50 protein-coding genes, 1 tRNA gene and 1 pseudogene (2 of these 52 cut by a window edge) are annotated in these 57,671 nt (G+C 55.0%); 30 read left to right on the forward strand and 22 right to left on the reverse strand.

Features of this window, described 5'->3' with window-relative positions:
• A protein-coding gene (locus EKN38_RS08850; RefSeq protein ID WP_014830455.1) for a beta-N-acetylhexosaminidase crosses the window boundary here: on the forward strand, positions 1 to 452 show its 3' end. The gene continues 1,933 nt to the left of window position 1, outside the view; 452 of the gene's 2,385 nt are visible here — the last part of the coding sequence; the start codon falls outside the window, past its left edge; its stop codon occupies positions 450 to 452.
• 75 nt (positions 453 to 527) lie between these two features.
• Here the strand turns inward: EKN38_RS08850 and gbpA are convergent, their stop codons facing one another.
• The 10 genes from gbpA to arcA form a co-directional block, all read right to left on the reverse strand.
• Positions 528 to 1,982 carry an N-acetylglucosamine-binding protein GbpA gene (gene gbpA / locus EKN38_RS08855; RefSeq protein ID WP_014830456.1) on the reverse strand — a complete coding sequence of 485 codons (1,455 nt, stop codon included), beginning with the start codon at positions 1,980 to 1,982 and terminating at the stop codon, positions 528 to 530.
• 131 nt (positions 1,983 to 2,113) lie between these two features.
• Complete coding sequence (gene ridA / locus EKN38_RS08860; protein ID WP_006810315.1) at positions 2,114 to 2,500, reverse strand: 2-iminobutanoate/2-iminopropanoate deaminase; 387 nt, start codon at positions 2,498 to 2,500, stop codon at positions 2,114 to 2,116.
• A gap of 74 nt (positions 2,501 to 2,574) precedes the next feature.
• Positions 2,575 to 3,036, reverse strand: coding sequence for an aspartate carbamoyltransferase regulatory subunit (pyrI, locus tag EKN38_RS08865; protein ID WP_014830457.1), 462 nt, complete (start codon positions 3,034 to 3,036; stop codon positions 2,575 to 2,577).
• Positions 3,037 to 3,048: 12 nt separating this feature from the next.
• The gene (gene pyrB, locus EKN38_RS08870) at positions 3,049 to 3,981 is read right to left on the reverse strand and encodes an aspartate carbamoyltransferase (RefSeq protein WP_014830458.1); all 933 of its coding nucleotides are present in this window, start codon (positions 3,979 to 3,981) and stop codon (positions 3,049 to 3,051) included.
• Between the two features lie 34 nt (positions 3,982 to 4,015).
• The gene (locus EKN38_RS08875) at positions 4,016 to 4,120 is read right to left on the reverse strand and encodes a pyrBI operon leader peptide (protein ID WP_022646880.1); all 105 of its coding nucleotides are present in this window, start codon (positions 4,118 to 4,120) and stop codon (positions 4,016 to 4,018) included.
• Positions 4,121 to 4,220: 100 nt separating this feature from the next.
• The gene (locus EKN38_RS08880; protein ID WP_043951733.1) at positions 4,221 to 4,700 is read right to left on the reverse strand and encodes an arginine repressor; all 480 of its coding nucleotides are present in this window, start codon (positions 4,698 to 4,700) and stop codon (positions 4,221 to 4,223) included.
• An 80-nt stretch (positions 4,701 to 4,780) separates the two neighbouring features.
• Entirely contained in the window at positions 4,781 to 6,184 is a 1,404-nt protein-coding gene (locus EKN38_RS08885; RefSeq protein WP_014830460.1) for a YfcC family protein, read from the reverse strand.
• Positions 6,185 to 6,231: 47 nt separating this feature from the next.
• Positions 6,232 to 7,236, reverse strand: a complete 1,005-nt coding sequence (gene argF, locus EKN38_RS08890; RefSeq protein ID WP_013095369.1) for an ornithine carbamoyltransferase — start codon at positions 7,234 to 7,236, stop codon at positions 6,232 to 6,234.
• A 91-nt stretch (positions 7,237 to 7,327) separates the two neighbouring features.
• On the reverse strand, positions 7,328 to 8,239 hold the full coding sequence (locus EKN38_RS08895; RefSeq protein ID WP_014830462.1) for a carbamate kinase: 912 nt from the start codon (positions 8,237 to 8,239) through the stop codon (positions 7,328 to 7,330).
• Between the two features lie 10 nt (positions 8,240 to 8,249).
• Positions 8,250 to 9,470, reverse strand: a complete 1,221-nt coding sequence (gene arcA / locus EKN38_RS08900; protein ID WP_013095371.1) for an arginine deiminase — start codon at positions 9,468 to 9,470, stop codon at positions 8,250 to 8,252.
• Positions 9,471 to 10,142: 672 nt separating this feature from the next.
• On the opposite strand from arcA, the gene EKN38_RS08905 reads away from it, so the two are divergent.
• The 5 genes from EKN38_RS08905 (at position 10,143) to EKN38_RS08925 (ending at position 16,922) form a co-directional block, all read left to right on the forward strand.
• Entirely contained in the window at positions 10,143 to 10,595 is a 453-nt protein-coding gene (locus EKN38_RS08905; protein WP_014830463.1) for a YhcH/YjgK/YiaL family protein, read from the forward strand.
• A gap of 207 nt (positions 10,596 to 10,802) precedes the next feature.
• Complete coding sequence (gene yagE / locus EKN38_RS08910; RefSeq protein WP_014830464.1) at positions 10,803 to 11,711, forward strand: 2-keto-3-deoxygluconate aldolase; 909 nt, start codon at positions 10,803 to 10,805, stop codon at positions 11,709 to 11,711.
• A 14-nt stretch (positions 11,712 to 11,725) separates the two neighbouring features.
• Entirely contained in the window at positions 11,726 to 13,693 is a 1,968-nt protein-coding gene (gene yagF, locus EKN38_RS08915; RefSeq protein WP_014830465.1) for a xylonate dehydratase YagF, read from the forward strand.
• Between the two features lie 224 nt (positions 13,694 to 13,917).
• Positions 13,918 to 15,300, forward strand: coding sequence for an MFS transporter (locus EKN38_RS08920; RefSeq protein WP_126522021.1), 1,383 nt, complete (start codon positions 13,918 to 13,920; stop codon positions 15,298 to 15,300).
• 11 nt (positions 15,301 to 15,311) lie between these two features.
• Positions 15,312 to 16,922 (forward strand): glycoside hydrolase family 43 protein, encoded by a 1,611-nt coding sequence (locus EKN38_RS08925; RefSeq protein WP_014830467.1) that lies wholly within the window; start codon positions 15,312 to 15,314, stop codon positions 16,920 to 16,922.
• Positions 16,923 to 16,926: 4 nt separating this feature from the next.
• Here the strand turns inward: EKN38_RS08925 and xynR are convergent, their stop codons facing one another.
• From xynR to argL, 3 genes are all read right to left on the reverse strand, one after another.
• A complete protein-coding gene (gene xynR / locus EKN38_RS08930) occupies positions 16,927 to 17,685 on the reverse strand; it encodes a DNA-binding transcriptional repressor XynR (protein ID WP_014830468.1) in 759 nt (252 codons plus the stop codon).
• A 134-nt stretch (positions 17,686 to 17,819) separates the two neighbouring features.
• Positions 17,820 to 18,824: an ornithine carbamoyltransferase gene (argF, locus tag EKN38_RS08935; RefSeq protein ID WP_126521997.1), complete on the reverse strand. Its 1,005-nt coding sequence runs from the start codon at positions 18,822 to 18,824 to the stop codon at positions 17,820 to 17,822.
• On the reverse strand, positions 18,794 to 18,889 hold the full coding sequence (gene argL, locus EKN38_RS25900) for a putative translational regulatory protein ArgL (RefSeq protein ID WP_213014347.1): 96 nt from the start codon (positions 18,887 to 18,889) through the stop codon (positions 18,794 to 18,796). The genes argF (EKN38_RS08935) and argL overlap by 31 nt, the downstream gene beginning before the upstream one ends.
• Before the next feature lie 99 nt (positions 18,890 to 18,988).
• On the opposite strand from argL, the gene rraB reads away from it, so the two are divergent.
• From rraB to EKN38_RS08955, 4 genes are all read left to right on the forward strand, one after another.
• On the forward strand, positions 18,989 to 19,414 hold the full coding sequence (rraB, locus tag EKN38_RS08940) for a ribonuclease E inhibitor RraB (RefSeq protein WP_006810300.1): 426 nt from the start codon (positions 18,989 to 18,991) through the stop codon (positions 19,412 to 19,414).
• A gap of 46 nt (positions 19,415 to 19,460) precedes the next feature.
• A complete protein-coding gene (miaE, locus tag EKN38_RS08945; RefSeq protein ID WP_014830470.1) occupies positions 19,461 to 20,219 on the forward strand; it encodes a tRNA isopentenyl-2-thiomethyl-A-37 hydroxylase MiaE in 759 nt (252 codons plus the stop codon).
• 30 nt (positions 20,220 to 20,249) lie between these two features.
• Positions 20,250 to 20,972, forward strand: a complete 723-nt coding sequence (locus EKN38_RS08950) for a hypothetical protein (RefSeq protein ID WP_014830471.1) — start codon at positions 20,250 to 20,252, stop codon at positions 20,970 to 20,972.
• Between the two features lie 105 nt (positions 20,973 to 21,077).
• Positions 21,078 to 21,162: transfer RNA gene (locus EKN38_RS08955), tRNA-Leu, on the forward strand.
• Positions 21,163 to 21,621: 459 nt separating this feature from the next.
• Here the strand turns inward: EKN38_RS08955 and EKN38_RS08960 are convergent.
• Entirely contained in the window at positions 21,622 to 22,629 is a 1,008-nt protein-coding gene (locus EKN38_RS08960; RefSeq protein ID WP_014830472.1) for a DUF4917 family protein, read from the reverse strand.
• A 279-nt stretch (positions 22,630 to 22,908) separates the two neighbouring features.
• Between EKN38_RS08960 and EKN38_RS08965 the strand changes: the two genes are divergently transcribed.
• From EKN38_RS08965 to EKN38_RS08985, 5 genes are all read left to right on the forward strand, one after another.
• The gene (locus EKN38_RS08965) at positions 22,909 to 24,144 is read left to right on the forward strand and encodes a DNA cytosine methyltransferase (RefSeq protein WP_014830473.1); all 1,236 of its coding nucleotides are present in this window, start codon (positions 22,909 to 22,911) and stop codon (positions 24,142 to 24,144) included.
• Complete coding sequence (locus tag EKN38_RS08970) at positions 24,141 to 26,693, forward strand: hypothetical protein (protein ID WP_014830474.1); 2,553 nt, start codon at positions 24,141 to 24,143, stop codon at positions 26,691 to 26,693. The genes EKN38_RS08965 and EKN38_RS08970 overlap by 4 nt, the downstream gene beginning before the upstream one ends.
• A gap of 21 nt (positions 26,694 to 26,714) precedes the next feature.
• Positions 26,715 to 28,787 carry a hypothetical protein gene (locus EKN38_RS08975; RefSeq protein WP_014830475.1) on the forward strand — a complete coding sequence of 691 codons (2,073 nt, stop codon included), beginning with the start codon at positions 26,715 to 26,717 and terminating at the stop codon, positions 28,785 to 28,787.
• 38 nt (positions 28,788 to 28,825) lie between these two features.
• A complete protein-coding gene (locus tag EKN38_RS08980) occupies positions 28,826 to 34,663 on the forward strand; it encodes a DEAD/DEAH box helicase (protein WP_126521999.1) in 5,838 nt (1,945 codons plus the stop codon).
• Between the two features lie 208 nt (positions 34,664 to 34,871).
• Positions 34,872 to 35,096: a hypothetical protein gene (locus EKN38_RS08985; protein ID WP_227009530.1), complete on the forward strand. Its 225-nt coding sequence runs from the start codon at positions 34,872 to 34,874 to the stop codon at positions 35,094 to 35,096.
• Between the two features lie 188 nt (positions 35,097 to 35,284).
• Here EKN38_RS08985 and EKN38_RS08990 read toward each other — a convergent pair whose 3' ends face one another.
• Both EKN38_RS08990 and EKN38_RS08995 read right to left on the reverse strand, forming a co-directional pair.
• Positions 35,285 to 35,884, reverse strand: a complete 600-nt coding sequence (locus tag EKN38_RS08990; protein WP_014830478.1) for a class I SAM-dependent methyltransferase — start codon at positions 35,882 to 35,884, stop codon at positions 35,285 to 35,287.
• Positions 35,884 to 36,897, reverse strand: coding sequence for an HNH endonuclease domain-containing protein (locus EKN38_RS08995; RefSeq protein WP_014830479.1), 1,014 nt, complete (start codon positions 36,895 to 36,897; stop codon positions 35,884 to 35,886). The genes EKN38_RS08990 and EKN38_RS08995 overlap by 1 nt, the downstream gene beginning before the upstream one ends.
• A 449-nt stretch (positions 36,898 to 37,346) precedes the next feature.
• Here EKN38_RS08995 and EKN38_RS09000 point away from each other — a divergent pair, with 449 nt between their 5' ends.
• From EKN38_RS09000 to EKN38_RS09035, 7 genes and pseudogenes are all read left to right on the forward strand, one after another.
• The gene (locus tag EKN38_RS09000) at positions 37,347 to 37,817 is read left to right on the forward strand and encodes a SymE family type I addiction module toxin (protein WP_014830480.1); all 471 of its coding nucleotides are present in this window, start codon (positions 37,347 to 37,349) and stop codon (positions 37,815 to 37,817) included.
• Positions 37,818 to 38,521: 704 nt separating this feature from the next.
• Positions 38,522 to 39,022: a type VI secretion system contractile sheath small subunit gene (gene tssB / locus EKN38_RS09005; RefSeq protein WP_014830481.1), complete on the forward strand. Its 501-nt coding sequence runs from the start codon at positions 38,522 to 38,524 to the stop codon at positions 39,020 to 39,022.
• 32 nt (positions 39,023 to 39,054) lie between these two features.
• Positions 39,055 to 39,873 (forward strand): annotated as a pseudogene (gene tssC / locus EKN38_RS09010) (type VI secretion system contractile sheath large subunit); the annotation flags it as partial.
• A gap of 178 nt (positions 39,874 to 40,051) precedes the next feature.
• Positions 40,052 to 41,569 carry an OmpA family protein gene (locus tag EKN38_RS25750; RefSeq protein ID WP_185812837.1) on the forward strand — a complete coding sequence of 506 codons (1,518 nt, stop codon included), beginning with the start codon at positions 40,052 to 40,054 and terminating at the stop codon, positions 41,567 to 41,569.
• Positions 41,570 to 42,104: 535 nt separating this feature from the next.
• Complete coding sequence (locus EKN38_RS09025; RefSeq protein ID WP_014830485.1) at positions 42,105 to 42,563, forward strand: STM2901 family protein; 459 nt, start codon at positions 42,105 to 42,107, stop codon at positions 42,561 to 42,563.
• On the forward strand, positions 42,557 to 42,889 hold the full coding sequence (locus EKN38_RS09030; protein ID WP_014830486.1) for a DUF1493 family protein: 333 nt from the start codon (positions 42,557 to 42,559) through the stop codon (positions 42,887 to 42,889). Before EKN38_RS09025 ends, EKN38_RS09030 begins: the two co-directional genes overlap by 7 nt.
• An 18-nt stretch (positions 42,890 to 42,907) precedes the next feature.
• Positions 42,908 to 43,405, forward strand: coding sequence for an Hcp family type VI secretion system effector (locus EKN38_RS09035; protein WP_014830487.1), 498 nt, complete (start codon positions 42,908 to 42,910; stop codon positions 43,403 to 43,405).
• A gap of 584 nt (positions 43,406 to 43,989) precedes the next feature.
• Here the strand turns inward: EKN38_RS09035 and trpS are convergent.
• Positions 43,990 to 44,991 (reverse strand): tryptophan--tRNA ligase, encoded by a 1,002-nt coding sequence (gene trpS, locus EKN38_RS09045; protein ID WP_014830488.1) that lies wholly within the window; start codon positions 44,989 to 44,991, stop codon positions 43,990 to 43,992.
• A 199-nt stretch (positions 44,992 to 45,190) separates the two neighbouring features.
• On the opposite strand from trpS, the gene fosA reads away from it, so the two are divergent.
• Positions 45,191 to 45,616, forward strand: a complete 426-nt coding sequence (gene fosA, locus EKN38_RS09050) for a FosA/FosA2 family fosfomycin resistance glutathione transferase (RefSeq protein ID WP_014830489.1) — start codon at positions 45,191 to 45,193, stop codon at positions 45,614 to 45,616.
• Here fosA and EKN38_RS09055 read toward each other — a convergent pair.
• Positions 45,602 to 46,609 carry a LacI family DNA-binding transcriptional regulator gene (locus tag EKN38_RS09055; RefSeq protein ID WP_126522003.1) on the reverse strand — a complete coding sequence of 336 codons (1,008 nt, stop codon included), beginning with the start codon at positions 46,607 to 46,609 and terminating at the stop codon, positions 45,602 to 45,604. The genes fosA and EKN38_RS09055 overlap by 15 nt on opposite strands.
• Before the next feature lie 185 nt (positions 46,610 to 46,794).
• Here EKN38_RS09055 and EKN38_RS09060 point away from each other — a divergent pair, with 185 nt between their 5' ends.
• Positions 46,795 to 47,883 (forward strand): cellulase family glycosylhydrolase, encoded by a 1,089-nt coding sequence (locus EKN38_RS09060; protein WP_014830491.1) that lies wholly within the window; start codon positions 46,795 to 46,797, stop codon positions 47,881 to 47,883.
• Between the two features lie 50 nt (positions 47,884 to 47,933).
• Positions 47,934 to 49,355, forward strand: coding sequence for an MFS transporter (locus tag EKN38_RS09065; RefSeq protein ID WP_043951561.1), 1,422 nt, complete (start codon positions 47,934 to 47,936; stop codon positions 49,353 to 49,355).
• Here EKN38_RS09065 and EKN38_RS09070 read toward each other — a convergent pair.
• From EKN38_RS09070 to EKN38_RS09085, 4 genes are read right to left on the reverse strand one after another with little or no spacing between them, the layout of a single operon-like run.
• Entirely contained in the window at positions 49,318 to 50,139 is an 822-nt protein-coding gene (locus EKN38_RS09070; protein ID WP_014830493.1) for an alpha/beta fold hydrolase, read from the reverse strand. The genes EKN38_RS09065 and EKN38_RS09070 overlap by 38 nt on opposite strands.
• Before the next feature lie 30 nt (positions 50,140 to 50,169).
• A complete protein-coding gene (locus tag EKN38_RS09075) occupies positions 50,170 to 51,789 on the reverse strand; it encodes an MFS transporter (RefSeq protein ID WP_014830494.1) in 1,620 nt (539 codons plus the stop codon).
• On the reverse strand, positions 51,786 to 52,193 hold the full coding sequence (locus EKN38_RS09080) for a DoxX family protein (protein WP_014830495.1): 408 nt from the start codon (positions 52,191 to 52,193) through the stop codon (positions 51,786 to 51,788). Before EKN38_RS09080 ends, EKN38_RS09075 begins: the two co-directional genes overlap by 4 nt.
• A complete protein-coding gene (locus EKN38_RS09085) occupies positions 52,193 to 54,064 on the reverse strand; it encodes an amidohydrolase (RefSeq protein WP_126522005.1) in 1,872 nt (623 codons plus the stop codon). The genes EKN38_RS09080 and EKN38_RS09085 overlap by 1 nt, the downstream gene beginning before the upstream one ends.
• Positions 54,065 to 54,281: 217 nt before the next feature.
• Between EKN38_RS09085 and EKN38_RS09090 the strand changes: the two genes are divergently transcribed.
• The 5 genes in view from EKN38_RS09090 to EKN38_RS09110 are tightly spaced (at most 60 nt apart) and all read left to right on the forward strand, a layout consistent with a single transcriptional unit that may run on beyond the window.
• Positions 54,282 to 54,968, forward strand: a complete 687-nt coding sequence (locus EKN38_RS09090; protein ID WP_003863053.1) for a hydrolase — start codon at positions 54,282 to 54,284, stop codon at positions 54,966 to 54,968.
• Positions 54,969 to 55,028: 60 nt separating this feature from the next.
• The gene (locus EKN38_RS09095) at positions 55,029 to 55,241 is read left to right on the forward strand and encodes a DUF1427 family protein (RefSeq protein ID WP_014830498.1); all 213 of its coding nucleotides are present in this window, start codon (positions 55,029 to 55,031) and stop codon (positions 55,239 to 55,241) included.
• A complete protein-coding gene (locus tag EKN38_RS09100; protein WP_014830499.1) occupies positions 55,238 to 55,498 on the forward strand; it encodes a XapX domain-containing protein in 261 nt (86 codons plus the stop codon). The genes EKN38_RS09095 and EKN38_RS09100 overlap by 4 nt, the downstream gene beginning before the upstream one ends.
• A gap of 23 nt (positions 55,499 to 55,521) precedes the next feature.
• Positions 55,522 to 55,902: a response regulator transcription factor gene (locus EKN38_RS09105; RefSeq protein ID WP_014830500.1), complete on the forward strand. Its 381-nt coding sequence runs from the start codon at positions 55,522 to 55,524 to the stop codon at positions 55,900 to 55,902.
• A gap of 9 nt (positions 55,903 to 55,911) precedes the next feature.
• Positions 55,912 to 57,671 carry the start of an ATP-binding protein gene (locus EKN38_RS09110; protein WP_126522007.1) on the forward strand. 3,823 nt of this gene lie beyond the right edge of the window, so only the first 1,760 of its 5,583 coding nucleotides appear in the window; it begins with the start codon at positions 55,912 to 55,914; the stop codon falls past the right edge of the window.

Consider the following 57,671-nt stretch of genomic DNA (forward strand, 5'->3'; position numbering starts at 1 on the left):
ACACCCGTCAGCACCTAAAATTCCAGGCCGGAAACTACCATCAGTTTGAGCCGCTCAACCGCTTCGCGGATGCGCTGAACGCCGAAAGCGCCACCGTGCGCCAGATGAACAAATGGGCCGACCGTCTGGTGAGCGACGCCGAGGATACCGAAAGTGCCGACGCGCTGCGCCATGTGTTTAACCGCTGGCAGAGCAATACCAGCGACGCGCTGGCACTGAGTGAAAACAGCTATCAGCTGAAGGCGATCAAGCCGGTGATTCAGGAGGTGGATAAGCTGGCCTCGATTGGCCTGAGGCTCACCGATCTGGTGGCGCGTCAGGGCACGCTGGACGATAAAGAGATCGCCTCGATTCAGAGTGAGCTGGATAACGCGGCGAAGGTTCAGGACGAAGTGGTGATTGCGGCGGTGTACCCGCTGGAGACGCTGCTGCGCGCGACGCGGAATCAGTAACCCTCTCCCAGGGGGAGAGGGAATTTATACACCCTCTCCCTTTGGGAGAGGGCCGGGGTGAGGGAATCAGACGACTCAGTGCTTAAGCACCCACGCCTCTTTCCAGTGTGAACCTGTGCCCGGCTCAAACTGGGTCGCATACTTGCTCCACTGCACGCAGTAGCCGCTGTACGGGAAAGGCTTACACTGGTAGGTCTTACCGTCTTTTGGCTGCAGCACCACGGTGCCCGCTTTGTACGACGCGATGTTATCCGGGAAGATGTAGTCATGCTGACCGGTGCTGTTGTCCGCCGCGGCTTCCTCTTCCAGCATCAGGTTCAGCACATCCTGCGCAAACAGCGTGCCGTCTTTATTGGTGGCGTAGTACTTCAGCATGTGGTGACCCGCCTCAACGCCGGTCAGCGTCAGGGTGACGTCCTGATTAGCGTTGTTCATCTCCTGCTTCAGATACCCTTTTTCCGCCCCGTGATGGTTCATGACGTGGGCTTCGAAATCGACGTTACCGTGGGTATTCACATGGAAGGTGACGGTCGCATTGCCGTTCTCGATTTTGCTGTAGTGCAAATTGCTGACGGCGATGGTTTCGTTGACCTCCTCCTTCTGCTCTTCGTACGAAATCGCAACGGACTGCAGGGCGCTGCCCTCTTTGACGAATACGCTGTTCGCGCCATGGACCGGGCTAATCTCGCCACCCTCATCCTTCACCCCGACGCGAATGTCCTGGTGCGCGGTGTTAATTTTCTGCGCCAGATCGTACGACCACTGGTTGGCATCCGCCTGCGCGGCCGTGGCGATCGTCATTTCCGTGCGCAGGGACGTCACTTCACCGTGCGCATCGAAGAAGCGAGCAATGACCTTATCGCCGACGTTCAGGTTATTTCCCGCAATCTGGCCGCTGAGGACTTTGCTCCACTCTGATTCAATGCCGGCACCGTCATCCGGGGTAACATTGCCGCCGTTACCGAAATCAACGTCAATGGCCTGGTAGAAACTGTTCGAGGTATCCGCTATTTCCCAGACGCCATAAATCACCTGGTAACCCGTTCGCGCAGGTACATTACAGGTCATGGCTTTCCGCATCGCGGGGGCCTGGCCATTTCCATTCACGGTACAGAACGGGGTTAATTCAAACTGATCGCGGGTCAGGGGTTTATTCGGATCCCAGTTTTGTTTGGTGATGTAGTAACGCCAGTTGGTGGTTTTGTGCGGCGCGGTGTGATACCAGACAAACTCATGTGGGCCGGCAGTCATGGGGCTTTTCGTCCACGCGTTCAGGCTCTGTTTATCCAGCTGGGAGTAATTCGCAATCCCCGCGCTGGCAAGCTGGCCGTCTGGCGGCATCGCACCGCCCGGGAAGCCGGAGGTTTTCTCCACGCTCTGCGGTTCATACTGAACGGAGCCACAGTCAATGTTTTGACCGAGCTTGCACATATAAGCGCGGCTGGCAGGGGATTCAATATATCCGTGCGCTAAAGCGGATGAGGCAACGGTCAGGGTCGCCATCGCAAGGGCAATCTTTGATAATTTCATTGTTAGTCCATTAATAATAAATACGCAGGGTGATGTTATTAATGGCGGGTGGGGAAGGTCATGCTGTGGTGAGAGGAAAAATAACCAAAAAAAATGGACAGCCGAAGCTGCCCATTCTCTGCTGCTATCAATCAGCGACGTACGGCAATCGCTTCGATTTCAATTTTCACGTCTTTTGGCAGACGAGCCACTTCCACGCAGGAGCGCGCCGGGAAAGAGGCGTTATGCTCGGTGAAGAACGCTTCGTAAGTGGCGTTAACGGTGGCGAAATCGTTCAGATCTTTCACGAAAACGGTGGTTTTCACGATGTCGCCCACTTTCAGGCCTGCGGATTCCACGATCGCCTGCACGTTTTCCAGCGACTGACGCGCCTGCGCCGCTACGTCGGCTGGCACTTCACCGGTCTTCGGGTTCACCGGGATCTGGCCAGAGGTAATAATCATGCTACCCAGATCAACGCCCTGAACGTATGGGCCGATAGCCGCTGGTGCATTTTCCGTCGCGAGTACTTTGGTCATGATTTCTCCAGAATAACAGCTGATTTAAGAGTCCCGGCCATTATAGGGAGGCCGGGATCCTTTACCAACCTCAATTAGTTGGCCAGCACCACATAATGAGAAAACTCTTTTTCGCAGTATTTGCATTTGAGTGCGATGTCATCGGCGCGTTTTTTCACTGCGAAGCTGGAGGAAACCGGCTCCGCGTGGCTGATGCAGTTGCTGTTCGGGCAAACCAGCACGCTCTCAATTCGCTCCGGCAGGCTTGGGCGTGATTTACCCACCACGTCGTAATCGTCGATGCGGTTCACCGTGGCGTCCGGCGCGTACAGCGACAGCTGGTTAACCTGCTCGTCGGTCAGGAAGGTATTCTCGATCTTGATCAGGTCCTTGCGGCCCATTTCGCCTGACGGCAGGTTCAGGCCAATGGTGATGCGCTGGTCGGTTTCGGTCAGTTTGAACAGCGTCAGCAGCTTAAAACCAACCTGCGCAGGGATGTGGTCAATCACGGTGCCACGTTTGATGGCTTCAACCTGGAGTTTGTTATCGTGTGTCATTGTCGTTTCCCCTTACAGAGCCAATTCGCGATTCAGAACCAGTGCCAGTAACGCCTGGCGGGCGAAGATGCCGTTTCCGGCCTGCTGGAAGTACCAAGCGTGCGGCGTTTTATCCACGTCTGTGGTGATCTCATCGATGCGTGGCAGCGGGTGCAGCACCTTCATGTTGTCGCGCGCGCCCTCGAGGTCGCTGGCGCGCAGCACAAACTGCGCCTTCACGTTGGCGTACTCGGACGGATCCAGACGCTCTTTCTGCACGCGGGTCATATACAGAATATCCACGTTGCCCATCACCTCTTCGATGCTGGCGTGCAGGCTCCACGGGATGCCTTTTTCGTCCAGCATGTCGAGAATGTACTGCGGCATCGCCAGCGCGTCCGGGGCGATGAAGAAGAAGCGGTTGCCGTTGAATTTCGCCAGCGCCTGGGTCAGGGAGTGAACCGTGCGGCCATATTTCAGGTCGCCGACCATGGCGATGTTCAGGTTTTCCAGACGGCCCTGGGTCTCCTGAATGGTGAACAGATCCAGCAGGGTTTGCGTCGGGTGCTGGTTGGCGCCGTCACCGGCGTTCAGCACCGGGATACCGCCGGAGAACTCGGTCGCCAGACGGGCCGCGCCCTCCTGCGGGTGGCGCATTACAATCGCGTCAACGTAGGTGCTGATCACTGAAATGGTGTCCGCCAGGGTTTCGCCTTTTTTACCCAGCGACGTGTTGCTGCTGTCTGAGAAGCCCACCACGCTCGCGCCCAGGCGGTGCATGGAGGTTTCAAAGGAGAGGCGGGTGCGGGTCGAGGCTTCAAAGAAGCAGCTCGCAATCACCTTGTGCTTCAGCAGCTCCGGTTGCGGATTGGCCTTCAGTTTTGCCGCGGTTTCCAGAACCAGTTCCAGCTCTTCGCGGCTGAGGTCGTTTATGGAAATGATGTGTTTTTGATAAAGCGGATTCATGTTTATCTCCTGACGCCGGGCAAAAAAAAGCCCCTCAAATGAGGGGCTCTGGGAATAGGTTTAGCAACGGGAAGAAAAACGGCAGGCCAGCGTCTGATTTCAGACGCGGTAAGACGTTATGTCGAACACGCTTGACCATGCTTCCTCCCGGCAAATTGTCGGGCATTATACGCACCCCGATGTCCGGATCAAGCAATTTAATGCACGCTTTACTCAATGCAAACGGTTCTTTATGAATATTAATGCGTTCTGAGTAAATAATTAATTTGCTTATGCACCAGCGCGGTACGCTTCACCACCCGGGGGGCGACCCAGACAATACTGCTTCCGGCAACCACGCCTAAAATTTCCGGTAACTGGTGATAATCCAGAATGCGCGCCACCGCGCGGCCATATCCGGCCACGGTATGAATAAGGATAAATTCGCTATTATGCTCCACGCTGACCACCATTTCGGAAACGGTACGCGCGGCGTCGGGGGCAGGGCGCAGAAGAGGATTCAACGAATAAATCTTTAGCCCTTTGGCATTTCGAATTTTTATGACACCAAGCAACTTGAGCAGACGTGAAACGGTGGACTGGCTGATGGTCTCAAAACCACGCTCCTGCAAATCGCGGCGAATCTCTTCCTGGGAGAGATAGCTCTTTTCCGCGATCAGACGCTGGCACACCGTAAGCTGCAGTTGCTCTTTGGGAGAGTACTCTTCGTAATCCATCATAGTTCCCATATTAGTTCCCGAAATAACCGGTGGCACCGCACCGATCCGTAGGCCGGATAAGCGCAGCGCCATCCGGCAAATTACAACAATGCCCCCAGACTTAACGCCACCATGATCACCACCGTCAGGATCGCCAGCAGCGGCGCCACCCATTTCAGGTAGCGCACGTAGGGCACGCGGGCGATAGCCAGCCCGCCCATAACCACCGCGGAGGTGGGCGTCACCAGGTTAACGATACCGGAGGCTGACTGGTAAGCCGTGACTACCAGGTCGCGGTTGACGTTAGCGAAATCGGCAAGCGGTGCCATGATCGGCATCGTCAGAACGGCCAGGCCGGATGAAGAAGGCACAAGAAACGACAGCACCACCTCCAGCCAGTACATCACGTTGATAAACGCCACCGTGGACAACCCGCTGACCAGCCCTTCCGCGCTGTGTAAAATGGTGTGGGTAATCATGCCCTTATCCATGATGACTACGATACCGCGGGCAATGCCGATAATCAGCGCGACGCCCAGCAAATCTCGTGCGCCGTTGATAAACGTTGAGGTCAGCTCCTCTTCACTCATTCGGGCGATCAGGCCGACGATAATGGCGCTGGCGAGAAACACCGCCGAGATCTCCGCCATCCACCAGCCCAGCACCGCCACGCCGTAAATCATCACCGCGAAGGCGAGGGCGAAAATCACCAGGATGATTTTGCGCACCGGGGTAAATTCCAGCGACTGTTCCCCCTTGTTGCCAAGGAAATGGGCGCGGTTCTCTTCCTGTTTGTCTGCGACGATGGAGAGAGACGGGTCCTGGCGTACCTTACGGGCGTAACGCATTACCCACGCCACGCAGATGATCCAGCCGATGACCAGCAGCGCCACGCGCAGGGCGATCCCGTTGGTGAAGGGGATCCCGGCGGCGTTGGCGGCGATCACCGTGGCGAAAGGGTTGATGGTGGAGCCGAGCGTGCCGATACCCGCGCCGAGCAACACGGTGGAGGCCGCGACAACCGGATCAAAACGGGCGGCCAGCATTACCGGTACCAGCAGGGTGTAGAACGGCAGTGACTCTTCGGCCATGCCGTAGATGGTGCCGCCTGCGGCGAACAGCGCCATCAGGATCGGGATCATCCACTCTTCACGCCCGCGTAATCGCGTGGTGACGCGCTCGATCCCGGCGTCGATCGCCCCGGTTTTAGTGACGATCCCGAGAAATCCCCCGATGATCAGGATAAACAGCGCCACGTCGATCGCCCCGGCCTGGCCGGACTCCGGATCGTACAGCCCGGCAATGGGAGCCATCAGGACGGAAACCAGCCCCTGCGGGTGGGCCGCCACGTGCGCGTAGGTTCCGGCAACCGGCACATCCTTGCCGAGCGCCTCGTTCATTGCCATATGGTACTGCCCGGCCGGAATAATCCATGTCAGCACGGCCACAACGGCAATCAGAAAAAAGAGAATGGTGTAAGCGGAGGGAAACTTAAACTTGCCCATGATGTTCTCCTGAACCCCGGCGCACCCCGTGGCGCGCCGGGCGGTGATTAGTCGCCGAGTGTCGCCACCATGACGGCTTTTATGGTGTGCATACGGTTTTCTGCTTCGTCGAAGACAATAGAGTTTGGTGATTCAAAGACCTCTTCCGTCACCTCCAGCCCTTTCAGGCCGTAAGCCATCTCAATTTCGCGGCCCACTTTGGTGTGTTCGTTGTGAAACGCCGGCAGGCAGTGCATAAACTTGACGTTCGGGTTGCCGGTGGCCTTCATCACCTGCGCATTGATTTGATACGGCTTCATCAGGCTGACGCGCTCGGCCCAGGCTTCCTTCGGCTCGCCCATGGAGACCCACACGTCGGTGTAGAGGAAATCGGCCCCCTGCACGCCTTCTTCCACGTCGTCGGTAAGGGTGATGCGTGCGCCCGTTTCTTTGGCGATGGCGCGGCATTGCTCAACCAGCCCCGCTTCCGGCCAGAAGGACTTTGGTGCCACCAGGCGAATATCCATCCCCATCTTGGCCGCGCCGACCATCAGCGAGTTGCCCATGTTGTTGCGCGCGTCGCCCAGATAGGCAAAGCTCAGCTCCGGCAGGGTTTTGCCCGGCGAGTGCTCCAGCATGGTCATCAGATCGGCGAGGATTTGGGTGGGGTGGAACTCGTCAGTCAGGCCATTCCACACCGGCACACCCGCGTACTCGCCCAGCTCTTCGACGATGGCCTGGCCGTAACCGCGATATTCGATGCCGTCATACATGCGGCCCAGCACGCGGGCGGTGTCTTTCATCGACTCTTTATGGCCAATCTGCGAGCCGCTTGGGCCGAGATAGGTGACCTGTGCGCCCTGGTCAAACGCGCCCACTTCAAAGGCGCAGCGGGTACGGGTGGACGTTTTTTCAAAGATCAGGGCGATGTTTTTCCCGACCAGGGTTTGCTTCTCACGTCCGGCTTTTTTGGCGGCTTTCAGTTCGATGGCGAGGTCAATCAGGTACTGGATCTCTGCCGGGGTGTAGTCCAGCAGTTTGAGGAAGTTGCGGTTTTTCAGGTTGATGGTCATGGGTAAATCCTTTTTAAAATTTAGCTGTCTGGTGCCCTCACCCCGGCCCTCTCCCACGGGGAGAGGGAGAGTCGGGTGAGGGGAAAACGACTCAGTTACGAATCAACGTGCCTTTCTCGCCCGCGAGGATCTCCGCGCCGTCAGCCAGCGCGCCGATCCCGGCAATCCCGTTGCAGGCCTCAACAAACTCGCGGCAGGCAGCCACTTTCGGCCCCATCGAGCCGGCGTCGAACGCCATGCCCTTGAGCAGTTCCGGCGTCACCTGCGCCAGCGGGCGCTGGGTTGGTTTGCCCCAGTCGAGGTACACCGCGTCGGCGTCGGTGAGGATCAGCAGGGCATCCGCCTCAATCTGGCGCGCCAGCAGGGCGGCGGAGAGGTCTTTGTCGATCACCGCCTCAATGCCGTGATAGCCGTTGGCGTTTTCCACCACCGGCACGCCGCCGCCGCCGTTGCAGATCACCAGGTGGTCGCGCTGGATCAGCGCCGCGATGGCATCGCTCTCAACGATGCGTTTCGGTTGCGGAGAGGGCACCACGCGGCGGAAGTAGCTGCCGTCGGCCCTGAACACCCAGCCTTTTTCCGCCTGTAGCGTTTTTGCCTGGGCTTCGCTGTAGACCGGGCCGATGTACTTGGTCGGGTTGCTGAAGGCCGGGTCGTCGGCGTCCACCTCCACCTGAGTGAGCAGGACGCTCACCTCGCGCTGGGGCAGGCTGTTTTTTAGCGCCTGCTGGAGCATGTAGCCGATCATCCCCTGGCTTTCGGCGCCGAGAACGTCCAGCGGGTAGGGGGCGACTTTGTCGTAGGCGCTGTTCTGCAACGCCAGCAGCCCGACCTGCGGCCCGTTGCCGTGCACCAGTACCACGCGCCACTGTTCCGTCAGCCCGGCGATGGTGTGGGCCGCGAGGTCGATGTTTTTACGCTGGATCTCGGCTTCCAGCGGTTCGCCGCGTTTGAGCAGCGCGTTGCCGCCCAGGGCCACAACCAGAGTGGGTTTTCGTTCCATAGTGGCTCCTTTAAATTCCGTCGCGTTCCAGTGGGCAGCTCATGCAGCGCGCGCCGCCGCGACCGCGTCCCAGCTCGTCGCCCGGGATTGGCAGCACGGTGATCCCCGCTTTGTCGTATTTCTCGTTGGTCCAGACGTTGCGCTCGTAGCCAATCACCACGCCCGGGCGGATGGTGAGCACGTTATTGGCGTCATTCCACTGCTCGCGCTCGGCTTCAAAGGCGTCGCCGCCGGTGGTGATCAGGCGTACCTGATTAATGCCGAGCGCTTTCTCGATGGCGTGCAGCAGGTCGGTTTCCTGGGTGCGCAGCAGGCCGCCGCGTCCGTCCGGGGTGAGCGTCCAGCACTGGGCGTCTTTACGCACCACTTCCGGGTAGACGGAGAACGTGTCCACGTCGATGTGGGTCATGACGGTGTCGAGGTGCATGCAGGAGCGGTGTTTTGGCAGCTCAACGGCAATCACGCGCTCGGCCTGGCGATGTTTAAACAGGCTGTTAGCGAGGAACTCTACGCCCTGCGGGGTGGTGCGTTCAGACATGCCAATTAATACCGCGCCGCGGCCAATCACTAATACGTCGCCGCCTTCCAGGGTGGCGTGGTCGTAATTAATATTCTCGTCGCCGAAATACTTAATAAATTCGCCATCGGCGAATGCCGGGTGCCAGCGATATATGGCTCGCAGGTTATTGGTTTCACGCTGGCGGGCCGGTTTGGCCATCGGGTTAATGGAGACGCCGTTATAGATCCAGCACGAGGTATCGCGGGTAAATAAATGGTTTGGCAGCGGCTTCATAATAAAATCATTCGCCGTATGGGTATCTACCACCATATTTTTAATCGCCGCCGGAATTTCACCGTAGGTTAATCCGCCGCTCAGTCTGCGCGCCAGTTCCCGGTGCGGCATATCCGCCAGCCAGCCGCGCACGTCGCTGGCAAAGGTTGGGCCGAGACGGTAGTCGGAGATTTGCGTCTCCAGAAGCCAGGCCTTCGCCTCTGCAATATCAAGGGTTTGTGTCAGAAGGTCGGTCAACAGCAGGACTTCCACACCCTGCTCGCGCAGCGTGTTTGCGAAAATGTCATGCTCCTCACCCGCCCGCTCAACCGAGAGCACATCATCAAATAGCAGCTCCTGACAGTTTGATGGGGTTAAGCGTTTAAGACTTAAATTAGGGCGGTGCAGCATCACGCTACGCAATTGACCAATTTCAGAACCGACATAATGCTTTTCCATAATTATTCCTTTAACTGTTTTTCAGAATAAAAAGGGCATGCGCCATATTCGTGTAATGATATGGCGGCTAAGCTCAATTGATTTCGTGGTCAATAGTAGGCGCTTAAATAAACCGTATTGTGACGTTGCTCACGTGAAATTAGGTATTGAGGGGTTTGTTTTCATTTGCATGATTCGCATCAGATAATGATTAATTTGATATTATTAGCCGGTGAATAGCTAAGCAGGATCCGTTGGCATTATTTGAGGTTGTTATTATTTTGTAGAATTTAATGTTTTGACATATTTGGTTATGCTGTTGATTTTAAATGATTTAATTCCGGTCGCGGAATGGCTATGCAGAATAGCCAATTAACTATTTTTGACTTAAGAAAAATCAATAAATAATTATGGAATTTAATAGCAAATAATCAAAATGATAAAGTGTGAAGCTGACGCGAGTTTTATGATGAAGGCAGTACGATCAGTGAGTTAGCGCCACGGCATCGTCACGACGCGCTGAGGTTATGCATAACAACTGCATAAATGCCTGTGAGGGATTAACAGCAGATTAACACCATTCCCGATAAACATGCGTTCGCGCAACTCTCCGCGAAAAAGGGCTGGTATGGCAGTTTGAATTCTCGTATAAAAGGTAAAAATGAAACGGTGTTTTATTATGAGGATTTGATTATGATTATCGGCAACATCCACCATCTGCAAGCCTGGCTACCAGAATCCCTGCGTCAGGCCATTGAGCACGTTAAAGCCCACGTCACCGACGCCACGCCGCTGGGCAAACACGATATCAACGGCAACAACCTGTTTTATCTGGTCTCCGAAGACATGACCCAGCCGTTTGCCGAGCGCCGCGCGGAGTACCATGCGCGCTATCTGGACATTCAGATTGTGCTCAAAGGACAGGAAGGGATGACGTTCAGTACCCTGCCGCACGGCGCGCCGGACACCGACTGGCTGGCGGACAAAGACATCGCGTTCCTGCCGGAAGGCGAGCAGGAGAAAACCGTGGTGCTGAGCGAAGGGGATTTCGTGGTGTTCTGGCCGGGTGAAGTGCATAAGCCGCTGTGCGCGGTGGGGGCGCCTGCTAAGGTCAGGAAAGTGGTTGTTAAGATGTTGGTGGGGTAATTTTCCCTCACCCCGGCCCTCTCCCAAGGGGAGAGGGTTAGGGTGAGGGCACCAGACCGCACCCTCTAATATGTGATCCAGCTTAAACTTCCCACACTCCCTCTTCCCTTCCCATTTACCTGCGCTTTTTCTGCGTCATAGTATGATCGTTAAATTAATGAACACTGTTCTATAATGTAGAACAAAATGATTCAGCAAGGAGATCTCATGCCGCAGTCCGCGTTGTTCACGGGAATCATTCCCCCTGTCTCCACCATTTTTACCGCCGATGGCCAGCTTGATAAGCAGGGCACCGCCGCGCTGATCGACGATCTGATCGCGGCTGGCGTTGACGGCCTGTTCTTCCTGGGCAGCGGCGGCGAGTTCTCCCAGCTCAACGCCGAAGAGCGTAAAACCATTGCCCGCTTTGCTATCGAGCACGTCGATCGTCGTGTGCCGGTGCTGATCGGCACTGGCGGCACCAACGCCCGGGAAACCATTGAACTGAGCCAGCACGCCCAGCAGTCGGGGGCGGACGGCATCGTGGTGATCAACCCCTACTACTGGAAGGTGTCGGAAGCGAACCTGATCCGCTACTTCGAGCAGGTGGCCGACAGCGTCACGCTGCCGGTGATCCTCTATAACTTCCCGGCGCTGACCGGACAGGATCTGACCCCGGCGCTGGTCAAAACCCTCGCCGACTCGCGCAGCAACATCGTCGGCATTAAAGATACCATCGACTCCGTTGCCCATCTACGCAGCATGATCCACACCGTCAAAGCCGCCCATCCGCACTTCACCGTGCTGTGCGGCTACGACGATCATCTGTTTAATACCCTGTTGCTCGGCGGCGACGGGGCGATCTCGGCGAGCGGCAACTTTGCTCCGCAGGTGTCGGTGAATCTTCTGAAAGCCTGGCGGGATAAAGACGTGGCGAAAGCGGCTGAGTATCATCAGACCTTACTGCAAATACCGCAGATGTATCAGCTGGATACGCCGTTTGTGAACGTCATTAAAGAGGCGATTGTGCTCTGCGGCCGCCCGATTTCTACCCACGTGCTGCCGCCCGCCTCTGCGCTGGACGCGCCGCGTAAGGCGCAGCTGAAAACCCTGCTGCAACAGCTCAAGCTCTGCTGAGCCGGACGATAACCATGACCATCGAGAACATTTTCACCCCGCAGGATGATGCGTTTTATGCGGTGATCACCCACGCGGCGGGGCCGCAGGGCGCGCTGCCGCTGACCCCGCAGATGCTGATGGAATCCCCCAGCGGCAATCTGTTCGGCATGACCCAGAACGCCGGGATGGGCTGGGACGCCAACAAGCTCACCGGCAAAGAGGTGCTGATTATTGGCACCCAGGGCGGCATCCGTGCCGGGGACGGACGGCCGGTTGCGCTGGGCTACCACACCGGGCACTGGGAGATCGGCATGCAGATGCAGGCGGCGGCGAAGGAGATCACCCGCAACGGCGGGATCCCGTTTGCGGCCTTCGTCAGCGATCCGTGCGACGGCCGTTCTCAGGGCACGCACGGCATGTTTGATTCCCTGCCGTACCGCAACGACGCGGCGATCGTATTTCGTCGTCTGATCCGCTCCCTGCCGACGCGGCGGGCGGTGATTGGCGTGGCAACCTGCGATAAAGGGCTGCCCGCTACCATGATTGCGCTGGCTGCGATGCACGACCTGCCGACCATTCTGGTGCCGGGCGGGGCGACGCTGCCGCCGACCGTGGGGGAAGACGCGGGCAAGGTGCAGACCATCGGCGCGCGCTTCGCCAACCATGAACTCTCCCTGCAGGAGGCCGCCGAGCTGGGCTGTCGCGCCTGCGCGTCGCCGGGCGGCGGGTGTCAGTTCCTCGGCACGGCGGGCACCTCGCAGGTGGTGGCCGAAGCGCTGGGTCTGGCGCTGCCGCACTCCGCGCTGGCGCCGTCCGGACAGGCGGTGTGGCTGGAGATCGCCCGCCAGTCGGCGCGGGCGGTGAGCGAGCTGGATAACCGCGGCATCACCACGCGCGATGTCCTCACCGATAAAGCCATCGAAAACGCGATGGTGATCCACGCGGCGTTCGGCGGCTCCACCAATTTACTGCTGCACATTCCGGCCATCGCCCACGCGGCGGGCTGCACGATCCCGGACGTTGAGCACTGGACGCGCGTCAACCGCAGGGTGCCGCGCCTGGTGAGCGTGCTGCCCAACGGCCCGGACTATCACCCGACCGTTCGCGCCTTCCTTGCGGGCGGCGTGCCGGAGGTAATGCTCCACCTGCGCGATCTCGGCCTGCTGCATCTTGATGCGATGACCGTTACTGGCCAGACGGTCGGCGAGAACCTCGACTGGTGGCAGGCCTCCGAGCGCCGGGCACGCTTCCGCCAGTGCCTGCGCGAGCAGGACGGCGTGGATCCGGATGACGTGATCCTGCCGCCGGAGAAGGCAAAAGCGAAAGGGCTGACCTCGACGGTCTGCTTCCCGACGGGCAACATCGCGCCGGAAGGATCGGTGATCAAGGCCACGGCCATTGACCCGTCGGTGGTGGGTGCCGATGGCGTTTACCGTCATACGGGCCGGGCGAGGGTGTTTGTCTCGGAAGCTCAGGCCATTAAGGCCATCAAGGAGGAAGAGATTAAACAGGGCGATATCATGGTGGTGATCGGCGGCGGGCCTTCCGGTACCGGCATGGAAGAGACCTACCAGCTCACCTCTGCGCTGAAGCATATCTCATGGGGCAAGACGGTGTCGTTAATCACCGATGCGCGCTTCTCGGGCGTGTCGACGGGCGCCTGCTTCGGCCACGTGTCGCCGGAAGCGCTGGCGGGCGGGCCGATAGGCAAGCTGCGCGACAACGACATCATTGAGATTGCCGTGGATCGTCTGACGTTAACTGGCAGCGTCAACTTTATCGGTACCGCAGAAAACCCGCTGACGCCGGAAGAGGGCGCGCGCGAGCTGGCAGTAAGACAGACGCACCCGGACCTGCACGCTCACGATTTCTTGCCGGACGATACCCGCCTGTGGGCGGCATTGCAGTCGGTGAGCGGCGGCACCTGGAAAGGCTGTATTTATGACACCGATAAAATTATCGAGGTAATTAACGCCGGTAAAAAAGCACTCGGACTTTAATTATTTTCTGAGCAATACCGTCTACGGGAAATATCCCGTGGACGGTTTTTGTGCGTCTTAAATTTATCAATATAAACAATGCGTTGTGATATATCGTTGGCGTCACAAAAGCAAAATATCGTAATTCGGAAATAAGATATGACCATTGCTGGTTAATTGAACAGCTCATTACACTCCATTAACACGATGTTGTGAAATCAGCATACGAAAATAAAGGTGCGATGATGATGCAATTAACCATGAAAGATAAAATTGGCTACGGGCTGGGTGACACCGCCTGCGGCTTTGTCTGGCAGGCCACCATGTTCCTGCTGGCCTACTTTTATACCGACGTGTTTGGCCTGTCGGCGGGCATTATGGGCACGCTGTTTTTGGTCTCCCGCGTGCTCGACGCCGTGACCGACCCGCTGATGGGGCTGCTGGTGGACCGCACCCGTACGCGCTACGGTCAGTTCCGCCCGTTCCTGCTGTGGGGGGCGATCCCGTTCGGCATCGTCTGCGTGCTGACCTTCTACACGCCGGATTTCTCCGCGCAGGGCAAAATCATTTACGCCTGCGTAACCTACATTCTGCTGACCCTGGTCTACACCTTCGTTAACGTGCCGTACTGCGCCATGCCGGGCGTCATTACCGCCGACCCGAAAGAGCGTCACGCCCTTCAGTCGTGGCGTTTCTTCCTGGCGGCGGCGGGCTCGCTCGCCATCAGCGGCATCGCGCTGCCGCTGGTGAGCATCATCGGCAAAGGGGACGAGCAGGTGGGCTATTTCGGTGCCATGTGCGTGCTGGGGCTGACCGGCGTGGTGCTGCTCTACGTCTGCTTCTTCACCACCAAAGAGCGCTACACCTTTGAGGTGCAGCCGGGCTCGTCGGTGGCGAAAGACCTTAAGCTGCTGCTGGGCAACGGACAATGGCGGATCATGTGCGCGTTCAAGATGATGGCGACCTGCTCCAACGTGGTACGCGGTGGGGCGACGCTCTACTTCGTCAAATACGTGATGGATCACCCGGAGATGGCGACCCAGTTTTTACTCTACGGCAGCCTCGCCACCATGTTCGGCTCGCTCTGCTCCTCCCGTCTGCTGGGCCGCTTCGACCGGGTAAAAGCGTTCAAGTGGATCATCGTCGCCTACTCGCTGATCAGCCTGCTGATTTTCGTCACCCCGGCGGAGCATATCGCCCTGATTTTCGCCCTCAACATCCTGTTCCTGTTTGTCTTTAACACCACCACGCCGCTGCAGTGGCTGATGGCCTCTGACGTGGTGGACTACGAGGAGAGCCGCAGCGGGCGCCGCCTCGACGGGCTGGTGTTCTCCACCTACCTGTTCAGCCTGAAGATTGGCCTGGCGATTGGCGGAGCGGTGGTGGGCTGGATCCTGGCGTATGTCAACTACTCCGCCAGCAGCAGCGTGCAGCCAGTCGAGGTGCTGACCACCATCAAAATTCTGTTCTGCGTGGTGCCGGTGGTGCTCTACGTGGGCATGTTCATCATGCTGTCGTTCTATAAGCTCACCGATGCCCGCGTGGAGGCCATCAGCCAGCAACTGATCAAGCACCGCGCGGCGCAGGGCGAGGCCGTTCCCGACGCCGCGACAGCCGCATCCCATTAACCGGAGGCAATATGGAAATCACCAACCCAATACTCACCGGCTTCAACCCGGATCCGTCTTTATGCCGTCAGGGCGAGGACTACTACATCGCCACCTCGACCTTCGAGTGGTTCCCGGGCGTGCGCATCTATCACTCCCGTGACCTGAAAAACTGGTCGCTGGTCAGCACGCCGCTGGACCGCGTGTCGATGCTGGACATGAAGGGCAACCCGGACTCCGGCGGCATCTGGGCGCCGTGCCTGAGCTACGCCGACGGTAAATTCTGGCTGCTCTACACCGACGTGAAGATTGTCGACTCGCCGTGGAAAAATGGCCGCAACTTCCTGGTCACCGCGCCGTCCATTGAGGGCCCGTGGAGCGAGCCGATCCCGATGGGCAACGGCGGGTTTGACCCGTCCCTGTTCCACGACGACGACGGCCGCAAATACTATATCTACCGCCCGTGGGGGCCGCGCCACCACAGCAACCCGCACAACACCATCGTGTTGCAGGCGTTTGACCCGCAGACCGGCACGCTCTCGCCGGAGCGCAAAACCCTGTTTACCGGCACGCCGCTCTGCTACACCGAAGGCGCGCACCTTTATCGCCACGCGGGATGGTACTACCTGATGGTCGCCGAGGGCGGCACCAGCTACGAGCACGCCGTCGTGGTGCTGCGTTCAAAAACCATCGACGGGCCATACGAGTTGCACCCGGAGGTGACGATGATGACCAGCTGGCACCTGCCGGAGAACCCGCTGCAGAAGAGCGGCCACGGCTCGCTGCTGCAGACCCACACCGGGGAGTGGTATATGGCCTACCTCACCAGCCGCCCGCTGCGCCTGCCCGGCGTGCCGCTGCTGGCCTCCGGCGGGCGCGGCTATTGTCCGCTGGGCCGCGAGACCGGCATCGCCCGCATTGAATGGCGCGACGGCTGGCCGTACGTGGAAGGCGGCAAGCACGCGCAGCTGACCGTGAAAGGCCCGCAGGTGGCGGAACAGCCTGCATCCGTTCAGGGCAACTGGCGGGAGGACTTTGACGGCAGTACGCTTGACCCGGAACTGCAGACCCTGCGCATCCCGTTCGACGACACTCTCGGCTCACTCACCGCGCGCCCCGGCTATTTACGGCTCTACGGCAACGACTCGCTCAACTCCACCTTTACCCAGTCGACCGTGGCGCGCCGCTGGCAGCACTTCGCCTTCCGCTCCGAAACACGGATGCAGTTCTCGCCGGTCCACTTCCAGCAAAGCGCGGGGCTGACCTGCTACTACAACAGTAAAAACTGGAGCTACTGCTTTGTGGACTACGAGGAGGGGAAGGGGAGAACCATCAAGGTTATTCAGCTCGACCACAATGTGCCGTCATGGCCGCTGCACGAGCAACCGATTCCGGTACCGGAGAGTGCGGAGAGCATCTGGCTGCGGGTGGATGTGGATACGCTGGTCTACCGCTACAGCTACTCGTTTGACGGCGAGACGTGGCACACCGTGCCGGTAACGTATGAGGCGTGGAAGCTGTCGGACGACTACATCGGCGGGCGCGGCTTCTTCACCGGCGCGTTTGTGGGGCTGCACTGCGAGGACATCAGCGGCGACGGCTGCCACGCGGACTTCGACTACTTCACCTACGAGCCGGTTTAACGGCTCAGGCCGGGTAGCCCAGCGCGCGTGAGAGCTGGAGCCCGGCCTGCTGAAGCTGCTCGCGGAAATTAGCCAGCTCTTCGTCGTCCACGCGGGAGGTCAGCGTCGACAGGCTCAGGGCGGCAATGACGCGGGACTCGTGGTTCCACACCGGCACCGCCACGCAGCGCACGCCCTGCTCGTTCTCTTCGCTATCCAGGGCATAGCCCTGCTCGCGGGTCTGCGCCAGGGCGGCCATTAAGGCTTCGCGAGAGGCGAGGGTGGAAGGGGTGTAGGTAGTGTATTGATAACCCTCAAGCAGGGCGTTCAGCTCGGTTTCGCCCAGCCAGGCAATCAACACCTTGCCGATGGCGGTGGCGTGAACCGGCAGACGGCGGCCAATGCGCGAATAGGCGATGGCGGCCAGCTTGCCTTCAATCTTCTCGATATAAACCCCTTCACGCCCGTCCAGGATCCCCAGATGGGTCGTCTGCCCGGTCCGCTGTGACAGCTCCGTCAGCCAGCCTTTCGCCTTCTGCCGAATATCGATGGAGCCCACAACGAAATGACCGCGCTCGACCAGCTTCATGCCGAGGCGATACTTGCCGTTCTCCGGGTTCTGATCGATATAGCCATGAAGCTGCAGGGTTTTCAGCAACGAGTGGAGGGTACTCTTGCTTAGCCCCATCAGTTTGCTGATGTCGGTGATCTTAAGCTCGGTGGCCTGCTCGTTGAACAGGTCGAGGATCTGCAACGCACGTTCAACAGACTGAATAATCGGCATAATACTGGCATGTCCACGCTGGAATTAAGGCGAAAACGTACCTTTTTCGGGGTGAAAAATCAATGAAGCAGAGCCGGTTTGCTCCCTCTCCCTGTGGGAGAGGGCCGGGAGGAGGGCACCAGACCGCAGAGGACTCAACCCCCAAGCGTCGCCACCATCACCGCCTTAATCGTATGCATCCGGTTTTCCGCCTGGTCAAATACGATGCTCGCTGCCGACTCAAACACCTCGTCCGTCACTTCCATCCCGCCGTGCAGATCGAACTCCTTCGCCATCTGCTTGCCGAGCGTGGTCTGGTCGTCATGGAACGCCGGCAGACAGTGCAGGAACTTCACGTTCGGGTTGCCGGTCAGCGCCATCATCTGCGCGTTCACCTGATACCCACGCAGCAGAGCAATCCGCTCCGCCCACTTCTCTTTGGCTTCGCCCATCGACACCCACACGTCGGTATAGATAAAGTCCGCGCCCTTCACGCCCGCCGCCACGTCTTCCGTCAGAGTGATCTTCCCGCCGTGCTTCTCCGCCAGCGCGCTGCACTCCGCCACCAGGCTCTCTTCCGGCCAGCAGGCCTTCGGGGCCACCAGGCGTAGATCCAGCCCGGTCAGCGCCGCCGCTTCCAGCATCGAGTTGCCCATGTTGTTGCGCGCGTCGCCCGCGTAGACCAGCGTCATCTCGTTAAACGCCTTGCCCGGCAGGTGCTCCTGCATGGTCAGCAGGTCCGCCAGCAGTTGGGTCGGATGGAACTCGTTGGTCAGCCCGTTCCACACCGGCACGCCCGCGTACTGCGCCAGCGCTTCGACCACTTCCTGGCCGTGACCGCGATACTGAATGCCGTCGTACATCCGCCCGAGCACGCGCGCGGTGTCCTTAATTGACTCTTTATGCCCAATCTGGCTGCCGCTCGGCCCTAAATAGGTAACGCGCGCGCCCTGGTCAAATGCGGCAACTTCGAAAGAGCATCGTGTACGGGTTGAGTCTTTTTCGAAGATGAGCGCGATGTTTTTGCCAGTAAGCTTTTGTACTTCCTTGCCATTTTTTTTATCGGCTTTGAGTTGTGCGGCAAGAGTCAGCAGAGAAGTGAACTGTGCAGGGGTAAAGTCGAGCAATTTCAGAAAGTGTTTCTTGTACAGATCAGACATTTTATCCTCACATGGCGAACGCCACTTATTGAATTAAAATTCACTTTATATGTGTAATTATTCATTTGCAACCCCGTTTAACAAATCTTTCTCACAAAGGTGGAGGCAAACACGTCCGTGTGTGAAAATAGAAGTATCTGCCGCACTTTAAAGAGGAATGAGCCATGGCAAACCCGGAACACCTGGAAGAGCAACGCGAAGAGACGCGTCTGATTATTGAAGAGCTGCTGGAAGACGGTAGCGATCCGGACGCGCTGTACACCATCGAGCACCATTTCTCTGCGGATGATTTCGACGCGCTGGAAAAAATGGCGGTGGAAGCTTTTAAACTGGGTTACGAAGTGACCGAGCCGGAAGAGCTGGAAGTGGAAGAGGGCGACACCGTCATCTGCTGCGACATCCTGAGCGAAGGCGCGCTGAAGGCGGAGCTTATCGACGCGCAGGTAGAACAGCTGATGAACCTGGCCGAGAAGTTTGACGTGGAGTACGACGGCTGGGGAACCTACTTCGAAGATCCGAACGGTGAAGACGGCGAAGAAGGCGACGACGAAGATTACGTCGACGAAGACGACGACGGCGTGCGTCACTAAGCGTTTCAGGCGGTGGCACGCGCCACCGCTTTTTCAAGGCAGAACCATGGATTACCCGCAGATACTCGCCCCTGTACTCAACTTCCTCCAGTGCCCGACCCCGCAAGCATGGATTGATAAAGCCCGCGACCCGGCGAACCTGCCGCTGCTGCTCACCGACCACATGGTGTGCGAGCTCAAGGCCGCCCAGACCGCGCTGCTGCTGGTGCGTAAATATGTCGCCGACGAAAGCGGTGCCGACGCGCTGCTCGACTGGCTCAAACCCTACGAACTGTTCACCTTCCGCGACGGCCCGGAGCCGGACTTCATCGCCCTGCATAAGCAGATTGGCAAAAGCGTGATGCCCAAAACCGACGACCCGTGGGGCCAGGCGCTCATCGACAGCATGGTGCTGCTGATTAAAGAGGAGCTGCACCACTTCTGGCAGGTGCGCGAGGCGATGCTGGCCCGCGACATTCCGTACGTCAAAATCACCGCCAGCCGCTACGCCAAAGGGATGCTGAAGGACGTGCGCACCCACGAACCGCTGACACTGATCGACAAGCTCATCTGCGGTGCCTACATCGAAGCCCGCTCGTGCGAACGCTTCGCCGCGCTGGCCCCGTTCCTCGACGACGACCTGCAGAAGTTCTATCTCTCTCTGCTGCGCTCGGAAGCGCGCCATTATCAGGACTACCTGACGCTGGCCCGGCAGGTGAGCGACGACGATATCTCACCGCGTATAAAGCTTTTTGGCGAAATTGAAGCCACACTTATCTCGACACCGGACCACGAGTTTCGCTTCCACAGCGGCGTGCCGGTGTAAACCGGCATAACTCAAGGATAAGGATGCGAGATGAATAAAACGTGGACCCGTATTGTGATTGTCGTCTTTGCGGCTGCCGCCGTGGCGTTCTGGGTGTTTTTCGACAGGCAGCGCGCCCCGGAACGGCAGATGGATAACGCCCTCAACGCGATGCCCGCCTGGCAGGTGATTAAGGAGCAGGAGCCCACGCTGCATCAGCGCATCCTCGACCAGATGGCCGCCTTGCAAAAAGCGGGCGAGCCGGAGCAGCAGATTATCGACACCATCCAGCCGCAGATCCTGCATCTGCAGATGTCGCGCCTGCAAAACGCCCCGGACGCCAACGTGGTAAACTACATGACCATCAACATGGAGCAGACCGCCGCCATCCAGAAGGTGAGCGACGACGCCTGTTTCCGCTTCCTCTACCCGATGGTGAAGGGCGGCATCAACCCAATGCGCATGCTGGATAAAGACCTGATGGCGCGGCGCATGCAGGCCGACGCCGACATGATGCGTGCGGCCTACGGCAAAAACCGCCACACCGTGACCCAAGCCGAGCGTGAGGCGGCTGTCGAGGATGTGCGGCCGATTATGAAAGAACTTGCCGATAAGTACGGCGAGGACATCCAGCTGCTGCAGACGCCGGAGAAGGCGGTGGGCAAAGAGAAGCTCTCCTGCGACATGGTGCAGGAGATGTGGGCCAAGGTGCTGGCGCTGCCGGAGCAGAAGGCGGCGAGGGTGATTCGGCTGGCGGTGTCTGAGCTGGACTGACGGTAGCGCTGGTTTTTTGGGCACTTAGCGCGGGTTTAGCGCGTCGTCGCTTGCATGGCGGCGCGCGACAGGTATAATCCACAACGTTTCCGCATCCCCTTCAGTGCCGAAGTGGCGAAATCGGTAGACGCAGTTGATTCAAAATCAACCGTAGAAATACGTGCCGGTTCGAGTCCGGCCTTCGGCACCAAAAGATGCAAATCAAAGTCGCTTAAGGGCGGCTTTTTTTGTTTCTAAAATCCAGTGTCCGCAAGGCTTCGCCCCGCTTTTCAGTCAACCGACGTCAATCTGAGTTACTCTACATCAACAAGCTTGTGAGTATAGAGCCGAATATATGCTGGTTCGATAATGCTTATATACTCACGGCAGCATATGGAAGGAATGCCATCATGGCCCTGATTGTTACCAAGGTGAGGTCAGTCCAATTGAGCTTGCGGTTCTGAACTTAAGGGGACTGGCTTAACGAAAGCTCAGGGTAAGCAAAAGTGAAATTACTACCCATCCAGTGTCGGGATGTTCATAACGAATTACTGAACTATCCAAATGAGAAAATGAGAAATTTATTCTAATTAAATAGTTAAAAGAACATAGCGCTAATAACGCGCCGCCTGAACTATGTCCCCACATTGTTAACCGTTAGAGCCCCTCATCAAATTTCTGGTAGCTGATTCCAGCAGCCCGGACTTTCAGTGTCAAAAAACTCTATCATAGTTTTTTGCCCAAGATTATCTTTGATTAATTGATTAGCTCTATTGCAATATGCTTGGTCTCTTCTGAAAACAGATACCGCGACTCGCTTTATACCCGTTCCTGCCATTCGTTTTAGCAGATGTATATCATGCTCGCCCATTCCCCAGCCTAAAATCACAAGATTCTCACGTTGTTCTGCGAGAACTTCCCGGTAAACCGTTGATAGATAGAAACTGCTCTGAATCGAGTTTACTTTTTGTTCATGTGTCCCTTCGCTCACAAACAGCGGAACGACTTCCTCGCTTTGCCAACGTTTCAGAATCGACTCAAGTAAACCCGCCTTCTGGATATGAATTTTACTCTCCTGTTCAATGCGATTTCGACACAATATGAGACTGCCATGCGGATAAAAAACAAGCGTATTAGACCGTTCATCTCCAAGCATTCCTCTTAACCGCTGCCAATCCTGCTCAAAAAGACCTCTGGCAAGAAAGCAGTCCTTAAATCGATGATGATCTTTGATATCCAAGCCATATGTCATTGCCCAGTAGACGATCAGGTCATAGTTAAGCGAAATAACCGTGTTGAAGTTTTTTAGAAACTCGTAAATATATGGCAGTTGTTCATTAATTTCATCATGCTCAGGATGCACATCCCTTACAGCCTCAATGAGGGATTCACGGATTCGGAGGTAGGCCTCATGGGTGCGGGCATCCTCAATTTCTAAAGATTTATTGACGTTAGACGCCTGCCAAACAATACGCAGAATAAGTTCGAAATCTTTAGTTTTAAAAAAGTCAAAAAGTCTGCGTACATCTGCCTCTAGGCTCTCTCTTTGCGTTACATGTTCGAACAGAGATCCATATGCAAAACGAGGACTAACGGCGATGCTTGCGCCGTTGCCCAGTAAAATAGTCCCATCGTATTGTGGTGCTAGCTCAGACCAAGGAAGAATGGAAAACGACATTTTAGCTATCCTCTCCGATAGTGAATTTTTTTTAAATAACAAACATTTTACAGCGCAAGTCTAACTGTTTGAATTTTTTCGTCATCATTTCAACAATCTCACTAACTGAAGGGGAGAATTGTCTTTTTTTTCAGTCAGTTTCAATACTTTGCTACATAGCCAGCACATTTATCCATATAGATATTATCTTCATGATTTTATAGACTATCTAGATAAGAATATCCCTTTCAGGAAAATGATCGATGCCCCGATTAAGGAATACTATTGTATGGTCAGGTCATGAGCACTAAAGCCGTCACGAGAGACAATCATTTAACGGAACTTCACGAAGCGGGATTCAGTTTCTATGAGTTTTTTGCGGGGGGCGGTATGGCCAGGGCTGGGCTGGGAAAACATTGGCAATGTCTGTTTGCCAACGATATGGACCCGGTAAAAGCATCGACATACATCGACAACTGGGGCGACGAACATTTCGACATGCGCGATGTACGCGAAGTAGCCCCCGATGAACTGCCACTTCATGCCGATTTAAGCTGGGCCTCATTTCCCTGCCAGGATTTATCGCTGGCCGGCAATGGCCTGGGGATTGGCGAAAGAGATTCCAGCGCGGATGAGACCACGCGTTCCGGCGCAGTATGGCCGTTCCTCGATTTAATAAGCAGGCTCAGCGAGGAAAACCGTAAGCCGCCGATTCTTGTTCTTGAAAATGTTCTTGGGTTGCTAACGCTGAATCAAGGTAGCCATTTCGCTGCTATATGTCATCAGTTAAGTAAAACTGGCTACCGATATGGCGCAATGATCATTGATGCGAAGCATTTTCTTCCACAGTCCAGGCCCCGCGTATTTCTTGTGGCGATTAGTCGCCATGTTTCCATTCCCGAATGTTTGGTTTCAGAAGAACCTTTGCCGCAATGGCATTCTCCTTCGCTCATTCGAGCCTGCGAAGCGCTTATAAAGGATGACCGCAATGACTGGGTCTGGTGGTCGCCAGGCAATATGCCAGGAGCAAGAACGAAGGAATTAGATGACTTAATTGATTTTGAGGATGATAACGCGCTTTGGCATTCTTTCGATGAAACACAACGGCTGATCGGTATGATGGCACCGGCGAATCTGTCGCGTCTGGCGAAGGCGCAGGCATCTGGCGTGGCAATTGTAGGCAGCCTTTATTTACGCATGCGCAAAGAAAAAGGTGTCAACAGGCAACGGACCGAAATTACGTTCTCGCCCGTTCTTGGTTGTCTTAGAACACCAAAAGGCGGGGCTTCACGTCCGCGTATTATTGTTGTTAAGGGCAACCAGGTAAAAACGCGTTTGTTATCGGTCAAAGAAGCGGCGGCGTTGATGGGTTTGCCGGATGATTTTATTCTTCCGGCGGCTTATCAATCGGCGTTTAAAGTGATCGGTGACGGCCTCGCCGTTCCTTCCGTCCGTTTTCTGGCCGAGCGTATTTTGGAGCCACTGGCTATGGCTGTCCGAACTAGTACCCATCGAACGGAGGATATTCGCGAATGAATTGGACGTCGCCCGTTACGCCTGATGGTTGGGAAAGTAAACTGATTGATTATTTTCTCCGGTTCCGCGCTGACGGCGACGCGCAGGATATTCGCTGGTTTGAAGTTACGCCGGCGACGCTCGCGGCGGCATTCGCCGAAAGCGGGGTTAGCGAGGATGAAGCTGAAGAAGCGTTTCGAAAATGTATGTCGAAAATACGGGATCTGCCGCAGCGCCTGGAAAGCGGTATGATGGAAAAGTCGACTCGTCGATCGCCCGGATATTTTACTTATCTTATCATGACGCTGCTTATCAGCAGTCAATTCGACGCGCAGGACGAACGTAATGATTTTCGCCTGAAATTACAGAACTGGCTGCAGGTCACTCATAGTTTTCAAAACTTATCCGGCATTAACAAGATGTGGGAGGCATTGGCCGAATGGCTTAGGCACCGTATTCAGGAAGGCGAACCCTACAGGCGTCTTATCTTGCCGCCACGGGATGGCTGGGTCCAGATCGGTCACACCTTGCGACTAGCATTCCCGAATAAAGCCGATCTGCGGCTGATGAGCGAATGTCTTGAGAGCTATCCGCAAGCCGCCGCTAACCCGCGCCAGTTAATCGAGTACTTTCAAATTTTTATTCAAAGACAGGGTGTTTCTCATGCGCTGAAGGAGGCTTTCACTGAATTCAGAGACGCGTGGTTATTGGGACGTCGCGCACTGTTCGATATGCCCTTCTGGCGCTTGCGCCAACGAGCAGTGCAGATATCGTCCTGTGTAATGACTCACCAAACTATCATTGATATGTACCTCGACTTCGACGGTTCGCGGTGCTATTTCAGCGTCGCAGGCGAGAGTGACGAAAGGGTTTTTCATTCTACGTTATCCGAAGCCCTTATCGCTCGCGACGCCGCAAACAGCGGAAATCTGGGGAAAGCAACGCAGGTTGGCTTACTCTTTTTTTATGAAATCGGGCACGGGCGCTGGAGAGCGACATCGTCCCCCGACGTAGATTCTCAACGTTTTCATATCGCTTTATCCAGTAAACACTCTGTACAAATAAGTAAGCGCCTTAATGGATATATTACAGAAGACGAGTGGATTTTAACGGCGCAGGCGCTGAACAGATTTTCAGCGGTGGATATATTCCGCTCAATAAGCTCCTCTTCGAGTATTCAGGATGACGACGTTATCCGCCCTCAGCTATATGGGGGAATACGCGTCCCTGGCGGATGGCTAGGATTACCTGCATTTTTGCCTTTTGTTGAGTCAGATACGCGAAGCTACAGAATATATGCATCCGGGAATGTTGATGCAAGGACAAACGTTTCTGTAATAGATGGTCGTTTGATTTCTTCTGTACCGCTTAACGGTGAAATTTTCATCGAGCCAACCCTTGATACAGGTGAGAAAACGCCGCCGTGGCGCCGGCGCGCGCGTTTTTTCACTCGTGCCGTACCGCACCCGACTTTAGGCGAAAGCGCAAGATACCGGTTTGAGCCGTTTTGTGACTGGTCGACGTCTTCACTTAAGGTGCCGGCGTTTAATTTCGAAGAAAAATTTCAGTGGGAAGATAGCGAAGAATGCTGCGATCATCTTTTGGAGGTGATTTACGCCAGCGGAGCCAGCGGTTGGGAAGAAGCTGAGTTATTTGCGCTTCTCAGACATGTGGACGGTAATATCAACGTATGGCATTTGATTCGTTGTTTACAAAATGCAGGTCTGATCGAGCCACGCCTGCGTTCTGGGTGGAAAGGTCGGGCATGGACGCTGGTTAAACCTTCATTGCTTCATATTCGCAATGGAGAAGATTCTCTTGTGGTTGTGGAAGGTGCGGTCTGTGCCAGTCTGATCGATGATTTTAAAAAAGCGGTCGCCGGACTGGGCGGAGAAAGTTTCCGTCGTCGCGGCGTAAGCCTCTGGTCGCCCCCTGTATTTGGGGCCGCACTCGCTAATCCGGATTCGTTATCCCAGCGTCTAGGATGGCCGCTTATCGAAATCCCATCATCACCCGATACATTACCTCTTTCACTGGTCACAACGGAACGCGCCGCTGAATTACACGAGTCAGTGGCGATCTGGAACTGGCGTTCAGGAAGATTTCAGCAGCATGGTTCCAAGGATAAAGAGTCTGCTTCGCTGTCACTTCATATTCATCCTGGCGGACGGGATCATGATATCTATCGAGTTGTTTCCGGAAGAAAAACAACACATTATCTTTCTAGAACTGCAGCTATTATCGCCGCTGGCGCAAAAAATCGGGAACCCATTTTTGAACGCGTCACCAAAAATCATCTGCTATGTCTTATCAATGATTGCGGCCTTCCCGACGCACTAGCTGCGGGAATACGGCGTTATACGCTTAGAAACGGAGGTCCGTTTGACTCCGGCTACGCATATCCTGTTGATGATGTCTCTTTCCTCTGGTTAGAGTCACTGCTACCGGGATGTTTCTGTTCCCTTTCTCCAAATGGCGAGGGTGATTTGAGCAGCATAAACACCGCCAGTCGCCATTCCGGGGGAAAAGTGCGTCTGATATGGCGAAATGGTCAGCTAAAGCTGACGTAGGGATAATAAGGAAAATTAAATATGGGCAAAATCCCTTGGTATCTTGGTCAATTTGATCGCAGAAATTATCAGTCTTACCTTAAAGCTATTGCACAGGAAACGCCTGTTGGTTGGCGTTCGATCGATAACCCTAAGAAACTGTTTCCTCGCACGGGAGAAGTTGAGTTTAACGAGGCTGAGGCTTTGTCGCTTCGTAAGGGAGATTGGGCCGCTTTTCATGTTGGGCCTGGCACTCGCAACAGAGCACAGGCGAAACATGCCCGCCGTATTTATCCTTATTATGATTTATCTTCTGGCCAGACACTATTGGAAACGCGTCGCCAACTGAGTTTCGATGGTATAACAACAGATGGCGAGCCGGGATTATGGGCTATTCGTTTTGGCGCGGATGGCCTGATTTTAGCAAATCTAGCTGAGTCGAAATCAGGTTGTCTGATCCTGTCTAAAAGCCAGAACGTATATGAATATGATTTTCATGGAGGTGTCGTAATTTCCGTATCTGGCATATCTGAAAGCGGAAAATTGTTTTATATGCCTGATGTCGATGCGTCACCTGCTTATATCCATGACTGGACGCCGGATAAGCAGTACATCGAAAACGTTATTCAAATACTTTCCTGCGCTGATTCGACAGCAGCAATTGCTTCATGGCTTCGGGTGCACACAAATGAGCAAAACGGAAAATTAACTTCCGGAGTCAATGACCTTCTGGCTGCAGCTCAAACGCTCCGGGCAGGAGAGTTGGCTAAGAAACTGGAAGAAGAGGATTCGTTGACTCGTCAGTTTACAGAAGCCGTCTTGAAGGACCAGTATATCGCCCAGCTTCTCGAGCATCAGATACAAAAAATCGCGGAAGAAGAGCGAGTCGCGTTGCGTGCCGAACAGTATAGGTCGCTTGATAAAGAGTTTTCTACTGAACGACTGCGACGTCGTGAAGTTATTGAAACGGAAATGTCTGTTTTTGAGAAGACAAGGAAATGCGAGCTTGAAGAGGATATTGCACAATTACGACAGCTCGAAGAAGAAAAACTGCAGATTGATTTTGCAAAAAAGCAAGCGGACTTAGAACGAACGCTCAAACAGGAAAAAGAGTATCTTGAAAACGAAATTAGCCGTTTGAAAGACGCTTGCGCTGAGTTATGTGCTCAGAACGCAAATCAGCAACAGATACTCACTACCCTGATCAGCGAGCATAAAGCATGTTTGGCATCTTTAACCGATGTCAAAGAATGTACTGCTCAGGCAAAAAATGAACTCGAAAAAATGGATATCGCCATTGCCGAGAAGGCTCGTCGAATGGCTTACTCAGCAATCCCCGAAGTACGCCTTCCAGCGCAAGCAAGAGTAATATCCTGTGAAGAATTCGGTCATAGCGTTAGAGAGAACAAGTTACTGACACCCGATGGAAAGATACTCATGACGCAATTTCTTGCGTTGATGTTGGCTGGTGAGTGTCCGTTGCTATATGGCCCAGAAACACAAGACTTCCTTGCTATTGCCGAATCGCTAATTTCTTCAGGCCGCTCCATCCGATTGGTTGCCGATCCGACGATGATTTCCTGCGGGGATCTTTGGGTTCGTGCAGGAAATCATCTGGCGACGCCGCTTTACCAGGGGTTATTGTTGAGCGAGTCTTCTTATCCCAGAACGATCCTCGCCGTCATTGAGCGTGTCGAATGTTCCGCTGCGCGTTTCTGGTTGCCAGCACTGAAAGAACAATTGTACGGTGGTGATTTCCCCCGACGCTTTCTGATTTGCGGCACGATTGAAAACGAAGATTGTGAAGAAACGGAGAAAATGAAGGAACAACATCTTCGCCTGCGAATGGAAAATGTTGTCATTCGGAATGCGATTGGGTTATCCCCTTTACATCTTTCTTCAGAAAATCATAGCGAGCTGGATCCCGGCCCGGCATCGCAAGGCTCTCTCCCGGACAGACTCGCTATTGCGGATGAAATGTCAGCTGGACGTTTGGATCTGGCATATACACTACGGGCGATGAGAACAGCGCATGAAGTCGGGCTGCTTGATGCTCAAAACAAATCGATGTATCAGGAAAATTTAATAGATTTATACGCCGAAATTAAAGAATAACGAAATGTACGCTCAATAAATTACAGGAGAAGGAAATCATGTTAGACCCTATTGGCGGCTTTCGCCGTATTCAGGATTTCTTCATTTCATATATAGAAACCAGCTTTCGTATTGCCGATCCTTCAGTTTCGGCCTCAAGACGTAATCTTTTGAATAGCAGTGGAGAATTTGCTGCGGAGCCCTACATTGAGCCTGTTTTACGATATGAGTCTTCTGATAAAACGCTTGAAGCTCTGGCCGAGATGGAAGGTGGGCCGCTAAATAGTTTATCTCACAAAGGCCGTAAGGCGTTCGTCGAATTAGCGTTATCCGGCCTGTTCGATTCAAAACCTGGTGATGAAGTCTGGCCGCGTCGTTCGGTCCATGCGCCATATAGCCACCAGACTCAAATGCTGGAGCGTGGTATTTCTCCTGGTTGCCCCGGTATTGTTACATCGGGAACAGGTTCAGGAAAAACGGAAAGTTTTATGTTGCCTATACTGGCCGCACTATCGAATGAAGCTGTTAGCTGGGCGGCCCCTTGCGACGGTTATCTGCAAAATCGATGGTGGAACGATGAAAAAACAAGCTGGGTTTCTCGTCGCGAAGGAGAAAAACGTCAGGCGGCAGTCAGAGCGCTGGTGCTGTACCCGATGAACGCTCTGGTTGAAGATCAAATGGCGCGTTTACGTAAAACATTAGATTCAGATAACGCGCGGAAAGTGATGGAGCATCGCTTCGCTAGGAATCGAATTTTCTTTGGGCAATATACTAGCGCAACACCAATTACTGGCTATGCCAACCACCCACGTCTTTCCGGAGTCAAATCGGAAAAAAGTCGCCGTGCTCGTAATCTTGAAAAATTACGTAAGGCGTTGAAGCGAATTGATAGCGATCAGCAGGCTGCGCGCGCATTCGACGAAAAAGAAAACCCTTCGGAAAAGACCCGATATATATTCCCTTCGACAGACGGTGGGGAAATGATGTCTCGCTGGGATATGCAGGCTGCCCCACCTGACGTTCTCGTCACTAACGCCTCAATGCTAGGGGCAATGCTTTCGCGCGAAGTTGAAGACGGTATATTTGATGCTACTCGCGAATGGTTGATGAATAACAACGACGCATACTTCTATTTGGTATTTGACGAGCTGCATTTATTACGTGGTTCCGCTGGAACTGAAACCGCGATGTTGATTAAGTCGCTGATTGTAAGACTCGGGCTTGACGACCCGAAACATCGTTACAAACTGCGTTTACTCGCGTCTTCAGCATCACTGCCGATGGAAGGTGTCGATGGAGAGCAATCACGGAAATACCTACGCGATCTATTTTCGCCCTTCGGTACTTGCCGCGATTCTTTCGATCCCGGTAGCGATGAGCCTGATTTTTGGCGTAACTGCGTCATTCAGGGAAAACCTTATATACCATCGAAACCAGAAGGAAAAATCGCCGTGCGGCCTTTCGCCGCATTGATGCGTGTTGCCCTTGAGGGGCAGGGAAATGTTGTTCGCAATCTGAACATGACGGACGCGCTTAGTAAAGCTTTGTCAAATGTCTTCCAAGCTTTGGGCGTGAAAGCACAAAATGATGTGCAAGGCATTAAACAAGCAGCGGAAAAAGCAGCTGCCCTGCTGACCAACGCTTGCATTGAAGAAGGCAGCGAGTCGCCGCGAGCGATGCCGCCGGGACTCATCATTGATAAGATTTTTCTGAAGGAAGAGACGGATAAACAAGATGAATTGGAATTAGCATTACGCGGATTAATGCTGGTACGCGCACTGCCGGAATCCGGGATGGATTGTGAGCAACTCGCGAACGTCACACCAGCTTTTCGCGTACATACATTCGTCAGAAATATTGAAGGTTTCTTCGCCTCCGTAGCACCGGGAGAACAAAAGGCAAAATTTGCTGATTTTTGTATGGAACGAGGCCTGTCTCACGCGCCTTCGGCCCCGGGTAGAGATCGCGGTCGTCGTTTATTTGAAATGCTATACTGCGAAGCATGCGGTGATTTACTGCTCGGTGGTCAGAAGGGGCAGAATCACGGTAAAACAATCGAATTATTACCTTCGGCGACCAATCTGGAAAATCTTCCCGAACGTCCCGGTGCTGAATATTACGATGATATGACGCTGGAGGAGTTTGCGGTTTTTTGGCCTGTCGATATAGCCGGGCGGCCTCCTATAGGCTGCGAAAAAGGGTGGGATGTCTGGGAAAAAGCGGCGCTTAATCCTGTTACAGGCATTGTGACCATTGGGCAGGAAACATCGACGAATACTGATGCGGTTCGCGGGTATCTCTATTTCCAAAATCCTGTTAAACCTAAAAAAGGCGAGCCAGCGAAGAATCCTTCTGCTCAGCCTTTCTGCTGCCCTAACTGTGGGATTGACTATTCCAGTCGACCTGCCAGCAATCGTTCCAGATCGCCCATTCGCGCATTTCGCACTGGTGTGACGAAATCATCCCAACTGGTAGCAACTGAGCTATTTGAATTACTCCATGCAATCGGCGCGGAAGCAAAGAGTATCGTTTTCTCCGACAGTCGACAGGATGCGGCATCAATGGCGCTGGAAATCGAACGGTTGCACTTACGCGATTTACGCAGGGAAATTTTGGTTGCCGCTTCCAGAGCAATGATTAACGAGGCTGAAAGGAGGTATATTTCAGACGAGGATATTGAAGACTGGAAAGCCAAAGCCAAACAATCTGGAGATTACGATGAGTATATCAGACTGCATGACCTTCAAAAAAGCCAAGATGGAATTACTGAGCTTTGTAAATATCGACGGATAAAAATCGACAAATTACTTGAGTCTGAAGGTGACTCAATCGGAAGAATCACGTCTGAGCTCGTCGGGCTAGGTATATCGCCCTATAAATATCGTTCTAATTCAGATGAGAATGATAATTCTGTTTGGCATACAAATTTCATAAAAGAAGGAGGGGATATTAGGTTCAGTGAAAGGCTTCCTGCTCATGAACGAATGAAAATAAAAACAAAAATATCCTACGATCAATCTGAATTGATAGATGATGTTATTTTTGCCAATACTTTTTTCGCTCTGGAAGAAACAGGGCTGGCATACCCGTGCATCTCAGATAAAGATGATATGCCGGAAATTGATGCCTGGCTAAGGGTATTTTCAGGTGCCTATCGTATTAAAGAGAATAAATATTTCGATGCAAGTCGTACACGTGATTGGTATGTTGGGAAAGATGTTGAAAAAGAGAAGGTTAAGCGCGTCGCCAGAGCCTTGTTCGGTGATGGCGGGTATCAAGATGGTTTAACGAGCATCTTAAATAAACTTTCTCTGCTTGATCATAAAGCAGGACTAATCAATATCGGTAAGTTGTTCCTCAAAATAAGTAAACCAGGCGATCATTACTGGCAATGTGCAAATTGTGGGCGAATTCACTTACATCTAGGATTTAAATATTGTACCCGTTGTGTGAATGAACTCGACCTTGAACCTAGCGGAATTGTCGAAGATCTTTGGGAGGAAAACTTTCTCGGTAAGCGCATTGTACGTGGAGAGCGAGATGGAGTTAAACGTTTCCGGCTGAACGTCGAAGAATTAACGGGACAGACGGATGATTTCTCCGATCGTTTGCGTAAGTTCAAGGGGATTTTTGTCGATAAGATGAGTGAACTTGAAAAGCTTGATTCGGAAATAGACATGCTCGCCGTTACCACGACAATGGAAGTCGGAATTGATATCGGTTCACTTCAGTCGGTTTATCAAGCCAACATGCCACCTCAGCGGTTTAACTACCAGCAGCGCGTCGGTCGAGCTGGGCGACGTGGCCAAGCTTTTTCTTTCGTTATCACATTTTGTCGCGGACGAACTCATGATGCTTACTATTTCGCTCATCCTCATGCGATCACCGGAGATCCACCGCCGCCACCTTTTCTGGCGGTAGATCATGATGCCATTCCATTAAGACTTATGCGGAAAGTATGGCTTAGAGCTGCATTTAATCTTTTACGTGAAGAGGATCATAAAAACGGTACAGCTTTCCCTGGGGATAAACTCGTTCCGCCTGATATTCATGGCGAATATGTATCTACGCATGATTACTATCATAGCGATGAAACTAATTGGGCTGAACGATTGCTGGGAGCGTTGAAAGCAACGCAGAATATATGTGATCGCTTTATTAACGCAGCAACGTTCGATCCAGAGCAAAAACAACGGCTTAATTTATTGTTAAATGCGGGGAAAATAATTGATGAAATCGCTGAGCTGAAAATTTATATCCCTGAAGAGGATATGGGGCTTGCACGTTTCCTGGCCGAACATGGTAAATTGCCGATGTATGGAATGCCGACTCGGGTGCGCAACCTTTATTTGGGATTGCGTAAAACAAAAGGTCTGAATGCACAAGAAGAATACGAATGGTCGACGATGGATCGCGATCTTGATCTCGCAGTTTTCGAGTATGCTCCAGGCTCAGTATTAATCAAGGATAAGAAAAAGCATGAGGTAATAGGCTTCACAGGTAATTACCAAGAGCCGCAGGTCCAGAACAATCGCATATCGGATCTCTCGACGGTGGGCTCGTGGCTGGAGTCTTGTAGCCATGTAGCAGTTTGCCCGGCATGTGGTTCCGCCAAGCTAGAGCTACATAAACCTGAAAACAACATTAATTGCGAGGATTGCTGCACGCCTATCAGTCCTGACGAATTCAGGCTTTATATCACGCCAGCCGCTTTTCGTACGGATTTCAAACCCAAAGACGATATGGAAAATTTTATCCGCATGTCGTTGAAAACCACAGCGACAGTGTTACATGAAGGCGTTCCAACAAAATGCGATTCCTTCACTGTTCAACGCGGCGAAGTGACCATTCTACGGCTCAACGATGGTCCCATTAATGGGGAAAAGGAAGGCGAACGATTTAATGTTGACTTGGTGTACGATCAAAAAGCACCAATGCCCTTTTCAACTTATTGCCCGTCAGTTAAAGGCGATCAGGCTATCGACTCAGACTGGCTAAAATCGCACAATAACCCGCGCTGGCAGTTTCGTGGCGAGAAAAAAAGCTTTGGGCTTGTATCAAGTAAAGAGACGGAGTCTCTTCATCTTGAAATAACAGAATTCAATACTCGCCTTAATCTGGATATGGTCGCCAGATACGGCGAGTACATGAATTTGCCTACGCGCGCGGCGGCTATCAGCGCGACCCAGATCTTAACTCATAAGGCAGCACTCTATCTCGATGTTTCGCCAGATGAATTTGAAATGCTTGAACCCCGACTGCATCTTGGTAAACCCAGATTGCAAATCGTCGACGCGTTAATCAACGGCTCAGGATTATGCAGACGGCTTGCCGAACCAGCAACTGCAGACGGCTTACCGCTGATAGTCAAGTTATTACATGAGATTCTCGAAGAGAATGACAACTGGCCGATGATTGATTTTTTAAACAAAGATCACCCGATTCAATGCCAAACCGCGTGTTACAAGTGCATACAGCGCTATGGCAATCGGCAATATCACGGCTTGCTCGACTGGCGTTTAGGTATGGCCTATCTACGGGCGATGGTTATGCCCAAATTCGCATGTGGTCTGAATGCCGCAGACTGGAATCAGCCAGAGATGAAAGGATGGAGAGAAAGAGCGTTCCAATTAGCGGAAGACGTAGAGGCTCTACGACCAGCAACAATCAAATTGTTAAAAGATTATTCGTTACCTGTGCTTATCGAAATGCAGGACGGGAAAGAGCTTTGGAGAGCGGCCGTAACGCATCCTTTATGGCAATGGAGAGATGACAAACGCGATGCACTGATTAATTCTTTTGGATTGGCTGACGGGGAGTCGCCTCTTCTGTTCATTAATACGTTTGAACTGGAAAGACGGCCGCTGCGTGCGCTGGCGAACCTTAAACGGAGTTAAAATGTTAACAATCATGCTGCTATTTACCGGTTGATGTTTTTTGGCTTAAGGCGCTTTCGTATCCGAAAGCGCTGTCCTCCTCTTTTATCTCAAGGAAACATTAAGTGCTTGAGCCAATTTGTCTTGTATCTGAAATTGATGATGTTAGTGTAAATGTGTATTGATTAATGGGTAAAGATAAGGAGTTATGATGGTAACAAGGGATAGAATGAAACAATGGATCATTGAGTGTCTTCAGGGGCGGGGTGGAAGTGCTTGGCCGCGGGAAGTCTCAAAATATGTATGGGATAATTATGAAAAAGAGTTAAAGGATGCTGGGGATATATTATATACGTGGCAATATGACATCCGTTGGGCAGCTCAACAATTGAGAAATGAGGGTGTTCTCAAACCAGTATTTAACCGTAGGGATTTACCTTGGGAATTAGCATGAAATAGTAAGTTTAGTACTAATGCTTTTATCGCTGTCATGGTTATCTTGTTCATCTTTACTGAAAAGCGCCATCCTCATTAAAATTTTCGTCGATAACCATATCAGTGTTGTAATGATATGGTTAAGATCCGCTAAGCATACCACTTTGATCATCTCAGCCCAAAATCAGTAATGTTTTTTCCAAAAATTTAAGAAGATCTTCTTAAAAAGGTACTTTTACTTAATATTACATTCAACCATATTTCATACCTCTCTGGACGATTATCCTTTGTGGTCCACAGTTTATTTATATATACGCTCGGAACCGCCCTCAGCAACTCCCGCACCCCCTCTTCATCCAGATCCGTAAACCGTCTTTCACCCTGCACGCGCTCACCGTTGCCATACTTAAAGGACACGTACCAGACGCCGCCAGGCTTAAGCGCATCCGCAAGCTTCTGCATTACCGCAGGCAACTCAGAAGAGGGGACATGCAGCAAAGAGGCACAACACCAGATCCCATCGTACTGCGCTTTACCGGCGATCTCTGAAAAGGTCATCAACTGCACGGGTAACCCGGTATGTTGCTTTGCCAGCTCCACCATCGCGGAAGAGGCATCAAAAGCATCCACCTGATAACCCATCTCATGAAAGGCTTTTGCGTCTCGTCCTGAACCGCAGCCCGCATCCAGAACCCGGGCACCGTGAGGCAGATGTTGGGTGAAGGCGTCGTAGAGCGTGGTCATATCGACATTGACCGTGCCATCGAAGAAATCCTGTGCGTGGTTCTGATAGTAGTGAAGTGTCATTAAAACGTTGCCTCGCCTTCCGCGTTGGGTTTCCAGGTATGGATAAGTTTGTCCAGCGCGGCCTGCCAGTTATGCTGAAGAAAGCTTCTCCGTGCTTCAGGACGTTGCCCTGTCTGTAGAACAATCGTCTCATGTAACGGCAGTTTGCTCTGAATAAAATACTCATTGCGGGTGTGTAACCGCTGCAGGAGCCTGAGCTCGGGAATGCGTGCAGATTTGCCTTCAACGCCACGGTTACAACATCGACAGGCCAGCACTAAGTTCCATACGCCGTTAATATTGCTCACTTCATGGCGGGCAGCCCAGGGAATAAAGTGGTCGACGTCCGCCAGTTCTGCGTCTCCCGGTACCAGACTGATGGGTTTAAAGCAGTAAAAACACCGTCCTTTCTGGTAACCATTCAGGCTGTCGCGGCAGCTGGTGATGTCTACGCGACGCGCATTCACCCTCGTGAACAGCAGCTGATTATCTTCGTCAAACTCCACGCCCACAAGGTTACGCGAAATCCCCATCGACCAGGCCTGTTCCACCAGGTTCCAGCGGGCATTGGTTTCAAAGGCGAGGTTTTTATACTGCAGGCGTTCGCCCAGTAAAAAGAAGTTATCCGTCAGGCGGATCCCGTTGTGGGTTTTGCGCTCATCAAGGAAAAAGCGTTTATCGATCTCGCCCTGGTTCACGTAATGAAAGGCATCGATCACGTTGTTAAAGCCAAGGCGCACCGTTGCTTCAATAAGCTGGGCGTGGGTGATTTCGCCTCTGTTGAACTTCAGACAGGTTTCCAGAAATTGACTGCTACGGGAGGTGATCTGTTTTGGCGCATGCTTCAGATGTTCGCAAAGATAGCGGCTGAACGGCACGGCAAGCTGGTCGAGCGTAATCAAATCGCTGCCCGTCTTATCCACTTCATACAACGCTGACGCCAGCGCGAACTTGTAAGATGCGACGTTCCTTCCAAAGAGGATCACACCACGCCAGTAGTTCTCAAGCGTTGGATCGGCCTGATAAAATTCCATCGATGAAGTCCTGTTACGGTTGGCTGGGCAGGGCGTTACTAAAGCCTGTAACAGGATCACATAACAAAATCAGGATGATGTAAATCGTTAATCTATAGGTTTGATGAATTTTTGAGAGGTCTGAGATAAAGGTGTGGAGGCAACCGATGCGGTATTAGCGCCAGGTTTGCGAACGAACAGATATCTGGAAGAGGTGAGTTGAACAGGTTTCCAGCCGAAGCGTTGTAATTTCTCGAATTAAAACCCTATTTCCTGAATCCCCCTCGCAAATCCCAAATTTACCCCACACCAAACCGCTGTATTTATATTCAGCCCTGTATAATGAGCCCCAGAAATTACGCCGAACGGCAAAAGGAAGTATCAAAGAAAATTTAACGAGGAATTCGCGATATGAAGGTGCTGCAACACCCCCATACCGCTAACCACCAGCAACTGAAAAGGAGTTGAAAATGGCTGCGACGAATTTTAAGCCAGAGTTTACTGTTTGCAAAACAGAATCAGACGCTTTCACCGGCATGATTAAAAACCGCGAGCTGGTACGCAAAAACAGCGCCCGCCGCCTTCATGGCAATCCACCCAACGCGGCGCCCGTTCATCCCCGCGCCGAAACGCCGCAAGACAGTGCCGCTTGCTGCGAACTGTATGCACGCATAGACATGAAATACCTTCTTCTGGGCGGAGACTGGTTAACCCGTGCGGGCTTTATCAACGGTATGCCCGTGAAAATCCGCGCCATGAAAGACTGCATTGTGATTACACCGCAGCATACAAGAGAATTATGGGGATGCCTGGAGGGTATGAGCGTGGTGAATATAAATAAACAGAAAGTTGCGCAGTGGTTAAAAACATTTCCGGGGGCGTTGAATGATACGGGGGATATACCGGTGATAAAGCGTGGGAATGGGCAGACGAAAGCGTAACGTTTAGAGAAAATAATTTTTTGCCCCTCATACTGACAGGCAAGGAATGCTCTTCGGTAAATGCTGTTATCAATCCGGTCCGGGCATCCTGCTACGATGGATGAATCTGCACCTTACTCAGTTGGGTGTCCAACAGTTGAGGTGCTGTTCATTGATATGAGGGGGCATGTTTGCCCGGATTTTTCTGCATTGCAAAATATGGGGGTGATCTTATGTTTGTGATTGACTTCACACTTCTCGATTTTTAATCGCCCTTTTCACGTCCAGTCCAGAAATGGACAAAAGTATTACGCTTTACATCGCACTCGTGCATGGCGTCTGGCGGTGCGGTGGTATTTAAGGGTTATTCGTTGGCGTAATTTATTGAGATATTTCTCTAATTGATTGCAAAACATTACCACGTTGAGATGGATCAACTTTTAGCGCGTTTTACAAATTTAATTGCCGAGCGACTGCATTTTTCATCTTCTTTGGATAGTTGTTCTGGGAATTAAACAAAATCTGGAGGATTTTGCGAGCTTTCTGGTGCCCCTTGTTTTTATTTTTTCGGATTAATTCCTGTTGTCTGAAGGAATATTCTTAAGAATTTTCCTGTTGAAAAACAAAGATCTGCGTATTTGATTTTGTTCAGCCATTTACCCTATTATCCGCGTGTAAAGAAATGTAGTCAGGAAACTTTCACACAGTGGTGATAAGAGGGATTTATGAGCGAGAAAAGCTTCCAGAATGAGATTCCGAAGGCGCGCGTTAATTTAAAACTGGATTTACATACCGGGGGAGCCCAGAAGAAAGTTGAATTGCCGCTTAAATTGCTGGTGACTGGCGATTTCAGTAATGGTGCAGAACAAAGACCGTTATCAGAGCGTGAAAAAATCGATGTAAACAAAAATAACTTTAATGCAGTGCTTTCCGAATATTCCCCGAAAGTGAATCTCACTGTTGAAAATACACTGGCGGGTGATGGCAGCGAAGAGAATATCAGCCTGACATTTCGCGACATCAAGGACTTTACGCCAGAAGAGGTCGCGCGCCAGATCCCCCAACTGAAGGCCATGCTCGCCATGCGCAATTTGCTTCGCGATTTGAAAGCGAATCTGCTGGATAACCAGGGCTTCCGAAAAGAGCTGGAAAAAATCCTGCTTGACCCGGCGCTCAGCCGCGAACTGCGCGATGAATTGTCTGCTCTGGCACCGAAACAGCCGTAACGGTCGCAATGAATTAACGGATTAATGAGGAAATGCTGATGTCTGTAGAAAATCAAAATGCCGTTACGGGCGAAAGTGTTGTGCTGGAACGCCCGCAGACGGGCGGTGTTTATGCTTCCCTGTTTGAGAAAATCAATCTCAGCCCGGTTTCTGAACTGAGCGCGCTGGATATCTGGCAGGATGCGCAGGCCATGTCTGATGCGAGCGCTGACGAGCGTCTGACTGCCGGGATGCAGGTGTTCCTGGAATGCCTGAGTAAATCAGGTGCAAAAATTGAGAAGCTGGATAAAACCCTGATTGACCATCATATTGCCACGCTGGACTACCAGATTAGCCGCCAGCTGGATGCCGTGATGCACAACCCTGAATTTCAGCGGGTTGAGGGGCTGTGGCGTGGTCTGAAGCACCTGGTGGACAACACCGATTATCGCCAGAACGTCAAAACCGAAATCCTTGATGTCTCCAAAGAAGACCTGCGCCAGGATTTTGAAGATTCTCCGGAAATTATCCAGAGCGGACTGTACACACACACCTATATCGCAGAATACGACACCCCTGGCGGTGAACCGATCGGGGCGGTGATCTCCGCGTATGAATTCGACGCCAGCCCGCAGGATGTGGCGCTGATGCGCAATATCTCCAAAGTATCGGCGTCAGCCCATATGCCGTTTATTGGCTCTGCCGGGCCGAAATTTTTCCTCAAGGAAAATATGGAGCAGGTGGCTGCCATCAAGGATATCGGCAACTACTTTGACCGCGCGGAATATATCAAATGGAAATCCTTCCGTGAGACGGATGACGCCCGCTATATCGGTCTGGTGATGCCCCGCGTGCTGGGACGTCTGCCTTACCGCCATTCGCCCTCAGTCAGGATGCGCCAGTGGTGGTCCGGGCTGCCGGGCGTCGAACCGGGCGGAGGATGTACTGGCTGTCATGGGGCGCGGGGATCGTGGCGCTGGCGGTAGTCTGGTTTGTGCTCTCATCCTTGCTGGCCGGGCAGGTAGCGCAGATTACGGGGCTGGGATGAACATGCACGAGCGTTCCCGTCTTCTGCTGACGCTGCTGGCTCTGTTTTTAAGCCTGTGGCTGATCCTCGGCTTCTGGCCGCTGTCGGTCACAACCCGGTGGATACTCTGTCTGCTGGTTGTCACGGCTGCGGGTCTTGTGCTGTGGCGTCAGTGGCATCAGCGGCAGTCCCGTCGTGATGCCCTGAGTCGTTTCAGTGCTGACCACCTGCCTCCGGAGGATTATCAGGGCAGTGTGCTGTTCATTATCGGTGATGCTACGGCCTGGTCTGAATCGGGTCAGCCATTCCGGGAAACACCTTCGGGCTGGTATCTGCCGGTAGAGAATCCGGAGCAACTCCCTGTTCTGGCAGAACAGCTGGCGACCGTGCGCCCCGCACTTGTCCCACAGGTGGCCGTTATGCTGGGCCTTCTGCCGGAGCGTCATACCTCGGATGACGCGTTCGGGCAGTGGCTGCGGACCTGGCAACGGGCGGTGGCGCAGTGTCGCCCGTGGCTGAACGGCCTGCCGCCAGTGCTGGTGACCCTGATGGTTTCAGGGCCGTCCCGGCCGGATGCCTCAGAGGATGACATACCTGTCCGCTGGTTTACCGTAACGCCGGACCTGCCGGGTGTCCGGGTGCGTCTGCCGGCTTTGGGGGCGATCCCCGTGAGCGACTGGCTACGGGAAAGCCCTGCTGGAGACCGGCTGTCACGCCTGGGAGAGGCCTTCTGGCTGGATGCCATGCAGGCATGGTACGACCGTGCGGTGGGCGCGCAGCTTAATACCCGCCAGGGCGATTTGCCTGCACTGCCTCCCGTAGCCGCAGGATTCTGCCTGACCCCGGTGGCGGCAAAAGCGGACAACCTGTGGCAGCAGCATATCACGGCCCTCACGACCCTGCCGCCGTCGGCCGGCATGCAGGCGGCGACATTGCCCCTGCCGGATATTCTGCTGGTGGGGCTGTCGCGCCGCCGTGGACTCAGCCGCAGCCAGCAACGCTGGCGTCAGGCCGGAATGATTGCAGGCCTGTTTCTGCTGCTGGCAATGCTGGCCTCCTTTATTAATAACCAGCGGCTGCTCAACAGCGTCGGTGATCATCTGGCGCTTTACCATCGCCTGGATGGGATATCTCCTGCACCGAAGGCGCAGGCACAACAGCGCCTCAAAGCGGACAGTAACCTGCTGGATGACTGGCTACGTCGCGGTGCGCCGCTGCGGTACGGGCTGGGCCTGTATCAGGGGCTGCGTCTGATCCCGCCGGTGGAGGCTGCGCTCAGTGACTGGGCGCCACCACCTCCTCCTCGCCCGGTCATTAATAAGATGGTGCAGGGGCCGAAGACCGTCCGCCTGGACAGCCTCTCACTGTTTGACTCCGGCAAAGCCGAACTTAAACCCGGCTCCACAAAAGTACTGGTGAACGCGCTGGTCGGCATTAAGGCGAAACCCGGCTGGCTGATCGTGGTCAGTGGCCACACGGTCTTTCGATTCCGCCGTGTAGCCCTGAGCGCTGACAACCTGCTGCCAGGGAAATGCGTGTAGGGTGTTCATATCATCGTCCTTTTTCATCATCACGCTGAAAGGGAAATTGCCCCAGAGTCAGGCATTATTATTCGCTCAAAAAGCCTGGCATAAAACCAAAATACATCAACTTATTGATGGGTTAATAAGGTGGCACTTATTGCGGTATTTGTGGGGGTAATGAAGGGAGGCTGTAATGATAAACGGAAACTACTGGAGCTTATTAGGCAAAATAGTTAAATAGCCGACGTGTTATCAACTCTTTGCACCTCTTTTTTATCGCGCTCTTTTTATTATACTTTTTATTGTGGTGAATCCCCCTGTGCGGTGGGGCATAATTTATGGGTTAACGTCATTATGCGGGCTTTGCTCACCGGGAGGCACCCGGCACCACAGTTCTTTTTTTGCAGTATTTCATATAATGATTGTGAATAATAACTGCGAATAGTTGTTTTCAGATGAATGTTTGATTTTTTATGAAAAATAAGCTGTGTCTCTCAAAATAAATTTTTATCAGATTTTATTATCTCTTCCTGGAGCAATCCTCGGAGGAAGAATGGACACAACTGAAGAACTAAATGGAACGTATTTTTATGCTGGCAGAACAAATCTTACCGCTGGCGGCCTTTTCTTTATGATTTATTGCGAATCAATTGCCGATCATTTTGGTATTGACGATGTTGCTGGAATTGCTGCGTTATATAGCGGTGCTAATAATCAGAAGACCAGAAAGAAACCCGCGGGAGCGAAGGAAGGAACGTCCCGAGCCTCGAAAGCCATGAGGCGCTATTTCAAACAAGCTAAGTTCCCGTATGGCATTAGGCTCCCGACATGGATTGGCGGCTACACGCCATGGACTGTACGCTGTAGGATGGCTTCACAAATCAGTACATTTATCGGAAGAACGATTCCATTAGTGGGTATGGTGATATTAGTCGCTGATGTATCACTAATCACCTATGCTGCAATACGTGATTATAATCGAATCGCGCGGGGCAGCGACAAACTATGGTAGAGGATATTGAGCAGCGCATCTACGCCTTAGCCAGACGCTATAACGGCGTTTATCTGATGAATAACGAAGCGAAGCAAAAATTACTGAATGCTAAAACTGATTTGGATACTGACATGCAGCTTGATGTCACTGAAGCAGAAGATTTAATGGAAGAGTTTTTTAAAGAATTTGATGTTGATAGAGGGAATTTTAACATAATCACCTACTATCCTGATGAGCCTTTTTCATTGAATCCATTCGAAAAATTCCCTGTGGTGATGGTTCCTGATTTCACCATTGGAATGCTTATCGAATCCGCAAAAGCGGGCAAATGGTTATACGACTAAAATGCAAGGAGCAATAGAATGGCCGTACCTGTACATCTTTTTTTAACTAATGACGGCGGCACAATGATTCGTGGTTCCTGTGACGTTGCAAACAGGGAAGGAAGTATTGAGCTAAGAGGATTACAACATAACCTCAGCCTGCCAACCGACTCGGCAACGGGCAAGGTCACCGGCACTCGCCAGCATTCACCGTTTCAGTTTACTAAGGAACTGGACAGCTCTTCGCCCTATCTGTTCAAAGCGGCAGCAACGGGTCAGACCCTTAAAACGGCAGAATTCAAGTTTTACCATATTAACTATTCCGGGCAAGAGGAGGAGTATTACCGAATCACGCTCGAGAACGTTAAGGTCATTTCTGTGAGTCCAGTAATGTACGACACCCGAGGCTGTCCGGGGACGGGGCATATGGAGGAGGTGGCGTTTAATTATGAGAAGATTACCCATTTGTACAAGGACGGTAACTTGTTAGCGCACGATGCGTGGAATGAACGTCCAACCTCTGGCTCTGCTGCATAACGTTATATTGAACTTGCCCGCCAGCGTTTCGTTTGTGCGGGCAGAGAATATCATTCTTTATTCCTTTTCGTAAATGATGGCCGAAACATCATAAAAATAACCCACGCAAACATCCCAATAATCTTCATTGGCCAGGGTTCAAACACATCCAGACACAAAATTGCGCCAATAACTAATAGCGGACCTTCTATCAGTTCAGCTATCCTTCCTAAAATATATAACTTATGAGGCAGCACCCGATTAAGTAATGTCGCAATAAGCTGTGCACTTCCTAATATGATTGTTATTGCGATTGTACGGTCCTCCCAGTTATCAAAACTAACCAAAGAAATGGGGCATATAGTCACTATATAACCACAAAAAATATATTCAGCATGTAAATGATAAACTTGCTCATAACATTTGCTACGACGTTCGAAAAATATAAAGAGTCTATGAATATAGCGCTCTCAACAGAATGACAAACGACATTGGCTAATAATGCATTTAAGAATTGTTGCGCCTCGCTTATTTTCGTAATAAAAGAGTTAGCGGCTTCATGCCGGTACCATACACTCCACCGCTAACTCTCTTAACTCACACTCTCAAAACACCGGCACCCCCAGCCCAACCTTCACCTCCCTCAACGTCTCCTGCGTCACCCCCTGCGCCCGTTCGGTCCCGCGCTTCAGCATCGCCATCAACTCGCCCCTGTCACGCATGTACATCGCCCTCCGCTCCCGCATCGGCGCAATCAGCTCCTGCAAACACGCCTCCAGCTCGTTCTTACAAACCCGGTCACCCAGCCCGCCCGCCTGGTAGTGCGTCTTCATCGCCGCCACTTTCTCCTTGTCCGGATGAAACGCGTCGAGGTACGTAAACACCACGTTTCCCTCAATCTGCCCCGGGTCGCTCACCTTCAGGTGGTTCGGGTCGGTGTACATGGCGCTGACCGCACGGTGAATGGTCTCTTCGCTGGCCGAAAGGTGCAGCGTGTTGCCCAGCGATTTCGACATCTTGGCGCTGCCATCGATGCCGGGCAGGCGGCTGGTGTCGCTCAGCATCGCTTTACAGTGGCGCAGTACCGGGGCGGGCAGCAGGCTGTTCATCTTGTGCACAATCTCGTTGGTCTGCTCAATCATCGGCAGCTGGTCGTCGCCGACGGGGACGCACTCGGCCTTAAACGCGGTGATGTCCGCCGCCTGGCTGATGGGGTAGGCCATAAACCCGACCGGCAGCGAGCGGGCGAAACCCTTCTGCGCAATCTCGTTTTTCACCGTCGGGTTACGCTCCACGCGGGCGACGGTGACGATGTTCATATACAGCATCGTCAGCTCGGCGAGGGCGGGCAGGGCGGACTGCAGGCAGATGGTAGTCAGGTTCGGGTCGATACCGGCGGCGAGGTAGTCGGCCAGCACTTCAGGGATGTTGTCGCGGATCTTCTGCGGGTTACTGCCGTTGTCGGTCAGCCCCTGCAGGTCGGCAATCAGCACAAACTGGTTGTGCGTCTGCTGCAGAGCCACGCGCTGGCGCAGCGATCCGACGAAGTGGCCGAGGTGCAGCGGGCCGGTTGGGCGGTCGCCGGTGAGGATGGTTTGCGGGTTCATAAAGACTCCTTAATGTGCAATTGCCGAAAGGGGTCTTAGAAATGTGAAAGCCGCCTTTCGGCGGCTATCTGAAAATGGGGAAAACTACTCCGTGCCGCCTTTAAGAAGGCAGCCACCAGCGGTTTACGGTGAGCACGGCGTGGTTTATGTTCATCTCTTTACCGTACCACGTCCGGCGTGAAAAACAAAAGGGCACGTCATGCTGCAATCACTCAACCATCTGACCCTCGCGGTCAGCGACCTGCAAAAAAGCGTCACTTTCTGGCACGAGCTGCTGGGGCTTGCGCTGCATGCCCGCTGGAATACCGGGGCTTATCTCACCTGCGGCGATCTGTGGGTTTGCCTGTCGTACGACGAGGCGCGCCAGTATGTGCCGCCGCAGGAGAGCGACTATACCCACTACGCGTTTACCGTGTCGGAAGAGGATTTTGAACCGTTCTCGCAAAGGCTTGAGCAGGCGGGCGTTACCGTCTGGAAGCAGAACAAAAGCGAGGGGGCGTCGTTCTATTTTCTCGACCCGGACGGGCACAAGCTGGAGCTGCACGTGGGCAGCCTCGCCGCGCGGCTGGCGGCGTGTCGCGAGAAGCCCTATGCGGGCATGGTGTTTACCTCAGACGAGGCTTGAGGCGCGCACCTTCAGCCTGCCCGCCAGCGTCACGTGCGTGGCGGCATCTTCCTGATCGCACAGGTACTCCACCGCCAGCCGTCCCAGCTCGCTGTAGGGCAGCTGGATACTGGTCAGCGGCGGGGTGAGCTGCTCGGAGATCTTCTGGTCGTCGTAGCCCGCCAGCAGCATGTCCTGCGGGATGCGCACACCGTTCACCGCCAGCGCCTGATAGCAGCCAATCGCCAGCCAGTCGCTGGCGCAGAAGATGGCGTCCGGGCGCTCGGCCAGTTCCAGCAGGGAGGTGGTGGCGGTAAAGGACTCGCTGAACTGCCAGTTGGTCTGGCGCACCAGGCTGTCGTCGCACGCGAGTCCGGCCTGCTGCAGCGCGGCCTGGTAGCCCGCCAGACGCTGGCGGGAGGCCTCCATCCAGCTCTCACCGGTGATGTGGGCGATGCGCGTGGCCCCGCAGGTGATGAGGTGTTTCGTCACCTGGAAGGCGTTAGCATAGTCGTCCGGGATAAACGACGGCAGCAGCGGCGAGCCGGGGTCGCGCTGGTTGAGCAGCACCAGCGGGATGCGGGTGCAGTCCTGGAAGGCCGTCATGTCCACCAGCGTGGTGACCGGAGAGGCGAGAATAATCCCGATGCAGTTGCGCTTCTCCAGCTGGCGGATGATGTTCAGCGCCAGCTCGATGTCGTCGCCGTAGTCGTAGACGGTGAGCAGGGTTTCATTTCGCCACGCCGCTTCCCGCGCCTGGCTGATGGCGTCGATAAACGGGTCGAAGCTCTGCATGGAGCTCACCAGCAGGGCGATCTCTTCCTGGTTGCGCGGGGCGTGAACGGCGGGGAGGCGGTCGTAGCCGAGCTCGGTGGCCACATTAATCACCCGCTGGCGAGTGTCGTCGCTGAGCTTGATGTTGCGGGACTGGTTAAGCACCAGCGATACCGTCGCCTGCGATACCCCTGCCGCCCGCGCAATATCGTTCATCGTCACTTTCGTTTTTCGCTTCATCCGTCCTCTCCCTTTCGCGATTTCGCATCATACCCTAACCGCACGCTTTAGCGCCGTCGATCACGTTTCTCATTCATCGAAGCGTGAACTTTGTGAGGGGCATCGCTTTTCTCAACGCCGTAATTTGCGCATTTATCCTGCAACTAATATTTATTAGCTAAATATTATCAGTGAGAGGACGCGTAATGAAAGAGCAGTGGAGCAGGGAGCAGGCACAGGCGTGGTATGAGCAGAAAGGCTGGCTGTGCGGGTTTAACTACCTGCCGTCGACGGCGGTGAACTGGACCGATATCTGGCAGGAAGAGACCTTCGATGCCGTCACCATCGAGCGCGAGCTGGGCTGGGCGGCGGAGGCGGGCTATAACACCCTGCGCATTAATCTGCCGTTTATCGTCTGGGAGCACGACCGCGACGGGCTGATGGCGCGCATCGATCGCTTTTTGACGATTGCCGACAGTCGCGGGTTCAGCACCATGCTGACCCTTATGGACGACTGCGGCTTCTCCGGCGACGAGCCGTACCTCGGCCCGCAAAAGCCGCCGGTACCGGGCAAGCACAACAGTCAGGCGGCGGCGAGTCCGGGGCGCGACAAGGTGTGCGATCCGGACTGCTGGCCGCAAATTGAACGCTATATCCGCGACGTTGTCCGCCAGTTCCGCGACGATAAGCGCGTGCTGCTGTGGGATCTCTATAACGAGCCGGGCAACCGCGGCATTTTCGCGACGGGCACGCAGGAGGTGCAGTACGACGCGAAGCTGGAGACCTGCGCGCACGAGTTGATGAAGCTGGCGTTCCTGTGGGTGCGTGAAGAAGACCCGACCCAGCCGCTCACCGTCTGCGCGTGGCGTCTGCCGCCGGAAGAGGAGGGCGAGACGTTCTTCCAGCATCCGCTGGACCAGACCGCACTGGCACTCTCGGACGTGGTGAGCTTCCACGCCTACACCCACACCGGCCGCATGATGGCGATTATCCAGCAGTTGCAAAAGCTCGGGCGCCCGCTGTTCTGCACCGAATGGCTGGCGCGCCACGTGGGCAGCACGATGGAAGAGCAGCTTCCGCTGATGTACGCGGTGAAGGTCGCGCCGTATCAGTGGGGGCTGGTGCGCGGCAAAACCCAGACGTGGCTGCCGTGGCCGGTGGTGATGAAGGAGTCCACGGACTACTGCCGCCTCTGGTTCCACGACGTGTTTGAGGAGAACGGCATTCCGTTCTCACGCCGTGAAATCGCCCTGATGCAGCAATTGCGCAAGATCGCCCCGAAAGTCCAGGGCTAATAATATCGACCCGGCGGCCGACCGCCGGGCAACCAGGCAGGCATATAACAATGGCAACGACAATGAAAATACCGTCTCGCGAGTTGTGGTCTTATTTTGGCTATGGTTTAGGTCAGTGTTTTAGCTTTGGTTTAGTGGGCTCGTTTATTAACTATTTTTACACCGACGTGCTGGGGATCTCGGCGCTGGCGGCCAGTACCATCTTCCTGATTGCCCGCGCGTGGGACGCGGTTCACGATCCGCTGTTTGCCAGCATCATGGATACCATTAACAGCCGGTTCGGCAAGTTTCGCCACTTTTTGCTGATTGCGCCGCTGCTGATCACCGGCGTTACGCTGCTGTCGTTCTATAAAATCGAAGCAGACATGACCACCAAAATCCTCTACGCCGGGGTGACGTATATCCTGTGGGGGACGCTGTATGCCATCTCCGATATCCCGTTCTGGTCGATGTCGTCGGTGATGACCAACGACTCCGCCCAGCGCACCCGCGCGGTGACGGCGGCGATGCTTGGGGTGAACGCGGGCATTGCCTGCGCCAACATCTTCTTCCCGAAGCTGGCGGCGTTCTTCGCCCAGTACAGCAATGATAAAGGCTACTTTATGGCGGCGCTGGTGATGATGCTGGTGGGCCTGCCGCTGATGCTCAACGGCTTTATGCAGATCAAAGAGCGCGTGCCGCCGAGCCCGGAAAAGGTGACCATCCGCGACACCTTCCACAACCTGCGCCAGAACAAGCCGCTGTTTATCGTCCTGCTGTCGTTCTTTTTCTGCGTGTTTCACAATGTGGCGGGCGGGCTGTATATCTACTTCTTTATCAACAACCTGGGCGACGGCAGCCTGCAGATGGCGATTGGCGTGATGGGGATTGTGGCGGCGGTGCTGTGCCTGGTCGCCCCGATGCTGACGCGCCGGATGCAGAAGCGGAAGCTGTTTATGATCCTCTGCGGGCTGGACGTGGCGGTGCGCGTGGTGATGTGGTTTGTCGGGTATCAGCAGGTGACGATGCTGTTCATTCTGCTTGGCCTGAGCACGCTGTTCGTGATGATGACCAACATCCTTACCTCGTCAATGATTGCCGACACCATTGAGTACGCGGAGTACCACACTCACAAGCGCTGCGCGGCGATCACCTTCTCCGGGCAGACCTTTACCGGCAAGATGTCGGTGGCAGTGGGCGGTGGGCTCATCGGCGTGTTTCTGACGATGATCGGTTACGTGCCGCAGGCGCAACTTCAGAGCGAAGGCGTGCTGTCGGGGCTGTTCTTCGGGATTTGCCTGCTGCCGGCGATTGGGTCGGTGATCCGCATGGGCTTTATGTCGCGCTTTACCTTTACCGAGGAGAAGCACGCGGAGATTTGTCGGCTGCTGGCGGAGCGGAACGCGTCTGCGAAAGCGCCGGGTGGCGGCTGCGCCTTACCCGGCCTGGAAAAAATTACAACGACTTCACAAACGCCAGCAGATCTTCGTTGAGCTGGTCCTGGTGGGTCAGCGCGAAGCCGTGCGGCGCGTTGTCGTACACCTTCAGCGTGGCGTTTTTGATCATCTCTGCCGCCAGCTTGCCGGTGCTTTCAAACGGCACGATCTGGTCGTTGCTGCCGTGGATCACCAGCGTCGGCACGTCGATTTTCGCCATATCCGGGCGGAAGTCGGTTTCGCCGAACGCGGTCACGCAGTCGATGGTGCCCTTCAGGGATGCCAGCAGGGCGATGTTCAGCGTCTGGGTCAGGGCACCGGCAGAGACGGTCTGCCCGGCATTGATGCCGTAGAACGGGGTGGCGAAGTCGCTGATGAACTGGGCGCGATCTTTACGCAGTCCGTCGCGAATGCCGTCGAATACGCTCTGATCCACACCCTGCGGGAAGGTATCCGATTTGCCGAAGATTGGCGTGACCGCGCCCAGCAGCGCCAGACCGGCGACGCGTGCGCTGCCGTAGTTGTTGATGTAACGGGTCACGTCGCCGCCGCCCATGGAGAAGCCCACCAGCGTGACGTCCTGAAGGTCCAGGGTGGTAATCAGATCGTTGATGTCGGACGCAAAGGTGTCGTAGTCGTAGCCGTTCCACGGCTGATCCGAGCGGCCAAAGCCGCGACGGTCAAAGGCGATGGCGCGGAAGCCGCGCTCGGCCAGGTAGTTCAGCTGGCTGTCCCACATGTCGCCATCCAGCGGCCAGCCGTGGCTGAACAGAACCGGTTTACCCGCGCCGCAATCTTTGTAGTAAATCTGCGTGCCGTCTTTTGCCTTAAACGTTGCCATAGTGTCTTCCTCTACAGGTGATTGTTATGTTTAAACCGGCGCGACCAGATAACGAATAGCCGGTGATGTTGTGCCCTGATGAAAAGCCAGAACGCGGCTCTGCAGCAGGAGGTCATTCATGGTGTGGCGCTCCTGCTGGCGCAGATGCTCAATCCACGAGCCCATCAGGAAGGTCTCGATAAACAGACCGGGGCGCTCAATATCTTCGTATACCGCCCAGCTCATTGCCCCGGCGCGACGGCGTACCCGGCGCAGCTCGTGCACCGCCTGCAAAAACGCTTTCGCGTTGTGCGGCTCGACGATGTACTCGTGCGACACCAGCACCGGGCCGCGCTCGTTCGGCAGGTCGATCTCCACGCCGTCCAGCGGCTGGCCGCTGAGGTCGAGATTTAAATCAGGATCTTTCTCCAGCTTCCAGCGGAACACCGTGGTGCTCGCCAGCACCATCCCCAGCGTGGCGACCACCAGAGAGGTCGGGGTACCAAACTGCGACGCGATCTGCCCCCAGAGGGCGCTGCCTGCGGTCATCGAGCCGAAGAACACCGTCAGATAAACCGCCAGCGCGCGGGCCTTCACCCAGCGTGCGGCACTGCGCTGCGCGCCGAGGTTGAGGGTGGAGAGCACCGCAATCCACGCGAAGCCGGTGAAAAACTCAAACAGGTTCAGCAGCCAGAAGTGGCGCACGAACGCCAGCGCCAGCATGGTAAGAGCAAACGTCAGGCTGGCAGCCACCATCAGCCGATCGGCATTCAACCGCTGGCGCAGACGTGGCAACAGGATCGCCCCGGCAATCGCCCCCAGGCCAATGCACGCCAGCATCACGCCGTAGCCCGCCGGGCCTAAGCCCAGCTCGCGGCGCGCCACCAGCGGCAGCAGGGCCCAGCCCGCGCTGCCGAAAACGAAGAAGGCCACCGTGCGCACCAGCACGTTGCGCAGCACCGGCGCGGCGTGCACGTAACGGATGCCAGAGCGCACCGCCGAGAAGAAGTGCTCCGGCGGCAGACGCTGCACGGATGGAGCCGGACGCCAGCGCCACAGCACCCACGCCACGCCGACCACGGACAGCGCGTTCAGGGCAAACACCATCCACGGCCCGGCCAGCGACAGCAGAAAACCGCCCAGCGCGGGGCCGATGGCCCGGCTGATGTTCACCCCGAGCGAGTTGAGCGCCACGGCGGCACCCAGCTCCGGCTTGCTCACCAGGTCGGGCACCACCGCCTGAAACGGCGGCGAGCTCATCGCAGCACCCACGCTCAGCAGAAACGTTGTTACCAGCAGAACCGCAGGCGTGACGTGGCCGGTGAAGGAGAGCACCGCCAGCCCGGCGGCGGCGATAAATACCCACAGCTGGGAGAAGAGCAGGTATTTACGTCGGTCGACGATGTCCGCCATCACCCCTGAGGGCAGGGCGAAGAGGAACATCGGCAGGCTGCTGGCCGCCTGTACCAGCGCGATATCCAGCGGATCGGCGCTCAGGCTCAGCATGCTCCAGTTGATGCCGACGTCGCTCATCCATGAGCCGACGTTAGAGACCACCGTGGCGATCCACAGCATACGGAACACCGGCTGGCTCAGCGGCTGCCAGGGCGAGACCGTCTGCGCGGGTGTCGGCTCAACGTGTGCGTCGCGAACGTCGTTAACCTGAGTCATGCGAATTTCTCCGTGGCGTTACGCTGCAGCCGCCACTGGCCAGGCCCGGTCAGGGCAAGGGTGGTGAAGATGATCAGCAGCAGCCAGCCAAACTGCCCTTCGGCAATCGACCAGTCCGGGTGCACCGCCAGCATCGCCACCAGCAGCACGGCGATGACCGGCAGGCAGGCCAGGCGGGTGTAAACGCCGACAATGATAAACAGCGGGCAGATCACCTCCGCGACGATCGCCGGGATCAGGCTCATATACGGCCCCAGGCCAAACGGATCTTCGATGCGCGTCAGCTCTTCGCTGAAGTGCAACACCTTCGGCAGGCCATGCACGTACAGCAGCAGCAGGCTGCCGGTGAGGCGCAGGAAGAACAGCCCCAGGTCGACCCGGGGCGGAGCAATGGTATTTTTCATCAGAATGCAAAGCAGCTGCAGCCCAGCGCCCCCCAGAAAGCGTTATCGTCGGACACCGGCATCTCTGACGTGCGCGCAAAGTCATGCTGGTGGCTGTGAACCCCGCACGGGCCGCTGCAGTGGTGAACCACACTCATGCCGACGCGTGTGGCCTGTGGCGGTGCGCTGCGGTAGTGGCCAGGGACTTTTACCACCGGTGACCACTCGGGCAGAACCGGAATGGCTGGCGGGGCCAGCGGGCCAAAGGTACCTGCGGCGTAAACGATATCGCCGTTGACCACGGTGAGGACGGATTCGATGCCTTTGATCTCCTCTTCCGGCACGCGGAAGTAGTCTTTGCTCAGCACGGCCAGGTCGGCGAGCTGGCCGACTTTGATCTGCCCTTTCTGATTTTGCTCGCTGGAGAACCACGCGCTGCCCTGGGTCCAGAGCATCAGGGCGGTGTCGCGATCCAGACGGGCGCTGTGATCGTACATCTGCATCCCGCCGACGGTACGGCCGGAGACCAGCCAGTAGAGGGCGGTCCACGGGTTGTAGCTCGCCACGCGGGTGGCATCGGTGCCTAAGCCCACCGGTACGCCGGTCTCGAGCATTTTTGCCACCGGTGGCGTATGGCGGGTGGCTTCAATGCCGTAACGCTCGGCAAAGTATTCGCCCTGGAAGGCCATGCGGTGCTGCACGGCAATGCCGCCGCCGAGCGCTTTGATGCGGTTGATGTTGGCATGAGTGACCGTTTCCGCGTGATCGAAGAACCAGTGCAGACCGTTGAACGGAATGTCGCGGTTCACCTTCTCGAACACGTCCAGCATGCGGCTGATGGATTCGTTGTAGGTGGCGTGCAGGCGGAACGGCCAGCGGTGCTCTACCAGATGGCGCACCACGCGCTCCAGCTCATCCTCCATGCCCGGCGCGAGGTCCGGGCGCGGCTCGAGGAAGTCTTCAAAATCGGCGGCGGAGAAGACCAGCATTTCGCCCGCGCCGTTGTGGCGGAAGAAGTCGCTGCCCTGGCCCGGCGTGAGCATGTCGGTCCATTTTTCAAAGTCTTCCAGCTCGTGGCCCGGACGCTGGGTAAAGAGGTTGTAGGCGATGCGGACGGTCATCTGCTTTTTCTCGTGCAGCTCGGCAATCACCTCGTAATCTTCCGGGTAGTTCTGGAAGCCGCCGCCCGCGTCGATGGCGCTGGTCAGCCCCAGGCGGTTCAGCTCGCGCATGAACTGGCGGGTGGAGTTGACCTGCTGCTCCAGCGGCAGCTTCGGCCCTTTGGCCAGCGTGGCGTAGAGGATCATGGCGTTAGGGCGGGCGATCAGCATCCCGGTCGGGTTGCCGTTGGCGTCGCGCTGGATCTCACCGCCCGGCGGGTTCGGCGTGTCTTTGATATAGCCCACCACCTTCAGCGCTGCGCGGTTGAGCAGGGCGCGGTCGTAGAGGTGCAGGATGAAGACCGGGGTATCCGGCGCGGCGTCGTTGATCTCATCCAGAGTTGGCATGCGGCGCTCGGCAAACTGAAACTCGGTCCAGCCGCCCACCACGCGCACCCACTGGGGCGAGGGCGTGCGCAGGGCCTGCTCTTTCAGCATCCGCAGGGCATCGGCCAGAGACGGCACGCCTTCCCAGCGCAGCTCGAGGTTGTAGTTCAGCCCGCCGCGAATGAGGTGCAGGTGGGAGTCGTTCAGGCCGGGGATGGCGGTGTGGCCTTTTAAATCCACCACTTTAGTGCCGTCGCAGTGGTGTTGCATCACCTCGGCGACGGTACCCACTTCCAGAAATTTTCCGTCGCGCACGGCGACGGCTTCCGCCACAGGATTCTCGCGATCGACGGTGTGAAACTGGCCATTAACCAGAATGAGCTCGGCTTTTCCAGGGGTAACCATAACTGCTCCTGACTGAGAGGGGAATGGTCAGGATTATGGGAACCGGTTTCGGCAAAGATCCAGTTATACAATAGGATAGGTATACCAAAGTATAACTATACCTAAGGTTAACTATACGAAGAGATAATTACGCACAGGGACGGAAAACCGCAGGATGAGGGTGACTTTATCGTCGTGGCACTCACGGCGATTTCACCCTTAACCACTGGAAAATGCTATGACCACTTCAAAGCTCGAAGTTTTAACCCCTGCGAACTGTCAGATTATTTTCATCGACCACCAGCCACAGATGGCGTTTGGCGTGCAGTCTATTGACCGCCAGGTGCTGAAAAACAACACCGTGGCGCTGGCGAAAGCGGCCAAAGTGTTCAACATCCCGACCATCATCACCACCGTAGAGACCGAAAGCTTCTCCGGTAACACCTACCCGGAGCTGCTGGACGTGTTCCCGGGCCAGGACATCCTGGAGCGTACCTCCATGAACTCCTGGGATGACCAGAAAGTGCGTGACGCGCTGAAAGCCAACGGCAAGAAGAAGGTGGTGGTTGCCGGTCTGTGGACCGAAGTGTGCAACAACAGCTTTGCCCTGTGCGCGATGCTGGAAGGCGATTACGAGATCTATATGGTGGCGGACGCCTCCGGTGGTACCTCAAAAGAAGCCCACGACTTCGCCATGCAGCGCATGATCCAGGCGGGCGTGATCCCGGTGACCTGGCAGCAGGTGATGCTGGAGTGGCAGCGTGACTGGGCGCGTAAAGAGACCTACACCGCGGTGATGGACATCGTGCGTGAGCACTCCGGCGCGTACGGCATGGGCGTCGATTACGCTTACACCATGGTGCACAAAGCACCGTCTCGCCAGAAGAGCGAGCACCGTACCTTAGCGCCAGTTCCGGCCCGCTAAGTCCCGGCGGCAGGCTGGTCCCTCATCCGGCCTGCCACTGACTGCTTTCTGGAGTTCTCTATGAGTACAGGGTTGATATCCCTTGCGGCAGGCGTGTTGATCGGCCTGATGTATGCCGCGCTGAAGGTACGCTCTCCCGCGCCGCCTGCGCTGGCGCTGATTGGTCTGCTGGGGATGCTGGCCGGGGAGCAGGCGACGCGCCATCTGTTAGCCCGCGACAGCGTAGCCAGTGTTCCGGTAGTGGTTCACCATCCGGCAGGAGAGTCGTCATGAAGGCCTGGATAATTTCGCTGGTGTGCGGCGTAGTGGCTGGGGTAATTTACGCTCTGCTCGATGTCCATTCTCCGGCACCGCCGGTTGTCGCCCTGCTTGGCCTGTTTGGTATGCTGGTCGGCGAACAGTTGATCCCGGTGGGACGTCGGCTGATGAGTCGCGAACCGCTGACCCTTGCCTGGTTTCGTCACGAATGTGTGCCGAAAATCAGCGGCACGGCGCCTCCCGCGCCTGCGAAGGAAAATCGCGACGTTTAATGATTTGTTTGAGGAAAGACCGCATGACGCTGCCGTGGCGCATTGCCATCATTGATGACGAACGTTCTGTCCGCAGCGGGCTGAGTAACCTCCTGGAGTCGGAAGGGTATGCGACCCATGCCTTTGATTCGGCAGAGGTGTTTCTGAGCCACCCTTTCGCGCTGCCGAATGCGGCCCTGGTGATCACCGATATCAAGCTGCGGGGCATGAGTGGCCTGGAGCTGTTCGAAAAGCTGCGGCTGCTGGCCGCACCGCCACCGCCCGTGCTCTTTATCTCCGGTCATGCTGATGAAAATATGCAGCGGTACGCCCTTAGCCTGGGCGCCGCTGCATTTTTGCGTAAGCCCATTAACATCGATATTCTGCTGGATCATATTCAGCGGGAGCTGGCCCGCCGACAATAAGGATCGCGGATGAACGAAAACGAGCTGCCTGCATTCTGGCCCGCCCAGGGAAATCTCCATGATGGGCGGGTTTTTGTCCTGAAAGAGGATGTGATTTTTACCGTGCTGGCGCAGGAGGGCGGGATCTCCTGGATGAATGCGCGACATCCCCATTCTGGCGGCTCCTTTATCATTGCCACCGCGGTCAGCGACGAAGAGGAAGAGCGGGCCACCCGGCTGCTCAAAAATGAGTTCGCGTTGCGCGATCACCTGCAGGACAACTGGGCCATCCGCGCCGTGGCCTCCACCCAGTACCGGGGGCGTTTTGCGCTGGTCTATGCGCCGTTTTCGTTTGAGCTGCTGGCGCGACGCGCGGGCAGGGCGATCTCCGGGATCGCGCGGTTTATCGAGCTGGCGATCCAGATCTGCGCGCCGCTGCGCCAGATGCATCTGCAAAACCTGATTCATGGCGATATCAAACCCGGCAATATCTTCGTTCATCACGATGCCACCTGCCGTCTGGGCAGCTTTGGCCTTTCATGCAGTATCTCCGGGGCCTTTTCCCAGACCCGGCTGGCCGTCTCTGGCGGAACGCCCGCCTATATGTCGCCGGAGCACACTACCCGCACACAGCGGGCCGTCGATTGCCGTAGCGATCTCTACAGCCTCGGCATTGTGCTTTATGAGCTTTTGACCGGACGCCTGCCGTTTGAGCTGGGCGCGGACGAGCAGACCAACTGGGCGCATTACCACATTGCTTCTGAGCCACTTTCTCCTGACGTGATGCGTCCGGATGTGCCCGGCATGCTGTCAACCATCATCCTCAAGCTGCTGGAGAAGAATCCCGATAACCGCTACCAGACCGTCGACGGGCTGATTGCCGATCTACGACGCTGTCAGGCAACGTTAACCTCGGAGGGGGAAATCGTCGCCTTTACGCCCGGCCAGCAGGACCGGACGCCGGCGATCCATCTGGCGGACTCTCTCTTTGCGGCGCATCCGCAGGCAAACGACGTGATCGCCGCGTTTGAGCGGGTGGCGCAGAATATGGTTCCGGAGCTGGTGACGATCGGCGGGCCCTCGGGGATCGGTAAATCGTCGATCATTGCGACGGCGCTAAAAACGCTGCAGCAGCGCAAGGTGCTGCTGGCAGTGGGTAAAGTGGATCAGTTCTCCCCGACGTTACCCTACGGTGTATTAAGCTCGGCGTTTCGCACCCTGACGCTGCACCTGCTCGGGCTGCCCGCGGAAGAGGTGGCGAAGTGGAAAATCCGTCTCTCACGCGCCCTGGAGGGGTATGAGGAGCTGGCCGTCAGCCTGGTGCCGGAACTGGGTCTGCTGCTGGAGAGTAAACCCCGCTTCTCGGCAGATACCTTTTCCATCGATGCCCGGGCGCGCTTCAGCCATATGGTACTGGCGCTGGTGAAGACCTTTGCCTCTCAGGGCTGTCCTTTGGTCTTGCTGCTTGACGATCTCCAGTGGAGCGACGCCGCCAGCCTGCAAACGCTGAAGCACCTGCTGGTGACCTGCGGTGCCATCCCGCTGCTGGTGGTGGTGGCGCACCGGGACATCGCGTCGTTATCCGACCCGACGCTACAGCAGCAGCTCGCGAGCCTGCCGGCGTCGGCGCAAAACACCATCGAGGTTATTCCGCAGTCGCTGACGGTGAAGGCGGTAGCACGCTGGCTGGGCACGCTATTTCGCGTCCGCAGCGCCACGACCACCGATCTCGCCACGCTGATCCACGAGAAAACCGGCGGTAACCCGCTGTTCGTGCATGAGTTTTTCCG

This window comes from Enterobacter sp. WCHEn045836 (assembly GCF_003965585.1).
Lineage (GTDB): Bacteria > Pseudomonadota > Gammaproteobacteria > Enterobacterales > Enterobacteriaceae > Enterobacter > Enterobacter dissolvens.

What these genes read in the sequence shown, in the direction of transcription:
- gbpA (WP_014830456.1), bottom strand. Translation starts at nt 1,982, where the DNA reads ATGAAATTATCAAAGATTGCCCTTGCGATGGCGACCCTGACCGTTGCC.
- ridA (WP_006810315.1), bottom strand. Translation starts at nt 2,500, where the DNA reads ATGACCAAAGTACTCGCGACGGAAAATGCACCAGCGGCTATCGGCCCA.
- pyrI (WP_014830457.1), bottom strand. Translation starts at nt 3,036, where the DNA reads ATGACACACGATAACAAACTCCAGGTTGAAGCCATCAAACGTGGCACC.
- pyrB (WP_014830458.1), bottom strand. Translation starts at nt 3,981, where the DNA reads ATGAATCCGCTTTATCAAAAACACATCATTTCCATAAACGACCTCAGC.
- EKN38_RS08875 (WP_022646880.1), bottom strand. Translation starts at nt 4,120, where the DNA reads ATGGTCAAGCGTGTTCGACATAACGTCTTACCGCGTCTGAAATCAGAC.
- EKN38_RS08880 (WP_043951733.1), bottom strand. Translation starts at nt 4,700, where the DNA reads ATGATGGATTACGAAGAGTACTCTCCCAAAGAGCAACTGCAGCTTACG.
- EKN38_RS08885 (WP_014830460.1), bottom strand. Translation starts at nt 6,184, where the DNA reads ATGGGCAAGTTTAAGTTTCCCTCCGCTTACACCATTCTCTTTTTTCTG.
- argF (WP_013095369.1), bottom strand. Translation starts at nt 7,236, where the DNA reads ATGACCATCAACCTGAAAAACCGCAACTTCCTCAAACTGCTGGACTAC.
- EKN38_RS08895 (WP_014830462.1), bottom strand. Translation starts at nt 8,239, where the DNA reads ATGGAACGAAAACCCACTCTGGTTGTGGCCCTGGGCGGCAACGCGCTG.
- arcA (WP_013095371.1), bottom strand. Translation starts at nt 9,470, where the DNA reads ATGGAAAAGCATTATGTCGGTTCTGAAATTGGTCAATTGCGTAGCGTG.
- EKN38_RS08905 (WP_014830463.1), top strand. Translation starts at nt 10,143, where the DNA reads ATGATTATCGGCAACATCCACCATCTGCAAGCCTGGCTACCAGAATCC.
- yagE (WP_014830464.1), top strand. Translation starts at nt 10,803, where the DNA reads ATGCCGCAGTCCGCGTTGTTCACGGGAATCATTCCCCCTGTCTCCACC.
- yagF (WP_014830465.1), top strand. Translation starts at nt 11,726, where the DNA reads ATGACCATCGAGAACATTTTCACCCCGCAGGATGATGCGTTTTATGCG.
- EKN38_RS08920 (WP_126522021.1), top strand. Translation starts at nt 13,918, where the DNA reads ATGATGCAATTAACCATGAAAGATAAAATTGGCTACGGGCTGGGTGAC.
- EKN38_RS08925 (WP_014830467.1), top strand. Translation starts at nt 15,312, where the DNA reads ATGGAAATCACCAACCCAATACTCACCGGCTTCAACCCGGATCCGTCT.
- xynR (WP_014830468.1), bottom strand. Translation starts at nt 17,685, where the DNA reads ATGCCGATTATTCAGTCTGTTGAACGTGCGTTGCAGATCCTCGACCTG.
- argF (WP_126521997.1), bottom strand. Translation starts at nt 18,824, where the DNA reads ATGTCTGATCTGTACAAGAAACACTTTCTGAAATTGCTCGACTTTACC.
- argL (WP_213014347.1), bottom strand. Translation starts at nt 18,889, where the DNA reads ATGAATAATTACACATATAAAGTGAATTTTAATTCAATAAGTGGCGTT.
- rraB (WP_006810300.1), top strand. Translation starts at nt 18,989, where the DNA reads ATGGCAAACCCGGAACACCTGGAAGAGCAACGCGAAGAGACGCGTCTG.
- miaE (WP_014830470.1), top strand. Translation starts at nt 19,461, where the DNA reads ATGGATTACCCGCAGATACTCGCCCCTGTACTCAACTTCCTCCAGTGC.
- EKN38_RS08950 (WP_014830471.1), top strand. Translation starts at nt 20,250, where the DNA reads ATGAATAAAACGTGGACCCGTATTGTGATTGTCGTCTTTGCGGCTGCC.
- EKN38_RS08960 (WP_014830472.1), bottom strand. Translation starts at nt 22,629, where the DNA reads ATGTCGTTTTCCATTCTTCCTTGGTCTGAGCTAGCACCACAATACGAT.
- EKN38_RS08965 (WP_014830473.1), top strand. Translation starts at nt 22,909, where the DNA reads ATGAGCACTAAAGCCGTCACGAGAGACAATCATTTAACGGAACTTCAC.
- EKN38_RS08970 (WP_014830474.1), top strand. Translation starts at nt 24,141, where the DNA reads ATGAATTGGACGTCGCCCGTTACGCCTGATGGTTGGGAAAGTAAACTG.
- EKN38_RS08975 (WP_014830475.1), top strand. Translation starts at nt 26,715, where the DNA reads ATGGGCAAAATCCCTTGGTATCTTGGTCAATTTGATCGCAGAAATTAT.
- EKN38_RS08980 (WP_126521999.1), top strand. Translation starts at nt 28,826, where the DNA reads ATGTTAGACCCTATTGGCGGCTTTCGCCGTATTCAGGATTTCTTCATT.
- EKN38_RS08985 (WP_227009530.1), top strand. Translation starts at nt 34,872, where the DNA reads ATGAAACAATGGATCATTGAGTGTCTTCAGGGGCGGGGTGGAAGTGCT.
- EKN38_RS08990 (WP_014830478.1), bottom strand. Translation starts at nt 35,884, where the DNA reads ATGACACTTCACTACTATCAGAACCACGCACAGGATTTCTTCGATGGC.
- EKN38_RS08995 (WP_014830479.1), bottom strand. Translation starts at nt 36,897, where the DNA reads ATGGAATTTTATCAGGCCGATCCAACGCTTGAGAACTACTGGCGTGGT.
- EKN38_RS09000 (WP_014830480.1), top strand. Translation starts at nt 37,347, where the DNA reads ATGGCTGCGACGAATTTTAAGCCAGAGTTTACTGTTTGCAAAACAGAA.
- tssB (WP_014830481.1), top strand. Translation starts at nt 38,522, where the DNA reads ATGAGCGAGAAAAGCTTCCAGAATGAGATTCCGAAGGCGCGCGTTAAT.
- EKN38_RS25750 (WP_185812837.1), top strand. Translation starts at nt 40,052, where the DNA reads ATGCACGAGCGTTCCCGTCTTCTGCTGACGCTGCTGGCTCTGTTTTTA.
- EKN38_RS09025 (WP_014830485.1), top strand. Translation starts at nt 42,105, where the DNA reads ATGGACACAACTGAAGAACTAAATGGAACGTATTTTTATGCTGGCAGA.
- EKN38_RS09030 (WP_014830486.1), top strand. Translation starts at nt 42,557, where the DNA reads ATGGTAGAGGATATTGAGCAGCGCATCTACGCCTTAGCCAGACGCTAT.
- EKN38_RS09035 (WP_014830487.1), top strand. Translation starts at nt 42,908, where the DNA reads ATGGCCGTACCTGTACATCTTTTTTTAACTAATGACGGCGGCACAATG.
- trpS (WP_014830488.1), bottom strand. Translation starts at nt 44,991, where the DNA reads ATGAACCCGCAAACCATCCTCACCGGCGACCGCCCAACCGGCCCGCTG.
- fosA (WP_014830489.1), top strand. Translation starts at nt 45,191, where the DNA reads ATGCTGCAATCACTCAACCATCTGACCCTCGCGGTCAGCGACCTGCAA.
- EKN38_RS09055 (WP_126522003.1), bottom strand. Translation starts at nt 46,609, where the DNA reads ATGAAGCGAAAAACGAAAGTGACGATGAACGATATTGCGCGGGCGGCA.
- EKN38_RS09060 (WP_014830491.1), top strand. Translation starts at nt 46,795, where the DNA reads ATGAAAGAGCAGTGGAGCAGGGAGCAGGCACAGGCGTGGTATGAGCAG.
- EKN38_RS09065 (WP_043951561.1), top strand. Translation starts at nt 47,934, where the DNA reads ATGGCAACGACAATGAAAATACCGTCTCGCGAGTTGTGGTCTTATTTT.
- EKN38_RS09070 (WP_014830493.1), bottom strand. Translation starts at nt 50,139, where the DNA reads ATGGCAACGTTTAAGGCAAAAGACGGCACGCAGATTTACTACAAAGAT.
- EKN38_RS09075 (WP_014830494.1), bottom strand. Translation starts at nt 51,789, where the DNA reads ATGACTCAGGTTAACGACGTTCGCGACGCACACGTTGAGCCGACACCC.
- EKN38_RS09080 (WP_014830495.1), bottom strand. Translation starts at nt 52,193, where the DNA reads ATGAAAAATACCATTGCTCCGCCCCGGGTCGACCTGGGGCTGTTCTTC.
- EKN38_RS09085 (WP_126522005.1), bottom strand. Translation starts at nt 54,064, where the DNA reads ATGGTTACCCCTGGAAAAGCCGAGCTCATTCTGGTTAATGGCCAGTTT.
- EKN38_RS09090 (WP_003863053.1), top strand. Translation starts at nt 54,282, where the DNA reads ATGACCACTTCAAAGCTCGAAGTTTTAACCCCTGCGAACTGTCAGATT.
- EKN38_RS09095 (WP_014830498.1), top strand. Translation starts at nt 55,029, where the DNA reads ATGAGTACAGGGTTGATATCCCTTGCGGCAGGCGTGTTGATCGGCCTG.
- EKN38_RS09100 (WP_014830499.1), top strand. Translation starts at nt 55,238, where the DNA reads ATGAAGGCCTGGATAATTTCGCTGGTGTGCGGCGTAGTGGCTGGGGTA.
- EKN38_RS09105 (WP_014830500.1), top strand. Translation starts at nt 55,522, where the DNA reads ATGACGCTGCCGTGGCGCATTGCCATCATTGATGACGAACGTTCTGTC.